This is a genomic window from Lactiplantibacillus nangangensis (assembly GCF_005405065.1).
Lineage (GTDB): Bacteria > Bacillota > Bacilli > Lactobacillales > Lactobacillaceae > Lactiplantibacillus > Lactiplantibacillus nangangensis.
Genome location: NZ_BJDI01000009.1, coordinates 1 through 57,671, shown reverse-complemented (window position 1 = coordinate 57,671; position 57,671 = coordinate 1). Strand labels below are relative to the sequence as shown.

The following is a 57,671-nucleotide window of genomic DNA, read 5'->3' as shown; positions in this document are numbered from 1 at the left end:
GCGACTAAAGCGGCCGAATTAGATGACGATTTTACTGCCTTTATGGCATTTGTAGATTTAACGGCTAAAATTACGCCGGCGAATAAGTTTGTTGAGAAAAATCAACAATTTTCGTGGAGCCAAGTTGCGAATGGGAGGGATATCTAATGAAATTTATTGGAATTGCTGGGACAAATGCTAAAAAATCATACAACCGTCAACTATTGACCTTTATGCAAACCCATTTTGCGGACAAAGCTGAAATTGAAATCTTGGACTTAGCCGCGGTTCCGATGTTTGATGAATCGGATGACCAGTCGGAAGGTCCCGTTATTCAAGAATTTGTGCAAAAAATTGAAGCTGCGGATGGCGTTATTATTGCCACTCCTGAGCACAATCATTCTATTCCTTCAGCCTTGAAGAGCATTATCGAATGGTTATCTTTCAAATTACATCCACTAGACGGCAAACCAGTGATGATCGTTGGGGCGTCTTACAGCGTTCAAGGGTCGTCGCGGGCCCAGTTACATTTACGCCAAGTGCTCGACGCACCCGGCGTCAATGCAAGTGTGATGCCTGGTTCTGAATTCTTATTGGGTCGGGCACAGACCGCTTTTGATGCGGATGGTCAGCTCAAGGCAGCCGGCACGATTGATTTCTTGGACAGTTGCTTTGCTAAATTTATGAAATTTACAGACATTGTTAACGCGATGGCTGTCCCAACTGCCGTGAAGTATCAGCCAGGGACTTACGATGTAACGGCAACTGGACATAATGGTGATTTACCGATGTCTGTGACCCTTTCCGACGACCGAATTGAATCGATTAAAATTGATACTTCCGCGGAAACGAAAGGGATTGCGGATGTGGCCTTTAAACGGATCCCACAAGAAATCATTGACGGTCAGACGTTGGCGGTCGATGCGATTTCTGGGGCCTCAATCACGAGTCATGGTGTGATCAACGGGGTGGCTCAAGCCGTTAAACAAGCTGGTGCTAATCCAGATGATTTGAAGAAACGGCGTCAAGCGACGGCAACCCCTCAAACGAGTGTGACGGATATTAGTACGGATGTTGTCGTTGTTGGTGCCGGTGGTGCTGGTTTAACCGCAGCGGCCAAAGTATTGCAAGCTGGTCGTAATGTGCTCGTACTGGAAAAATTCCCAGCAGTTGGGGGTAATACGGTTCGTGCTGGTGGCCCGATGAATGCGGCTGATCCAGATTGGCAGCATCAATTTGACGCTATTCCTGGTGAAAAACACACCTTAAAAGAAATTACAGAAATTGATGAAGAAACGATTGATTCCGACTACTTGCCAGACTTTCGTGCTTTGAAGACGCAGATCAACGCTTATTTAACTGAAAATGCCGATCAACGGGGCTATTTATTTGATTCGACCTTGTTACACCGGATTCAAACTTATTTAGGTGGCAAGCGGACAGATCTGAATGGTCATAAGATTTATGGTCAATATGATTTGGTTAAAGTTTTGACGGATCATGCGTTGGAATCGGTTAAATGGCTTGAAAAAATTGGCGTCGATTTTGATAAATCACAAGTCACGATGCCAGTTGGGGCGATTTGGCGTCGGGGTCACAAACCAATGGGTGATCTTGGATTTGCCTATATCAAAGCGTTACAACCATTTGTGACTAAGCATGGTGGTCGGATCATGACTGAAACAACAGTCAAGTCCTTAACAACGACTGACGGCAAAGTGGATGGTTTAATTGCTGAAGGACCAAAACATGAAAAAGTAGTCGTTCATGCTAAGGCAGTTATTTTAGCTTCTGGTGGTTTTGCGGCCAATACGAAGATGTTACAAAAGTATAATACGTACTGGACGGCCATTGACGATGATATTCAAACGACCAACTCGCCGGCGATGACGGGGGATGGGATTCGTTTGGGGACGAGTGTCGGTGCTGATTTAGTCGGCATGGGCTTCTCACAAATGATGCCAGTCTCTGATCCAGATACCGGTGAACTCTTTAGTGGGTTACAAGTGCCACCACAGAACTATGTGATGGTCAATCAAGCCGGAAAACGGTTTGTGAATGAATACGGTAGCCGTGATGAGTTGACCCAAGCGGCGATCGATAACGGCAGTCTGTTCTATTTGATTGCGGATGATGCCATCAAGGCGACTGCCTACAATACGTCACAAGCTAAGATTGACCAACAAGTCGCGGCCGGGACTTTGTTTAGAGCGGATACGATAGCTGATTTGGCTAAACAGTTAAATATGGATCCAGCAGTCTTGACGAAGACGGTCAATGATTACAATTCTTATGTCGATGCGGGGGAAGATCCTGAATTCCATAAGAATGCGTTTGACTTGAAAGTTGCCGTTGCCCCATTTTATGCAACGCCGCGGAAACCAGCGACACATCATACGATGGGTGGCTTGAAGATCGATACTGGTGCACACGTTCTCAATGACGCGGGTCAGGCGATTGACGGCTTATATGCGGCCGGTGAAGTTGCCGGTGGGATTCATGCCGGGAATCGTTTAGGCGGGAATTCCTTAGCGGATATCTTTACCTTTGGCCGGATCGCAGCAGCGAGTGCTTTAGCAGATGAATTAACAGTGGCTGAATTTTAAACTGTAAATTTAGGATAACGACAAAGAACCAGCGACAGCTTGCCTTGTTTTGCAAACTGTTGCTGGTTCTTTGTTATAGTTGCTTTTTGCCGCCTCCGGTTGCCGCGGATGACATGCGGTCGTGGGACCGGTCCAAGCCTGAGAAACGTCTTGGCCCTCGCCCGGAACAGTTGCCAAGCCGGCAATTGTCCCGGCCGGTCCGTGGCGTAAGGCCGACAAAATTCGTCGACCAAACGCCACCAACACGACCGATGCCATCCACGGCAACCTCCGGCTATTTAGTGTTTCAGTCGATTGAGGCAGTTGTTGCTGAAATGAAGATAACAATCAGGATTGTGCTTAACTGACAGAAACTATTCTGACACTTATTAAGCATAACTATTGTTGAATTTATGGTAGTTAAAGCAGGTCGTTATCAATTAGCGTTAATTTTTTAGTGCCACGCGAAGCCGCAACGTAACGTCTGTTTTGACCAGAATCAGCATCCGTGTAGAAGTCACTTTGCCACCCGGTGATGATGACTTGATCAAATTCTAACCCTTTCGCGACAGTGAGCACCAAAATATTCAGGCCGGGTTGAACGGTTTGGTGATCATTGGCGGTAATCAAGTGTGCACTTGAAAATTGTTTGGCTAATTGACTGGCTTCAGCCGTCGTGGGCGTAATCAAGGCTAAACTTTGCCTCGCTGGCACTGTCAACTCAGATTGTAGGGCTGACCAATCGGTGGTCGATAACCTAGTTGGTGGCGTGCCAAGTGGTTGAACTGCTTGGATCGCAGTTGACCAATCACCAGCAAATTGTGAAAAGTAGCTGGTAATGGCGCCGGTAGCGCGGTAACTTGTCCTTAATTTTAAGTTGATCGTCTGGTTGGCCTTGAAAAAAGTGTCAATTTTTGGACCCACGCCGACCAAACGTTGGTGGTGATCGCCAACAATGGTAAGTTGAGACTTTTTGAAGATGGCAGCGAGTAATAGCCAAACGTCGGCGTCATAATCTTGTGCTTCATCAACGAATAGGGCGGCCGTAGTCGTCTGTGTGTGGCCCGTAATCTGAACCAATAAGTAGAGTTGGTCGTAAGGCGTTAAGGTTGGTAACCCCCAACTTTTAGCGAGTGACGGCCAATCTAACCACTGACTGACATCATCTGGGGTTTGATTGGTAGCTTGTAACCAGCGCCAAGCATGTTGCATCCGGGTGATGAAGTTGGCTTGCTCACTAGTCTGCGCGTAGGCCTGACCATTTAACCCAGCTGGGACGTTTGGCTGTGGTGCTTGAATTAGGTCGGCTAAAGCTGGCAGATGATTGTCAGCGAGCGTGGTGATTTCTAACCCAAATCGGCGTCCTAAAGCTGCGACTAATTTGGGATAAGTGGTACTAAGCGGCTCGGCTTCACCCAGTGCCGGTAACACGCCGCGAATATAACGGCTAAAGGCAATGCTAGGTGTGATAATTAAAATGTCGGCTGGAGTCCAGTCATGACGATGTTGGTACAGTAGGTAGGCAACACGCTGTAAAAGGACTGACGTTTTGCCACTACCTGCGACCCCGTCGACCAGGACAACAGCATGGTCGTTTTCACGAATAATTGCATTTTGTTCTTGCTGGATGGTGGCCGTGATCTCTTGTAAACCGCCACTGCGATTGCTAGCTAAAACAGCAAGCAGCAGTGGATCGCCAATGGCTGCCTGGGCGTCAACAACTTGTTCTAAGTGATCATGGTCGATGACAAACTGTTGGCGTTGGCTGACCGTGACTGGGATGGTGCGGCCATTAGCTTGATAGCTGGTTGCACCATTGCGGTTGGCGTAGTACACGGCGGCGACCGGCGCACGCCAATCGTAAACTAAGTCATTGCCAGCGGCATCCACATAACCGACTTTACCAAGATAAAAGTCTTCCGCGTCGTCACCGTCATAAGCCAAATTGATTTTGGCGAAATAAGCTTGTGGTAAGAGCAATTTCGCATGTGCTAGTCGAGTTGCGGCCGTTTGGGCACGAGCATTAAGGGTGTCGATTTGGCGGTTGTTGGTTTCGATGCTGGCAAAAGTATCTAAGGTCTCACTATAAGTGCCCAAATCTAAATGACCATCGGTGCCCAGCTCACGTTTAACGTTACGGGCCGTTTGTCCAAGGTCGGCCAGTTGCTTAGTAAGTGTGGGAATATCACGACTTAACTGTTGGTAAAGTTGTTGTAAATGTTGCGCTGCTGATTGAGTCATTTGGCCACCTCCGAGCCTCTAGTTTACGCGCTTCTTAGCAAATGACCAGTCTGTTTTTGCTTTGATGAGCATGGTATAATAACTATGAGGAAAGGGTCAGTGACCACTTCCAAACTTAAATAATGACCTAAAAAGCACACTGCCACAGTCGGCAATGTGCTTTATTTTTAGGAAAATTTTGAGTGACAGTATGATCGATTAAACGAGCGTTTTGTGTGGTTCAAAGGTCATGTCCATTGGGCGAATAACCGACCAAGTAGAGTGGATAACTTTCCAATCATTATTTTCCCGTTGATAGACTTCGATACAGTTGTAACGCATCTCATTTAGAGACGTGTCTGCAAATAGTTGGTAGGTCAAAACGGCCATGTCTTCGCTGGCTTGGACGCGAGGGGTTTTGAAGTTATAGTTATCTGCGAACAGCTTGCCTTCAACATTTGCCAAGACGAATTGTTTAATCTGGTTATAATCATCGATCCGTTCTGCCTTAAAGCTGTCGAAGTAAGAAAAGTTGTCTTTTGACCAAATGTCTAGGTAGCCTGAAGTATCTCCCTTGAACCACTTATCCAAGGCCCCTTTTTCCAAATTGATAATTTTTTCAGTTAGTGCGTCATTTTCTGTTTTCATATTAATCTCCTTTGCTTGAATCCAACGTTATGGTTTCACTATAAAGGGTACCGTAACGTTACAGTCAAGAGGGAGAATTGAATCAGACTAAAATGCCCAAGCTTGCATGCCTTGGACCCGGTAAAGGTTCACTGCGGCGTCCACTTGTTCTTCGACGGAACCGCCACTAATATGCATGTTTTGGAACAAGCCGTAAGCACCACTACTACTGTTGCGGACATGCGGTTGCCAGTTGGATTCACGGGTGATGATGTGATTCCAGGTCCCAGCTGAAACACCCGTTCGAGCGGCCATTTGACCAAGAACATAGCTTTGCAAATTGCCACCGGTGTAACTTGACTCATTAGTCGTGGTGGTTGCCGGTGCGGCTGGGGCTGGCGTCGTCGTAGTTGTCGTGCTTGGTGCCGTTGCTGACTGGGTGTTGGTCGATGGCGCAGTAGTTACGGCGCTGGTCGTAGTTGTTTGACTAGTAGATTGATCATTGGTGCCAGGAATTGAAAGTTGTTGCCCAGGCAAGATCAAGTGACCATGAATATGATTGGTTGTTTCAATGGCATCGATGCTACTACCATAATGTTGCGCGATGGCCCAAACACAGTCACCAGCTTTGACCGTATAAGTCGTGGCGGCATCGGCGGTTTCTGCGCCGGCGAATAATAAGCCCATGGTTACGGCTGAGGCGGTTAAGATCGTACGGATAGATTTTTTCAAATTTAGTCACTCCTATAGTGTGCGTTAATCGATTAGTATCAAACGTGTGCCTAAAGTGTCAGTGCCTTCTTAATCAACGCCTCCGAGTCTAACGGATGGCTGTTACAAGTAAATGTCAGTTTCTTTAAAATTTGCCGAGGAAATGACCTGCTTGTTAAAGCATTGAAATAGCTGTAATACTGCGGCTGTCAGATTAAAAATGACTGGTTAGCTGTGAACTGTAAGTTGGTCGTTTCTTAACGGGATGCAAATTGACTAGCTTTTATATTACGGAAAGGGTGGGATAACGCGCGAGAATTTTAGCGAAATTTGGTGGGATAATGACCTGAGTTAATTGTTTCTTGGAACAACATAATGTCGGAGAACGTTGATATTGCGGTGACCTTTCATAATCTGACTGCTGAGACAGTGGTGATTAGCATGGGACGTTGATAAGCTGAACTAACAAAGTTCGCCATGTACAATCAGTCGATCTTTGACCATGAAGTGGGTTGGGCCGGCCAGTGAAACCTGATTTAGTTAGCGCTACCATGTAAAAGCCCGTCAGACCGATATTTCTTACAAATCGACCTCACGAAACTTTAATATTATAGTAATATGCCCGTCAAAAACGCTAAATACCCGCCTCCAGCCTAGTCTGACGCAATTTATAACCGTCGAGGGGGCTTGCTTTTCACCCTCAAAATGCATATTATTTATATGTAATAAATTTCGAATGGAGGAAATTATGTCAGAACAGTATTTTGATCCAAAGTTAAAGATTTTTGCTTTGAATTCAAATAAACCATTGGCAGAAAAGATTGCTGAGGCCGTTGGTGTTAAATTAGGTAAGACATCAGTTGATCGCTTTAGTGATGGCGAAATTCGCATTAACATTGAGGAGAGTATTCGTGGTGACCAAGTGTACATCATTCAATCAACTTCTGCTCCTGTTAATGATAACCTAATGGAATTGTTGATTATGATTGATGCGTTACGGCGAGCTAGTGCTAAGACGATCAACGTGGTCATCCCTTATTATGGGTATGCCCGGCAAGACCGGAAAGCTCGTTCACGGGAACCAATTACCGCTAAGTTAGTTGCTAACATGCTTGAAACAGCCGGTGCAACACGGATTTTGGCGCTTGATTTGCATGCCGCTCAAATTCAAGGTTTCTTCGACATCCCATTGGATCATTTAATGGGCGCGCCACTGTTAGCTGACTACTTCATCACCCATCATTTAGCTGAAAATGCGGTCGTCGTTTCACCAGATCATGGTGGGGTCACACGTGCCCGTAAGTTAGCTGAATTCTTAAAGGCACCAATTGCCATCATCGACAAGCGTCGGCCACGGGCCAATGTTGCGGAAGTCATGAATATTATCGGGGATGTGAAGGGCAAACGTGCCATCATGATCGATGATATGATTGATACTGCCGGGACCATTACCTTGGGCGCACAAGCCTTGATGGATGCTGGGGCAACGGATGTTTATGCAAGCTGTACTCATCCAGTTTTATCTGGTCCAGCCATTGAACGAATCGAAAAGTCACCAATCAAGCAATTGATCGTGACAGATTCCATCGAATTACCAGCTGAAAAGCAAATCGATAAGATCGTGCAAGTTTCAGTTGGGCAATTAATGGGTCAAGCCATTAAGTTCATCCATGAAAACAAACCAGTTAGTCCATTATTCAAGAATCGTTTCCACAACGAAGAAAACTAGACTAACACTAGATTGCCGTCAAGTTGGGTTCAACCAACTTGGCGACTTTTTTTGTTAAACGGGATTTCTGCAACTCGAGGCACTTTTAGGTACAATGAATTAGGAAGTCAAAGAAGGTGGGACACATGAATTGGTTTTATTGGGGTAGTATCGCTTTGGCCATCGCTGTGACACTGCAATGGACGGATCGGCGGCGTTGGTTAACTGGGCATTTTATGATACTGGCCGGAATTGGGCTAGCGTTATCAACTTATCGGCAAGTGAGTGAACAGGCTAGCCCATTATGGCAATTTATCATTGTGGGATTGAAAGTTGTGGCGTATGGGTTGATGCCATTAATTGTGCTCATCGTCGCTATCAGCTTCGTCCGTTATAGCTATCGTTTGATTCATAAGGAAGGCTGGCATCTACACTACAGTTTGTTGGCAATCGTTGGCCTCTTAATGATTGGAATGTTGGGTTTGTCGGCAGCTAATGCCATTTATTGGCAACGACGCTGGTTATGGCAATTGTTAGGGTTAGCTATTTTGTTGACCGCATATTTTGCGTTTAGCTTTTTGGCGTACTTAGTTGCTTGCGTTACGACGCGCTGGGGTCGGCGGGTACCGTTGACGGACATCATCGTGCTTGGTGCGGGTTTAATGCCAGATGGCCGGCCTACTCGAACTTTGAGTTATCGGCTCAAGGCAGCGGCGGCGCTGTATCGAAAGCAGCGCGCTAAAGACCATCATGAAATTACAATTGTGGTTTCTGGGGGTCAAGGGGCCGATGAAGTGATGCCTGAAAGCACGTCGATGCGGCAGTATTTGGTCGCGTTGGGTATCCCACGTGACGTCATTCAGGAAGAAAATCGCTCGACATCGACGATTGAAAATTTAAAATTTTCGCATGGCTTAATCGTGAAACGGCATGTCTTTTATCACGCAGCGATGGTTACGAGTGACTATCATGTGTTACGTGCGAATATTTTTGCACGGCAATTAGGCTTGCCGATTTATGGCACGGGTGCGCGAACGCCGTGGTACTATTTACCATTTGCGATGTTTCGGGAGTATTTGGCGTTGATTTTGCTCTTTCGTTGGTCCAATTTGGCAGTGGTCGTCGGTTTGAGTCTGATTTATGTTGCCAAGTTAGTTAACCTAATTTAAATAAACTGATGGCCCTCGGTTAAATAAGTCGCTTGATGGTGGTTAATGGTATAATGGATGCAGTTTTAAAAGGAGGGATTTGCCGTGAAGCGAGCACAACGTATACCTCTCAGGATGATAGTGGTGATGTTATTCAGTTTGATTACCTTATCGGGTTGTGCGAAATTCACTGGCGGTTCAGTTGGGAGTAGTTCTGCTTCAACGACAGCCACCAGTAGCACTGCGGCGGTTTTGACTAAAGCCGATCAACAAATTTCGCATCAAAAAATCACTGCCGCCATTGAAACATTAGCGACAGTCAAAAATCCGGATGCAAGCGTGACAAACTTAGCAACGGGTTTGGATCATTATCAGAAAGCAGCAGATGCTTTAGCTAAAAATGAATTAAGTTTAGCCAAGCCTTATTTTAATACGCTCGAAAATTATCACGAGACGAACGATGCCAGTTTCCTCAAGGTCCGTTCGACGCTCCAACATCAGTATCAGCAAGTCAAATTGGCAAATAACTACTATAATGCGGCGCGCGATGAATTAAGCGTGCACGAGTTAGCAGCGGCCAAGACTAATATTGATAAGTTAGATCAAATTGATCCGGTGCATCCAGTGATTAAAGCCTTGCAGAAAAAGACGTTGGCAATGAAGCAAGCAATCATGAACTATGAAGCGTCGCAGTCGACGAGTTCGGGTAGTGATAGCTCAACCGTTGTCAGTTCGTCTAGCAGTGCTTCAGTGGCCACGAGTTCAACGAGCAGTAGTAGTGCTTCGTCGTCAGCGAGTGAAAGTAGTTCTAGTGGGACGGCGACGAGTTCGGCAAATAGCTCAACGAGTAGCAGTAGCGCTCAAACGACACAGGATGTTCTCGATGGATTCCAAGCAGCCGCTGGCGTGACCTTTACGAAGACTGATCAGTTTAATATCGTGAAGCAGACCACTGATTATTATCAGATCGATGTTTTGCATAACAGTGATCCGGCCGAAACCGATACAAATTTGACGGATGTTTACCGTTATTATCCGGTGAGTGGTCAGGTGACTAGGCAAGATAGCGTGACTGGTGTGTTTAAATAGCGTACCGTGCAACAATTGAAATTAGATTAAAAACGCGCGCCAATGAACTCGATAAAATGAGTCATTGGCGCGCGTTTTAGTGACTAAAATTGGCTTTTTCCGCCTCCGGTTGCCACTGATTGCATGTGGTCGTGGGACCGGGTCAAGCCTGAAAAGCGTCTTGACCCTCGCCCGGAACAGTTGCCAAACTCGCAATTGTCCCGGACCGTCCGTGGGGTAAGGCCGGCAATAAACCGCCGCCCCAACGCCACCAACACGTCCGATGCAATCAGCGGCAATCTCCGGCTATACAGTTGTCTTGGACGACCAAAGCACCTGTTGATGAAGTCTAATAAAGCGTCGAAACTGTCGTGAAGTTACTAACACCGGTGCTGGTTATGCCCTGAATGGCTTCATGTTGCTCAGCGTTCCCGTTAGTTAGAATCGGTGTGCTATGGGTTCAGTGCAAGCCTCAAGTACGGTCCTGCACGCTAATCCTGATTGGTTTAGCTAAATTTGAACAACTGACTAATTAATGAAAACAGTTGACTAGCTATCGGCAACAACCGGAAGCGGCAATTTTCAACTTACAATTTTAAATAAGCAAAATTATGGCACCCGTCGATTTTAGCAACGGGTGCCATAATTGATGTTTCAGTAATTGTTGAGCTTGTTTAGGCTAAGGCCCAAGTGTTGATGGCGTGAGCGACGCCATCTTCAATGTTGGTCTTAGTTTCATATTTAGCACGTGCTTTAACTTCCGGAATCGCATTGCCCATCGCAACACTGTTAGTGGCGTAGTCAATCATGCTAAGATCGTTGCCTTGATCACCAATCGCCATGACTTCGTCGGGAGTTAAGTTGAGACGTTCCGCGAGAACTTTTAACGTCCGACCTTTGCTGGCTTGTTTGTTCATTAATTCTAAGAAATAGGGTTCCGACTGGACGATGTAATAACGATCATGAAATTCAGCGGGCACTTTTTTGATGGCCGGGCCGAGTACGTCAGGTGTATCAATGAACATACATTTAACGATTGGCAAGTCGGCGGGCATTGCGTTAGGGCTGCGGTAGCGAATCGGCATTTGAACCAAAGCACTTTCACCGACTGTGTAAGGACTGATGTCGGCATTGGCGGTATAGATGTGGTCTTCACTTTCAACATGGCAATGCACACCGAGCTTGCGACTCAAGGCTTCGATATCGATATAGTCGTCATGCGTGATGGTGAGGGTCGTGATGATGCGGCCTTCAACAGTTTGCGCCATCGCGCCGTTAAAGGTAATCACGTATTCATCGTCCCCGGTCAGGCCGAGTTGTTTGATGAATGGGTTGACGCCGTTGAGTGGTCGACCAGTACATAAGACGACTTTGATGCCTTGCGCCTGTGCGGCATGGACAGCTGCAATCGTAGCTGGATTAAGTTCGCTGTGTTCGTTGAGCAACGTGCCATCCATATCAATGGCAATGAGTTTGACTGACATTAGAATTCCTCCAAATAATTAGCTAATTAAACGATCATTTTGAATGTGTTGTTGAAATGCTTGATAAATTGGGTCGAACAAATCGACTTCAGCGGTACGGCTGAGCATTTCTTTCGGGAAGAAGAAGCGGCGATCACCGGAAACTTTCCCGGTAATGGCGCGGACCAGATCGCTGACCGTGGATAATTCGACGAGTGAGCCATCTTCTTGCATGAGTTCAATTTGAGTCCGCGGCTTTTTCATTTTTGGATCATAAGCATCGTAAGGCAAATCGTAGCTATCGTTAATATCCGTATAGTAGTGACTGTTAAAGCCGGCCCGTTCAATTAATTTTTGCAAACTTGGGACTAAGGCCTTGGTTTGTTCATCGATACGCGCGGACTTTAGTGGTCGCCGGTCCAAGAAACGGGTCGCGAGGTCGGCTAGGACTTGATCCTTACTATCGCGCCAATGATTAAAGTACGTATTTAGCACACCGTCATCTAAACGTAGGTAGTCTTGCAACGTAAAGTCATTATTGAAAAATGGTAACAGCATGTGCGGCGTGGCCTCAGCATCCACATCTTGGCTTTGGTAGAGGTCGTTTGCGCGTTCCAATAAGTGATCCAAGATAACTTCCATGGAACGTGAAACTGGATGGAAATAAACTTGCATGTACATTTGAAAGCGGCTAACAATGTAGTCTTCAACGGCATGCATGCCTTCCATGGCGAACGTGATGCCGCCTTGATACGGTTTCATCACCCGCAAGATTCGGGTCAAGTCGAAATTACCATAATTGGTCCCCGTGAAATAAGAATCACGCAGCAAGTAATCCATGCGATCCGCGTCAATTTGACTGGAGATCATCTGCACTACTTGGGGATTTGGATAAGTCTTCTGAATGACAGCGGCTACTTCACCGGGAAATTCTGGCGAAACGCGGCGTAAAACTTGGTTGACTTCCGTTTCTGGTGACGTCAGAATCTGAACAGTGATGGCTTCATGATCGGTATGGAAAATGTGCTCAAATGTGTGTGAATAGGGGCCATGGCCAATATCGTGTAATAGTGCCGCACACAAAGCGACGATGCGTTCATGATCATCCCAACCGCCGTCACCCGGTGTCTTGGTGGGATAATTGCGCTCAAAATTATCACAAATGCGCCGGGTCACTTCATAGACACCTAAACAATGGCCGAAGCGAGAATGTTCAGCGCCATGGAAAGTCAGTGAAGTGGTGCCTAATTGTTTGATACGACGTAAACGTTGAAATTCAGACGTATTGATTAAATCCAAAATGATTTGATGTTGAATATAGACATAGTCATGGACGGGGTCGCGAAAGACCTTTTCCATGGGCAAAAGTTGGTTACGGTATGACAAATGAATTCCTCCGTTCAATCAGTTAATGATTTAGCCGTGCTTGGCGTCGCTGCATTTGACGATAGGCGTGCGCCAAGTGGGCTTGAAATTCGGGTTCTTCGATTAATTTAGGCAGTTGCTGCTGATCAACGTCGCCATGTTGTGCTAAGACGGTATTGAACCGTTCAATGGCTGCGTTGACGGTAATGACCTTGCCCAGTTTCTCGGCGACTGTCGTCATGACGGTCGGATCAACTTGTGGGAAACGGTCGTCAATTTGACCGGCTAAACTGGCCGTATAAAATTGGCGGATGAGCTGACTGCGCTGTGTTTGATTGCCATTAATACTAATGTATAGCATGATGACTAGCGCCGTTTCAGTTCGGCGTTGTGACATACCGGCGATTTTTTGACCGCCAATACTCAAATCGTAATCACCAGGGCAGTAGGACTGACTGATTTCACCAGTGTCAATTTTTAAGCTAGGCCAAGCTGCGCGGACATAATCGGTCATGAGTTGGTAAGCTTCGGTAATTGAGTAGTCGCTACGGTGTGCGGGTAAAAATAAGGAAACGTTCAGCACCCCTAAGTCGGCCACAACCGCCAGACCGCCCGAGTTTCGCAGTAAGGTCTGATAACCGGCCTGTTTTAGGGTCGCTAAACCGCGATCGAGTTGTGGCAAACGTTGGTCGAGTAGGCCCAGGATCACGGTTTGAGGTAGCTGCCAGTAGTGCACGATGGGTTGCTGGCGTTCGCTAGTCAGCCACAACAACGCGTTCATGTAGGCAAAGCTATCGAGCATTTCTTCAGGTTGGTAATGTTGGGTTAAGGTTGCAATCGTTGCTTGCGTCAAATCTTGATCACCTCATAATATCGGTTTCAATCATTAATTATACCCGAAATCCCTTACAGTCACAGCTTAATTGCCGGTTTAGGTGGATTTTTAGGCATTTTTGATGAGATGGCTTATAATTAATACCGAGATAACACAGGTCAGGTTAGTGTTCTATTTCCGCCTTCCGGTCAGCGTGTATTAGGGCTGGAACGTGGTGCGCCGTTTTCGAGCCAAAATGCGGTCTCGAAAGCCGGCGGTTGACTAAGCCGCTGGAAAATCACCACCAGCTAAGTCAAATTTCACCACTGAGCCCTAAAACACGCTGACCTCACGGCTAAATTTGTGACGGATAAAAAAATGATATTCTTGTTTTAGTTATCATTTTTTATGAGGATGGCAGTGTTGGTACTTGTCAGACAGCTGTTTCAGTTCGGTGATTGTGGCTAAGTTTGCTGTTATTAACTTGGTTCGAATTAAATGACTGATATTTTGATTGAGAATTCATAACATTAGAAAGTTAATTATTGGGCTGAGTGAAATTCTGAAGTAATGATGCGTCGAATTGAACAACTATTTTAGCCGAGAGGGTGCCAGCTTTTAGGGCTCAGTGGTAAAATTTTGCTTAGTTGGTGGGTGGGTCTTGCCCAGCAACTTAGTAAAAGACCGGCTTTCGAGACCGAACTATGGCTCGAAAACGTGTCCACCACGTTCCAGCCCTAAAAGCTGGCACCCGGCAGGCGGCAAACTTGAACGCTTGACTTGTGTTAATGATGGATTAATTAGGAGGACTCAAAATTATGGATGATTTAACAACGGGCGTGCCAGTTGCCATTCATTTGGAAACCCAAGCGACCCAAGATGGCGACACCGCTAACTATGCGTTAGACGTGGATGGTCAATTAGTGCAAATGGGCGATGCCTTTTATTTACGATATAAAGAAGTGAGCGATGCCGCGACCGACCCAATTCCCGTGACTATCAAGCTGGCTGCCAACGGCGACGTCGTGTTGACCCGTAGCGCGGAGAATCGGCTGCGTCTACATTTTTCAAATGGCAAACGGATTCAAGCGCGCTATCAGACCCCCATGGGCGTTTTACCCGTTGAGACCGTAACGCCATTGTTACAAGTCCGACTACGGGAACGGCCTTTCTCCGGGGCCGTCAATATTGATTATGAATTATATGCTGGTGATCAACTAATTGGTCAATACAAGTTGCGATTGCAATTCACGGCTTAATTTGGTAAGATGTACTGTAAACTGTGGAAAGGACGTGCACCAGTTTGGAACTAAAACAATTTGATGGACAGAAAAAGTCCGAATTATCTTTAATCGAGGTTGCCCACGCAATCTTGGCGCAACACGGTGATGCCATGGGTTTTGCCGACATTACCAACGCTGTACAGACTTATTTAGGTAAAAGCGACGAAGAAATTCGGGAGCGTTTATCACAATTTTATACCGATTTAAATATCGATGGTAGTTTCATTTCGCTCGGTGACAATATGTGGGGCCTGCGTGCATGGTACCCATTCGAATCCATTGACGAAGCTGTGATTCATACCGATGATGAAGAGGATGAAGATCGGCCTAAGCGTAAAAAGCGGAAGAAGGTTAATGCCTTCTTAGCTGACGCCGGCGATGACGATGATGTTATTGATTACGATGATGATGATCCTGAAGACGACGATAATTATGAAGATGACGACGACAGCAGTGCCGACGATGATGACGATTCAGAAAGCAGTAGCAAGTATGATGAATTATCAGGTGTTGATGACACAGATGATGACGCCGCCGATGAAACGTTACCAGATGGCATCGAAGGTCAATTGTCAGAATTAAATGATGATGACGATGACGACTACGATGATGACGACGAAGACGATAACAAGTAAGACGCATTTGTGATTTAACTTGACGAATGTCAAATGGACTTGTATTATCTTTATTGGGCTCTCTGGTAGTTTTACTAGAGACAAACGAACGAAATCAAGCTCCCTATTCACTGAATAGGGAGTTTTCTTTATTTAGGGCTTCCCCACGAAATAAATCTTTAAGGAGTTATCACATGACCAAATATATTTTTGTAACTGGTGGCGTTGTGTCGTCGATTGGTAAAGGAATTGTCGCAGCATCATTAGGGAGATTACTGAAAAACCGTGGCCTCAAAGTCACTATTCAAAAGTTTGATCCATATATCAACGTTGATCCTGGTACGATGAGTCCTTACCAACATGGTGAAGTGTTTGTCACCGATGATGGGACCGAAACTGACTTGGACCTGGGACATTATGAACGGTTCATCGATATCAATTTGAATAAATATTCAAACGTCACGACCGGTAAGATTTATTCTGAAGTTCTGCAAAAAGAACGGCGGGGCGATTATTTAGGTGCGACAGTCCAAGTGATTCCGCATATTACGAATGCGATCAAGGAAAAAATCATGCGGGCCGGAACGACGACGGACTCTGACATTGTGATCACTGAAATCGGTGGGACGGTCGGCGATATCGAATCCTTACCATTCATCGAAGCATTGCGGCAAATGAAGAGCGACTTAGGTTCCGACAACGTTTTCTACATTCACACGACTTTAATTCCTTATTTAAAAGCCGCTGGCGAAATGAAGACGAAACCAACGCAACATTCTGTTAAGGAACTCCGGAGCTATGGGATTCAACCGAACATGTTAGTTGTTCGGACTGAAAAACCAATTACCCGGGAAATGCGGAATAAGATCGCGTCATTCTGTGACGTTGAACCCGAAGCCGTTATCGAATCCTTAGACGTTAAGACGATTTATTCAATTCCATTGAACGTGAAGAAGCAAAATATGGATTCAATCGTCTTGAACCACTTTGGTATCAAGGCACCAGAAGCTGATATGAGCGAGTGGGAAGAACTTGAACATCACGTGCAACATTTATCACGGACAATCAAGATTGCCTTGGTTGGGAAGTATGTGGCGTTACAAGATGCCTATATCTCTGTGACCGAAGCGTTGAAGCATGCCGGCTATACGGATGATGCTGAGATCGAATTGAACAAGATTTCCGCTGAAGATGTGACTGAAGACAACGTGCAAGACTTATTGGGCGATGCCGATGGTATCTTGGTTCCTGGTGGTTTCGGTGACCGTGGGATCGAAGGTAAGATCACGGCGATCAAATATGCGCGTGAAAACGATGTGCCATTCTTAGGAATCTGTTTAGGGATGCAAATGGCTAGTGTTGAATTTGCCCGCGACGTCTTGAATTTGAAAGATGCTAACTCGGCTGAAATTGATCCTAATACGCCAGATAACATTATTGATTTGATGGCTGATCAAGAAGATGTTGAAGATATGGGTGGCACGCAACGTTTAGGCGCTTACCCTTGCAAGTTGAAGCAAGGGACGGTTGCCGCTGCGGCTTATGGCAATGAAGAAGTTGTCATGGAACGTCATCGTCATCGTTATGAATTCAACAACAAGTACCGTGAAGCCATGAAGGCCAAGGGGTTAGTGTTCTCAGGAACTTCGCCTGACAACCGCTTAGTTGAAATTATTGAATTACCAACGAAACGGTTCTTCGTTGGTTGCCAATATCATCCAGAATTCTTGTCACGGCCAAATCGTCCAGAAGGCTTGTTTAAGGCTTTCATCGACGCTGCCAATGCGACTGGTAAAGCTAAATAAACTTAATTAGTAATTTAAAGTGCTCAAGTGAAATTTACTTGGGTGCTTTTTTTACCTCGTCATAATGTTAAAAAGTTGCAGTTTCTTAATGAAAGCGATTAAATTAGATAAGTTCTCGATTTTCTGGTTCGAAAAGATTACAGTTTCCTGATATTGGTTGTTTTTTCGCATGACATTCTTTATTATGGTTAATGATTGTATTGTACAGTGTGACACTTATTTAGCGAGGAAAGTTATGTTATGAAAAAAATGATTATCCATGGCGGAAAAAGACTTTCTGGGGAGTTAACGATCGGTGGCGCAAAAAATAGTACCGTCGCACTGATTCCTGCTGCGATTCTTGCAGACACGCCGGTCCGATTTGATACGGTTCCTCATATCTTAGACGTTCACAATTTAAAAATTATCCTGGAATCGATGAATGTTCATTCCACTTTTGAAAACGATGTATTAACGATTGATCCAACCCAAATTATTGAATCCGAATTACCAAGTCACGCAATTAAAAGCCTGCGTGCATCTTATTACTTTATGGGCGCGCTACTCGGCCGTTTTAACCGAGCAACGGTGACCTTTCCCGGTGGGGACAACATTGGTCCACGCCCAATCGATCAACATATTAAAGGCTTCAAAGCCTTAGGTGCTAATGTTGTCGAAAAAAACGACTCTGTTTTTATTTCAACTGGTACGGAAGGTCTTCACGGTGCCCGCATCTTTTTGGATGTGGTTTCAGTTGGCGCCACCATTAATATTATTTTGGCAGCCGTCAAAGCACACGGGACGACGACCATTGAGAATGCAGCGAAAGAACCCGAAATTATTGATTTAGCAACCTTTTTGAACAATATGGGTGCCAAAGTTCGTGGCGCTGGGACGGATGTCATCCGGATCGAAGGCGTCTCGTCACTACGCTCACGAGCGACGCATACCATTATTCCTGATCGAATCGAGACAGGCACTTATTTGTCATTGGCGGCGGCGATTGGCGATGGCGTCTTATTAAAGAATGTCATTCCAGAACATATGGAGTCTTTCACAGCTAAGATGATTGAAATGGGTGTCGACTTACAAATTAATGAAGATAGTATTTATGTGCCACGCGTTGGTGAATTAAGTCCAGTCCGGGTCAAAACGATGACTTATCCTGGCTTTGCCACCGACTTACAGCAGCCGATTACGCCGTTATTATTACGGGCGAATGGCAACAGCGTGGTGATTGACACCATTTATCCACAACGAACGCAACACATTGCCCAGTTACGCAAGATGGGTGCGGATATTCATGTGCAAGACAACTTAATCGTGGTCGGTCATTCGGCACATTTACAAGGCGCACATGTCGAGGCCGGAGAAATCCGTTCTGGGGCGGCGTTAATGATTGCCGGTTTAGCGGCTAGTGGCACGACTGAAATTTCACGCGCCGACAATATCCTACGTGGGTACGACCGTGTGATTGATAAGTTACACACGTTAGGCGCAGATGTCGAGATTGCTGCAGATGAACAAGAAAGAGTGTGAGCTGGCACGGGTTGCTGGTGAGCATTATCGTGGTTAAGTCATTACTCGGTGATTTTCCGAGTGGTGGCTTAACCGGGATAAGCGGAGCCCGCAGTGCCAGCGAGCACATTTCAAAAGAGTGTGAGGCAAGCCGGGTTGAGAGTGAGCATAGCCTAGCTGTCGGTATAATGCGGTTTTAGCATTGTGCCGATGGCGTAGCTAAGTGGAGGACGCAGCTGGTGCGAACACGTTTCGACCATCAAATTAAGGACGAAACTCGACCAACTAATCCCATTCTCTAGGAAGTACTCTATCCAAATCCCCAAATAGTAATTCAAAACAACAAAAAGATCATAATTCAAGCTGAGTGCTTGAATGCTTGCCAATCACAAGCTGAGAAAGAGCAGTGATAATGGAAAAAATTTTAACAATGCATGACCTTGAGCAAAAAACACTCAAGGAAATCTATACCTATGCCCGTGATTACAAAATTCAATATTATTCACAAATGAATAAAAAAGAACTCTCGCTGGCAGTTTTACGGGAACAAGACAAAAAGCGTGGCTTTGTCCAAATGGAGGGCGTCCTCGAAATAATTGGACAAGAAGGCTACGGCTTTTTGCGTCCAATTAACTATGGCCCTTCACAAGAAGATATTTATATTTCACAGTCACAGATTCATCGTTTTGGCTTACGAAACGGGGATTATGTGGCTGGTCAAGCACGACCACCAAAGCCAAATGAACGTTATTATGGTCTGATGCGCGTGGGCACAGTCAATGGTAAAGATCCGAATGAGGCGCGACAACGACCGCATTTTCCGGCGTTAACGCCACTTTATCCTCATCGCCAAATCAAACTGTCAACGACGCAACAAACATTATCTACCCGCTTGATCGATACTTTTGTCCCAATTGGCTTTGGCCAACGTGGCTTGATTGTCGCGCCACCTAAAGCGGGGAAGACGACCTTACTCAAGAATATTGCGAATGGCATTATGACGAATTATCCAGATGCCAAGTTAATTATGTTATTAATCGATGAACGGCCCGAAGAAGTCACTGATCTGGAAAGGTCAATCAAGGGTGAAGTTGTTAGTTCAACGTTTGACCAGCAACCTCAAAATCATGTGCGTGTCGCTGAATTAGTTTTGGAACGTGCGCGCCGCTTAGTTGAAGATAAGCAAGATGTTATTATTTTGTTGGACTCGATTACGCGTTTAACACGGGCTTACAATTTAACGATGCCATCGAGTGGTCGGACGTTATCTGGTGGTTTAGATCCAACGGCCTTTTATAAGCCTAAGCGATTCTTCGGGTCTGCCCGTAACATTGAAGAGGGCGGGAGTCTGACAATTTTAGGGACCGCCTTAGTTGATACGGGTAGCCGGATGGATGACATGATCTATGAAGAATTTAAGGGGACTGGGAATTCTGAATTACAATTGTCCCGTGAATTAGCGGAACGGCGTGTCTTCCCAGCCTTAGATTTGAAACAATCCAGTACACGTAAAGAAGAATTACTTCTCAGTAAGGCCGCGTTGGAGCCAGTATGGCAAATTCGCCGATCGATGGGTGGCAATTCACTGGAATATACGGAACAGTTATTACAATTTTTAAAGCATTCCAAGACTAACCAAGCTTTCTTACACGACTTAGGTAGTTTGAAAATTGGCGGCGGTTCGACCGCACGTCGTAAACCGCGCCGATAAGATTGGTGAAAGTTGCCGCCTCTAGTTAGTAGTTAGTTTGTGCTTTTTTTAGTAGCTGGTGCTTGAACTGGAAACTATGACGTTAGCATGTTCCCAGTTCAGTGATTTTTATTGAGAATTATTGATTGTAATTCTCAGTCGTTGATGACGAACTAAGTATTTTCTACTAAGCAATGGTTGTAGATCATGGCTCATTGGTTGTCTAAAACTATTTCAAAAATAGACATTTAACTAGCGTAGGGTGGGCTGGATGACGCTCAGTGGTGAAATTTTTCTTAGTTGGGTGATTTTCCCGACTTAGAAAAAGGCCGGCTTACGAGACCGCCTTTTGGCTCGTAACCGTGCCCACCACGTTCCAGCGTCAGTCCAGCCCACCCGGAGCGGCAAGTAACGCTAACTTAGCTTGATAGTCGAAATGTGTGTGGTGCCGCGCACTCTTGACGAGAACCCCTAGTTCATGCTAAGATACAAAGGTTGATTTAAAACAAATGATAATCTCTGTTTCAGCAAATGATTCAGGGCAAAGGAGCGTAATATTATGCAAAAAGGAATCCATCCAGATTACCACCAAGTTGTTTTCCAAGATTCAACAACTGGTTTCAAGTTCATCTCTGGTTCAACAGCTACTTCAGCAGAAACTGTTGAATGGGAAGACGGTAACACTTACCCATTAATCCGGGTCGAAGTTACTTCAGACTCACATCCATTCTACACTGGTAAACAAAAGTTCACCAAAGCCGATGGTGCGGTCGATCGTTTCAACAAGAAATACGGTCTCAAATAAGCAGTCAATTAATTGGGCGTTCCAGCTTCGGCTGGCGCGTCTTTTTTTGTGTGCAAGGCAAGATGATAGTTGTTGAACCACTATATATGGTACCGTACGTACGGTGGTGTGCGAGGTCGGCAAGCGGAACAAGCAATTCTCTCTTACTCGATTGGTGTAACGTCGTCATGATCAATATGCATAAGATGAAAATAATCATTGATGTAGAGATATATATGGTATATAATTAGCAACGAATGGGAGTGTAAATTTTGCTTGGAGGACAGTAAAATGAAAGCGCTTAAAACTAAAACAGTTTCTGTTTGTTTGTTAAGTATTCTTACCTTTGGCGTAATTGGTGCCAACACAGCATATGCCTCAAATGATAATTGGGGGTTCCGTTTTGGTATTCAATCGAACCAAGCTAACTCAAGGAGTGGTCGCCGGTATCGAGAGACTACTAATGTAAACAATAAGTGGAAAGTGAATATGCAAAGATCTGGGGAAGGGGCTCGCACAGTAACCACTTACTGGCTTGAAAATGCAAAAGGAACTAATGTTTCACCATCCTTACATGTTAAACAAGGGAGTGGCTCGTATTACTCCACTGCATATTCAGATGCATCAAAAAAGTATGTCTACTTAACTGCACAGAATAACAATTATAATGGTAGCCACTACACGGTTTCAGGCTATTGGGATGAAGAAACAAATTAATCGTACTGTAATGACGAACTGTTGATCGTAACTGACACTCACATTCAAATAGCGAGGCTGATTCGATGAAGTATTTTAGAACTCGTTTAGCAATCGATCGACGTTATTGGTTAATGACGGTACTGCTTGTCATTATCACTATCGTCGATTTGCTACTTATTGGTAAACAAAGATTTTCTTTTTCAGGCCAATTCTTAACGTTTTTAGCGGGGAGTTCCCTAGGGCACTATCCGCAAATGGCTTTACTTTGGCTATTGCCAGCGTATTTGATGATTGGTCCTAGTAGATGGTATTTGCAGGATGTTAAGGCTGGTCAGGTTAGTTTGCTCGTAACGCGCATGAAGAGACGTCAATATTTGGGCCGATTGTTATGGATGGCCTTTTGTAGTACCTTTATTAGTATTTTACTGGCACTATTGTTAAATTATGCTCTTGCATTAGTTGTTTTTCGTCATGGTAGTGGTAGTGGCAATCGGATGAGTGATTTTCAAGGTGGCGTCGAACCATTTCTACATTGGCAATTACTACACCCAACGATAACGAATTTGATGACAATCTTGATTGCCGCGGTGCTTATTGGTCTTTTTGCCACTGCCATTATGGCGGTGAGCTTTATTTTTAAGAAGACTAGCTATGTATTTGCGCTCAGTATGGTAGCATGGTTTATTCCAATTTCAACGAACTATTCGATAATGGGTGTGCTCCAACCATTCCAAGAAACGGCTTTGAGGACACAAGTACTGATTCTTGCTATCTATATACTGATTTTACTCGGTATTACATGGATGGGATATCGGAGCGAGGTGAAGCGTGATGAACTTTGACTGGCGCGACAAACGGGCTTTTCCTTGTTCGTTAGCTTTCCTGTTCTTCATCAGCATGTGGTTGATAAAAGAGCTTCAATATATGCTGAATTCGGGTACGCTAGATAGCTATTTAATAATCACTAATAAAAACGCGTTTAATTATTTTGACAATTTAATGTTGTCGAGTATGTATATGCCACTGTACTTGTTGTTTGAATACATGTTATGGCATGAAAATTCCCAAGCGATTATTCGTTTTAGGTCACGAATCCGTTATCTATTTTCACAAACTATAAAGTTATTGATCAGTACAGTATTTTTCTGGGGAATCTTTTTTTTAATTGGCATACTACCATTAGCTTACTTGCGGGGAATGGGAACGGAAACTTTCTTACTGCTATTTATCAGTCAAACAGGTGCGTATTGTCTGATTAGTTTGGAAGTTGGTCTCATTATGTTTTGGCTATTTCAATTGTTACCTAAGTTTCATCTGGTAATCACGTTATCGCTAGCTGTGGGAGTAATCTTTTATTCTGGCTTGCCAATTCAGCCAATGACGCTCTTTCAAAAAATTGATTTACTTAAAAGATTTTATTTTATGCATGACCTAAACGGATTTTCCGTACCAACTTTAATAATATTGGTGACGGTACCGCTGATTACGTTGTGTGCCCGGGTTATTTGGATTCAACATGAGGAGTTCTGGCAATGATGAGACGAATTCGGCAGGTAGCCTTGCTATTAATCGGATTAACACCGGTCATTTTTTATGCGCAGATTTTTGAAGGGCTTAATCACCAAACGGTTTACTTTTATACCGATGGCCTTCCAATAGCAGCTAATCCTTATCTAGTTCGTCTCTGGTTCTATCCAATTATTGCGTTGATGGCCGTTGAGTTTAACTTTGTTCATCGGCGACTACATGGGTCATTTCTTCAGAATGTTGTTCGGTATCAAACGCGGGAGCAAGTTTTTGGTTATCTGTACGCGACCAAGATGATGCGACAGATGGGTGCCCTCATGGGGGGGTTAATTGTCTATTTGCTTGCCCGAGTTACTTTTGGTTACGCTGTATGGCTGCCTAATTTGGCGCGGTTGACTTTATCGCTAGTGACGTTTTTATTATTGTTTTCACTTCAGTTTGTTGGGGAATTGTTTTTTGAACCGTTAATGGTCTATATCGGACTCAACGTATATGTTTTTGTTAGTATTTCGTTGCCGGGCGTGAATGCACAAAGTATCGCCGGTTTTGCCCGTTTTCCCAATGCACTGATGGCAATTCGGATTCAAAACTTGGGACTGTATTATATTATTTTACTCAGCTTGTGCGCGCTGATCATCTTAATTGGAAGGCGCAGATTCAGTAAAATGGATTTGTTATAGGTGAATGTGATGATTGAATTAACCGATGTGACTAAGTCGTTGAACGGACACTATGTCCTGGATCATATTAGTCAGAGCTTTATGGATGGTCAAGTTTATGGCCTGCGGGGGAAGAATGGTGCGGGTAAAACAATGCTTTTACGAGCAATCGCTGGATTAATCAATATTGATTCTGGTCAAATTGTGATTGATGGCAGGAAATTGCACGATGGCATGGATTTTCCACCAAGTCTTGGAATTCTTATTGAAAATAATAATTTGATGCCTGAGTACACCGCCCGCAAAAATCTGCAACTACTAGCTAAAATTAAAAAGGTTGCGAGCGATGCTGATATCGACGCGACAATCACCCGAGTAGGACTAGATCCAAATGATAAACGGACCGTCAAACAATTTTCACTTGGCATGCGTCAAAGATTGGCAATTGCGCAGGCAATTTTCGAGCGGCCTGAGTTAATTTTACTAGATGAACCGACTAATGCCATTGATAGTGATGGGGTCCAACAGGTTCGTACGATCTTACTTGAAGAGAAAAAGCGTGGTGCGACAATCATTATTGCAAGCCATACTGCTGAAGATCTTGTCGTGTTAACAGACGAAATCTATAACATGGCCGAGGGACGAATTTATGAGCAAACGGACGCAGCAAAGTAAGTACTTATTTATTGGGGTCTTCTCCCTATTGTGTGGTATTTTAATTGCCGTGTTTGTTTATCGGTATCGAGTTGATCACAGTGACACTTTGTTACGTGCAACGTCGACGAATACAGCGCGGTCATTTCAATACCATGCGCAGAAGGTCATGCCACCAGATGAGGCGGGTAAGAACTTTCACCCGGGATATTATGATGTTGCAGTTACTAGTGGGACAGTGTATGTCAGCGGATTTATGGGAGCTGGGCAAAGGTTTCAAAATATGCTGTATGCTCGTGGCAACCACCTCAACTTCACCGGAGCTGGCATGATTCGACTAACGCCTGCTAAGTTTAAACCATTGCAGTTTCATTCAGGGCGCGCCGTGCTCATTAATACTTTTGGTAATTATCGGGTGGGTCAGGATATTCCTACTGGCAAATACCGCATTACTTGGTCGACCCAAGCAAAAAGCAAAGCCAATTTACTAGTGAGTATTCTACGGAATGATCAGGTCAAACGTTCAATAAATTTAAAAGAACGTGCGGCTGGAGAATGCCAACTGACTAAGGGTGAGTCGTTGATCATTGATCCGCCGGTTACGATGGCCGTTGGACCGCTGCGACTAATTATCACTAAGGTGTAATTTTAGGCGTTGACTTGGATAGGCAAAAATGTAGCATAATTGACTATTATGAAGTGTAAAAATAGGGGAATATCCTTGCTTTTGTATAGGAGCAACGAAAAAACACGCCAGCTGACGTGTTTTTTTAGGTCGGTTCAATTTTAGTAACGGAGTAGCGCGAGGGCAGCTGTTTCGACAGGCATCCGCTCGGCTGGAATAATACGAATCTGGCCCTGTTTGCTCATCACAACGTCGACAAGATCATCAATCAAGTTATCCGGTAAAGCAATGCCAGTCGCTTGGAGCCCATCGGCAGTCATCGTGCCACTTACTTGCGCATCGGCGGCAATGATTAAAGTCTCAATGCGGCCATGTAACGCAGGCGTAATCATATCAAATGGATCATCGAGTGTGAGCTGGCGTGATTTGGCCGTATCGTAACGTTCAAGTAAAATATCCGCTAATTGTGTGTGCCACTTGGTCTGCACAGGTTCGGTTGCCGTTTGAATTTCGGCGGTAGTTAAGCCATTCGATGACCGGTCGACCATCAAATGCTGTGACAGATAAGGATTCTTGCTGAGTTTACGATACATCGCTTGGTTAACTGGTAGCCCCATTAGAATTAGTGGGCGTTGTGTCGCTTGTGAACACTCGCGAACATATTGATCGACTTGCAAGTAATAGTTACGTTGGTCAACTGCGCGTTCTTCCGCCTTAGCGTTGTGGCCGTGATAGTTCAAGCCATGCGCAGGACTTGAGTTAAAGTTTAAGTCACCGCCACGTTTCTCTTCCCCTAAAGTCTGGGTCATCGTGGCCGGCGCGTCTTCTGGCAAAATGACTTCAACAAAGTCGCCTTGACGTTGATGATAGAGCGCCATTGTCGTTTCGCTGATGGCAAGTAAGTCGAAATCAAATTGATGTTGTCGATCAGCTAAAATTGGCCGAATTGGCGGCATACTATTGACGATGACGTGGTTTTTAGTTGGAATTTGTAAGTCAAAAATTCGGAGCGTCTCCGCGTTCACAATTAAGCCAGTTTGTGGGCCGGTATGTTGCAGCCAGAAACTATTATCGTCAGTCAGGTCGCTCAATTGGGCTTTAAACGGGCCAAAGTCAGTTTTAGGAAAGTGTTGGGCCAACTGGGTCTGGGCTTCGGTCACGAGTTGCTTGAGTTGTAAGCGGCGGTGAGATAAGTCATTTAAAACAGCTTCAGTATTTAGATAGATGGCGATGAATGGTCCAGCATCGCGCTGTTGCATGAGTTGATTGAGATCATTTTTTACCATAATATCCATAGGTCCAACCTACTTTCTTTAGTTAGTATTAACAGGATAACAGGTTTTATTGTGATTATGCAAGTGTTATGCTTATCATAAGATATTAATAATTTACTAAAAAACTCAAGTCCGGTACTTTCTTATTGACGATAATTAAGGTATATTTACCGTATACTGCGATTGTTTGAGTGGTTAAGTTTATGGGGGAGATGGGAAAATGCAGCCGAAGCAACATCCGGTTTTAAAATGGTTAGGCCGCGTCGTCTTTGTCCTCTTGATTGCGTTGTCATTGGCATTGATTTTCAATGAACAAATCAAGAGTTGGTTGGTCAGCTCATATTCGCCAACCGTGACGACCAAGTCCGTTGCTAAAAATAAAAAGAAAGCTGGCAACTTTGATTTTACGAAGGTGAAGTCGCTGGACTTTCAAACGGTTGCTAAAGCGCGATTAAATAAAAGCGCCATTAATGTGATCGGGTCAATTTCAATCCCGTCGGTCGAACTGTATCTGCCGATTGGCAAGGGGGTCAGCAACGAAACGTTGGCCTTGGCTGCCGGGACGATGAAAGCTGATCAAACGATGGGAACGGGGAATTACGCCTTAGCTGGTCATCACATGATCAAACACGGTGCCCTTTTTAGTCCACTGTATTATAAGAGTCAGGTCGGTCAGATGATCTATTTGTCAGATGCTAAAAATATTTATGCCTACCGGACGAGTGAACGCACTTTTATCCAGGCGACAGATGTGCAAGTCATCGACGATGTACCGGGTCAAAAACTCGTTACCCTGATTACTTGTGACAAGACTGGGGCTGGGCGGTTAATGATTCGCGGCAAGTACGTCCAACAATGGTCATTCGACCAAGCCCCGCAAGCAGTTCAGAAGTCGTTTACGAGTCACTTTAATAACAAATATTAAATTTTGACGACTTACTGTGGTTCACTGAGGTTTCACGTTACAATAGAAGCGTACTAGAATATTTGAGGAGGTCCCACTTGATGGTTGGATTAATAATTATTGCGGTGATTTTAATCGTGATCGCAGCCTATGTGATTATCTATAACGGGCTGGTCAAGTCACGGATGTACACGCAAGAAGCTTGGAGCCAGATCGACGTTCAGTTGAAACGGCGAAATGATTTGATTCCTAACTTAGTTAGCACGGTCAAAGGGTACGCCAAGCATGAAAAGAGTACCTTGGAACAAGTTGTGTCACTACGTAACCAAATGACTCAGGTCCCAACTGGTGATCATCAACAAGCGATGGCCATTTCGGATCAATTAACGAATTCATTAAAGAGCATTTTTGCGTTAGCAGAAGCTTATCCAGATTTAAAAGCTAACCAAGAGTTCAGCAAATTAATGGAAGAATTGACCAACACGGAAAACAAGATTGCTTATTCACGGCAACTCTTCAATTCCAGTGCGGCCAGTTACAATATGAAATTACAACAATTTCCATCTAATTTGGTTGCCGGTATTCATCACTTTGAAAAGGTGGAATTCTTGGCAGTACCAGAAGCAGAAAAAGCAGCACCTAAAGTCTCATTCGATGATTAGAGGTTATGCCCATGTTATTTGAGCAAATTGCCCGCAACAAGCGGCACACGGTATACGTGATGGCCGCTTTTGTCGTGTTAGTGGCTGTTATTGGCGCGGCAGTCGGGTATGTCTTTTTTAATAGTAGTGTCGCGGGATTAGTAATGGCCGTCGTGATTGCGTTAGTCTACACCGGAATCATGGTCGGTCAATCCACAGATGTCGTGATGAATATGAACCATGCACGTGAACTGCATTCGGCCGACGATGATCCAGAGCTGTGGCATATTGTGGAAGATATGGCCTTAGTGGCTAAAGTTCCCATGCCACGGGTCTTCATTATTGAGGATGAAAGCCCCAATGCATTTGCGACGGGCAACAATCCTGAACATGCCGCAGTGGCGGTCACGACTGGGATTCAAGCACGGTTGAATCGTGAAGAAATGGAAGGCGTTATCGGTCACGAAATGACGCACGTGCGTAACTATGATATTCGGTTACAGACGATTTCGTTAGCGTTAACGGCCGCAATCAGTCTGCTCGTCAACTGGGGATTGAACTCCTTTTGGTGGGGTGGCGGTCGACGGCGCGATAATGACCGCGAAGGCAATGGTAGCATTCAACTTGTTTTGATGCTCTTGTCAGTGATTGTGATCATCTTGGCGCCACTGGCAGCGAGTTTGGCTCAGATGGCCTTGTCCCGGAACCGCGAATATTTGGCGGATGCGGGTGGGGTTGAATTAACCCGGAATCCTAAAGGCCTGATCGATGCTTTGACTAAGATTGATGACAGTCAACCGATGCAAAAGGCTGATCCTAGTAGTGCGGCCTTATATATTTCGGATCCTTTTAAGGCCAAGAAATCATGGACACATCTGTTTGACACACATCCACCAATGGCTGATCGGATCGCCCGTTTGGAAAAAATGTGACAAAAGTCAGCTATTTGTAAGTGTTCGGCTTATAATATAAATAAATAGGTTTTTGAAAGAGTGAGTCCGTTGCAACGCAGATATATTTACGCCAATTTAGAAAAACTTGATAATTTAGTCTTTGCTTATGGCATCGACCAGAGTGACTTTGTGCACGGCGTGAAACGCTTGCCAGATAACCTTGTCTCACTAGTTGGTATTGATGACGACGTCCATGCGGTCAATGCGCATACTGGCTTGAACGTTATTAATGACGAAAATGAGATTCGGCGTTATTTGTTGCAGAGTCACGATTTGCCGGTCAAATGGCTAGACTACGATGAAGTCGGCGATTTAGACTTTCTGACTGCGACTGAAATTGCTGAGTTACTCTATCTAGGTCATATGGATCGGCCGATTCGGTCACCTTTCAACTACAAACTACGAAATCATTATGTTTTCTTGGAACAACGTAATGGTGGAATTAAACTTTATTTCTATTATATTTCGGCTTTTAGTCATGTGCTGAGTGCGTCAATCGTGCGGCATACATTGGCCGCTTATCGTGGCCGCCGAATGTTTATGCGGTCGTTAAGCGTGCCGAAAGTGCCCGAAACGATTCTCAAACAATTGGTGCGGTTAATGCCAGATGGCTTGTTCATTTATTTTGATCAATCAATGGTGCGTCAACGTCAATTGTTAGTGCCTGTTCACACAGAACTGGAAAACGACGATATTGAAGTCTTTGACCCTGCCCGGACAAGTGAGACCCATCGGACACATAATGTGGCTACTTTACGCTTTAATCTGGTTTCCGGCGAGTGGGGACTACAAATTCATGACAAATTAGCTTTTGAAGACCATCTTTAAAAAAGTATGCGACACAATCAGCGTTCCATGATCAGACCCAGTTCGTTGGGTCACTGACCATGGAACTTTTTTTAGCAAAATGAGATGCTTTTTGGCGAAAAAAGCGTAATTGATAGATGTCAGGGACGAGTTGTTCGTCAGGGGAAAACACGGATCAAGTTTAGTCAAATAAACCTATTTGAACGGTTCATAGTGTCTAGGGACCCAAAGTGGTATAATTTCAAATGCGAGTAGCTAAAATTAATTCAGCTATACGAGAAGTAGATGACACATTAGTCAGTAATTTGGTGACCGTAAGCGGATCACCACGAATGGAGCGTTTAATTCATATGAAGATGCAAGTTACCGAAATTGCAAAAGCGGTTCAAGCCGATAATGCTGAACAAGCTTGGCCCGACGTTAATGTGACTGGGGTGGCTTTTGACAGTCGGCATTTGACCGCTGGCGAGTTATTTATTCCCTTAATCGGTGAAAATGACGGCCACAAATTTGTTCAAAATGCGATCGATAATGGCGCCGTTGCGACCTTATGGGCCAGCGACCATGCGGACAGTGCCCCCACTGCAATTCCAGTTATTTTAGTAGCGGACACGCTCAAGGCGTTACAACAATTAGGCCAATATTATTTACAAAAGATCAATCCCAAAGTCGTTGCAGTGACTGGTAGTAACGGTAAGACCACGACCAAGGATATGATTGCGAGTGTTCTAAGTACGCAGTTCAATGTGACCAAGACACACGCCAACTTTAACAATCAAATTGGCGTGCCAATTACGTTGTTAAGTATGGAACCCAATACCGAAGTCGTTGTGGTCGAAATGGGGATGGATCATTTCGGCGAACTCGACTTTTTGAGTCGTTTAGTCCAACCAGATGTCGCCGTGATCACGATGATTGGGGAAGCTCACATTGAGTTCTTCGGGACGCGTGATAAAATTGCGGATGCCAAAATGGAAATCATTCACGGCTTAAAAGAAGACGGCACCTTTATTTTCAATGGTGATGAACCACTGTTACAGGAACGCAGTGCGAGTGTTGCACAACGCAAACTGACTTTTGGTTTGAATGAGACTAATACCTTGGCTGGTAGCGCCGTCCAAACGAGTCGTGCTAGCACGAGTTTTAAAACGAACCTTTGGCCAGATGAAACTTATACGATTCCGATGATGGGCGCTTATAACGTTAACAATGCGTTGGCAGCGTTATTGGTTGGGAATACATTCCATGTTCGTCCAGCGGCAGCTCAAAAGGCCATTGCCAGTTTTATTCCAACCGAAAATCGGACAGAATGGTTGACTGGGGCCGATGGTGAAGCCATTTTGAGTGACGTCTATAATTCTAATCCGACCGCCGCCAAGCGCGTTTTAGCAGCTTTCTCGGCCGTCCCAACTAATGGCAAACGTATCGCAGTTTTGGGTGATATGTTAGAATTAGGTGAACAGGCGGATGACCTGCATGCTAGTTTGGCTAGTGAGCTTGATCCAAGTTTGATTCAAAGCGTTTATTTGAATGGCTCACACATGGTGGCCTTGGCACAAGCCTTAGCTGACAAGTATCCTGCGTCAGCAATTCATTACTATCCAACTGCGGGACAACCACAGTTGATTGCCGATTTAAAACAGGCGATTGGTGCAGATGATGAAGTCCTGTTAAAAGGCAGCCATGGCATCCATTTGGAAAATGTCTTAGCAGCCTTAGAGGTTTAACTAAATAAAGTTTTTAATGAATTTTCACTGATTGGTTCAATTGACCACTGGTGATTAACTGGGAAGTGGTGACGCTAACAATAATTAGTGAGCTCATTTGTGCCGGTTAATCAGCAGTGGTCTTTCTTGCTAATTTACAATAACCGGTGTATGATAATTCAGTTGTACTATTTGAAAGTCAGGCCGTTGGCTTACATGACAGCGTGTTACGGGGAACGGATTTTTTCCTAGCTATCAGTAATCCCATGGCGTCATCCTTAGGAGGAAACATATTTGAAGTTTACAGAACTAGGCTTATCCGATAGCCTACTTAAAGCAGTTACCCGAGCAGGCTATGAAGAAGCCACCCCTATCCAAGCAGAAACCATTCCAATGGTGCTTGATGGGAAAGACGTGATTGGTCAAGCTCAAACCGGTACCGGTAAAACCGCCGCGTTTGCATTGCCAATCCTACAACGTTTGGATTTTGATAATCCTAACATTCAAGCTCTAGTTATTTCACCAACGCGTGAATTAGCAATCCAAACGCAGGAAGAAATCTTCCGTTTGGGTAAAGACGAACGGGCGAAAGTCCAAGTTGTCTACGGCGGTTCTGACATCCGTCGTCAAATCAGAAACCTGAAGCAACACCCACAAGTGATTGTTGGGACGCCAGGTCGTTTATTGGACCATATTCGTCGCGGCACGGTCAAATTAGACCATGTTAAGATGTTGGTCTTAGATGAAGCCGATGAAATGTTAGACATGGGTTTCTTGGATGATATTGAATCAATTATCAAACAAGTCCCTTCAGAACGGCAAACGATGCTCTTCTCAGCAACGATGCCCCCTGAAATCAAACGTATCGGTGTTCAGTTCATGACTGAACCACACCATGTAAAAATTAAAGCAAAAGAATTGACCGCTGATACAGTTGATCAATATTACGTTAAAGCAAAAGAATTTGAAAAGTTCGATATCATGACCCGTTTATTCGATGTTCAGGCACCTGAATTGACGATCGTCTTTGGTCGGACTAAGCGCCGGGTTGACGAATTGTCAAAAGGCCTTGAAGCTCGTGGCTACAATGCCGCTGGGATTCATGGTGACTTGAGTCAACAACGTCGGACGCAAATTATGCGTCAATTCAAGGCTGGTAAATTGGATATTTTAGTTGCAACCGATGTGGCTGCCCGGGGACTTGATGTTTCTGGTGTGACCCATGTTTACAACTACGATATTCCACAGGATCCAGACAGTTATGTTCATCGTGTTGGCCGTACTGGCCGTGCCGGACATAAAGGGGTCTCATTGACCTTCGTTACGCCTAACGAAATGGAATACTTGCGGGTCATCGAAAAGTTGACCAAGAAGCGCATGTTACCATTGAAGCCACCAACAGATGCAGAAGCTTTTGCCGGCCAAATCGCCGCTGCCGAAGCTAATGTTGATTCATTGGTTGCTAAGACGAAGACTGAAAAGTATGCTGACCAAGCCGCTGAATTATTAGCTAAATATGATGCAACTGACTTAGTCGCTGCTTTACTGAATGACTTAACGAAGGACGACGCAACTGCCGTTCCAGTTAAGATCACCCCAGAACGGCCATTACCTCGCCATAAAGGCGGCGGCGGTGGCAATCGTCGTGGCGGTGGTTATCGTGGTGGTAACCGCAATCGTAACCGTAGTGGTAACGGTGGTAGCCGCGGTGGGAATGACCGTCGAGGCGGGTACTCTCACAATGGTCGGAGCCGCGATGATCATCGTAGCAGCGACCGTCGTAATGGCGGTAGCAACGATCGTAAGAGTGGTGGTTATGGTAGCCGCAGTCGTGAAGACAACCGCAGCAACAACCGTAACCATGATGAAGGCCGTAAGCAAAGTAGCAAGCGGAACTTCACCATCCGGACTAACGATTAAGCTAAACAATTGAAATAACAAACTAATCTGAGCCGTTGGGTTCAATTAGCCGAAAAGTCGAGCGTTTGCTCGGCTTTTTTTGTGCCGTGAAATGCTAAAATTAGGGTGAGCCGCAAAGGTTAGTTTGGATAGCAGGCCGACCAAGAAAACGCCTTTCATGCCTGAATGAAAAAGTTGCACCTGAACAACCCTGTTATGTCGGTGGTAACTGTGGTAAATTGGAAACATCATCATTGAAAGGCGGTCCCACCAATGATTTATGGCACGGGTATTGATTTAACTGAATTATCAAGAATTGCGACGATGCTCAAGGCTGGCTTGAAGTTGCCTGAAAAGGTCCTAACGCCGGCCGAATTAGCTGTATTTAACAGTTATGGGCCGAAACGCCAAGTTGAATTTTTAGCAGGCCGTTTTTCAGCCAAAGAGTCTTACAGTAAAGCTTTTGGGACTGGCATTGGGAGCCAAGTTGGTTTTAAAGAGATTGAAATTTTGGACAATGACCTTGGCAAACCAGAAATCACCCGTCAGCCATTTGATGGGGCCGCTTGGATTTCAATTTCGCACACAGATCAGTTAGTGATGACACAAGTTATATTGGAAAGAGGCAAATCGTGATGGTTGTAATTGGGGAACACCGCCACACACAAGTTAATATTGACTTGCAGGCAATTAAACACAACATTAATGAAGAAATGACACGCAAAGATCCTTTGACGGAGCTTTGGGCCGTCGTCAAGGCCAATGGTTATGGTCATGGGATTATTCAAGTGGCCCAAGCGGCTAAACAAGCCGGGGCCACGGGTTTCTGTGTCGCCATTTTGGACGAAGCGCTGGCCTTGCGTGCAGCTGGGCTGACGGAACCAATTCTTGTTTTAGGCATTACTGAACCAGAATATGCGCCACTGATTGCTGAAAAAGACATTTCGGTCGCTGTTGGATCACAAGCTTGGTTGGATCAAGCACAATCAATTTTGCAGGCCAATCAAGTTAAAACACCGTTGCATGTTCATCTAGCACTAGATACGGGTATGGGTCGGATTGGCTTTCAGACGCCTGCTGAACTAGCAGTTGCCGTGAAATCCTTGACGCAAAGGAAGTCACCATTTGACTTTGAAGGAATCTTTACCCATTTCGCGACGGCTGATCAAGCGGATGACACGTACTTTACGCATCAATTAGCGAATTGGAAAGCTTTGATCGCCGTCGTGCCGGAATTGCCACGTTATGTGCATGTGTCCAATTCAGCGACCAGTTTATGGCATCAAGCTTGCAACGGGAATATGATTCGATTTGGGGTCGCCCTATACGGCTTAAATCCATCAGGAACTGAATTGAGTGCGCCGTATCATTTACAACCAGCGTTGTCATTGACGGCTGAATTGTCGTTTGTGAAAAAATTGGCGCGTGGCAAGTCGATCAGTTATGGCGCCACTTACACTGCTGACCAAGATGAATGGATTGGGACGGTGCCGATTGGGTATGCTGACGGTTATGAACGCCGGTTACAAGGCTTCCATGTTTTAGTGGACGGTCAATTCTGTGAAATCGTGGGCCGTGTCTGCATGGACCAGTTGATGGTCCGTTTACCACATGAGGTGCCAGTTGGTTCAAAGGTCACTTTAGTCGGCCAAGACGGCAATCAGTCGATTTCATTACAATCGGTTGCTGATTATTGTGGCACGATTCATTATGAAATTGCCTGTGGACTCGCAACGCGTTTACCGAGAGTTTATACTGAATAATAACTATTTTTATTGCCTGATAAAAGGATATTTAAGTCCTTTTATCAGGCGTTTTTAGTGCTTTTGACCAAGACTGAGATGGGTTAACAGTTGCTAAAAGTTAAGCGTTCATGCTATTATTAAACTCAAGTATGGTCACAACTGACGAAAGTTTCGGGGTTGCTGGTTGTGACGATTGGCGTCAGTAAAAAGGGAGATGAGGCGATGGCCGCAGCTGACATTAAGCGTGGTGACATTTTTTATGCCGACCTTTCACCGGTCGTTGGTTCTGAACAAGGCGGGATGCGGCCGGTATTAATCGTCCAAAATAACGTCGGTAATCATTACAGTCCAACGGTGATTGTTGCCGCCATTACGGCTAAGGTCCAAAAAGCCAAAATGCCCACGCATGTGAACATCAATGCCGCTCATACGGGGATTGAGAAGAATTCGGTAGTCCTTTTAGAACAAGTTCGAACGATCGATAAACAACGGTTGAAAGACCGCGTCACGCACTTAGATGAACAAACCATGCAACGAGTCGATAATGCGCTACAAGTTAGCATTGGGCTAACTGATCGGGTTAAACGTCGACCACGACGCACCATGCAACATTAGTTAATTGATGGGGATAAGTCATTTACATAAGGTTCGTTTCGGTGCGAGTTACCGAGCGTAGGTTGCGAAACGCCGCAGTCTGATTAGTCACTTTGACTAATCAGACTGCGGCGTTTTTGCTTTGTGGATAAGTTGGCGGACGAGTTTATATTTTAGTGATTAGTCACAATTCAAGCGGACAACTAAGGGGATAAATGGTTAAAAATTTATCGGGGAAAGCCGAAATTTTGAAAGCCTGTGGATAAGGCTAATAATCATTTTAAATTATAAAAGTTATCCACTGATTTTTGGGGTTACTGTGGCTAGTAACTGTGGAAACTATTGAGGCGATTCACAGCGTTCCAGCCCTAACCGAACCGACCGGTAGGCGGCAATCAAGTGCAATTCACTGATCCGTCATCCTGATTTGCGACCGCGCCAGCTGCGTGCTATGATGTAAACCGCTTGTCATTTTCAAAACGTGGTTCGTAACCATCCCACGTTAAAAAAACTAGGAGGATGTTTCAATGACGCAATCAAAAATTCGGCCGTGGATTATTAACGCTTTAGTCGCGGCAATTTATATCGTCTTATCGGTCGGTCCAGCGGCGTTTAATTTAGCTTCAGGCGCGATTCAATTCCGAGTTTCGGAAGGCTTGAACCATTTAGTTGTCTTTAACCGGAAATATATTTGGGGCATCGTGGCCGGGGTCGTACTATTCGACGCCTTTGGTCCCGGGGCGAGTCTCTTAAATGTCGTCTTCGGTGGGGGGCAATCACTACTAGCCTTGTTGCTGGTGAGTTGGATTGGTCCAAAGCTAAAAGCCGTTTGGCAACGAATGGTTTTAAACATCATCTTGTTCACGTTATCGATGTGCATGATTGCGTGGATGCTGATGCTCGTCGGCGGGGCAACCGCCTTTTGGCCAACGTACTTAACGACTGCTTTATCAGAATTAATCATTATGTCTATTACGGCACCAATTATGTACGGCTTGAATCGCGTGTTACGATTCAGCGAACGGATTGGCAAATAACGTTTTAGTCAAAAAAACCACCACAAACGGTAATTTCGTTTGTTGGTGGCTTTTTGCAGCTTATTCAGTTTGTAAGTCTTCAACTTCGATGACTTTAAATTGTTTACGGTTCAAGTTGTCGGTAATGCGCTTGAGTTTTTCGGTGTCGACGTCTTCAGGTAAGGTGAAGAGCGTCCGGTGACCAAGCGTGCCGTTTTGAACGTCCAACGTCAAACAGCCCGCAATCGAGGTGTATTTTGTAATGATCTTAGCCATGGCAGCCAAATCGCCACGTTCTCCAATTGAAACGACCGTCAACACGTAACTGCCGACGTTCACGTTCCAAGATTGTGACAGCATGTCTAACAAACGCGTATGCGTCAAGATACCGTAGAAATAGCCATGTTCGTCTAAAACAGCGATGTATGGCAAATCTTTGATTGAGAAAAAGACGTTAAAGAAAGCTGAATCGACTTGAATCGTCTTAGTGGCATTTTTTAAGAGTGTCGTGACAGGCAAAGACATGTCGCCGCCCCGTGACTTATGCCGATAAATGTGCATTTTATAAATGTTACCACGGAAGATGTGCCCAGTTTCGTCTAAAATCGGCACACAACGGAAGCCAGAATCTTCAAGCACTTGTAAGGCTTCTGCTAAAGTGGCATCGGCGTTCACCGTAGTTAAACGTTCTTTAGGTTTAACGAGAGTTTTTAATAACATATCGAATGATCCCCCAGATTTATTAGTTTGTTTTAATAAATGATACCATAAAAAGCCGACGGAGAGGAACGTTTTATGCGCGGGGTTGCCGCCGTTCTATCAAAAAAGCCAGCAATTCGCTTGGAATTACTGACTTCTTAAATTAAATTTAAATTAGAAAATAACGACTGGCGTGCCAACCGGAATCGCATTATAAACTTTGGCGACTTCAGCAGGTGGGGTATTCACACAACCATGCGAGCCGTGTGACTTATACCAGGTGCCACCGTATTGTTTTTGCCAAGGTGAATCGTGAATGCCCTGGCCAGTATCGTCGAATGGCATCCAGTAGGCAACGGGTTGCGAATAGCTTGAACCGTCATCATTGTCGCCCTTTAAAGTGCTGTTACGCTGCTTGCTCCAGACGCTCCAAACACCGGTTGTCGTGGCGTGCTTACCAGGTGATCCAGTCACAACGTCGGTTGAAACTTTGACCTTACCATTGACGTAGACCCACATGTGTTGAGACTGCTTGTCGACTTCAATGTAAGTGTCGCCGATATCTTTTTGATCATTGTGATAACCAGAGCCATTAATGAGCGGTGAACGCTCGAAGTCTTTACCAGCTAGAATCTCTTTAGCTAGTGCCTTAGCTTCGGCGTCGGTCTGGATAGACCAACCGTAAAGGCCACCGCTGATTTTAACCGTGCCGCGTTGTGTACTTTTGAAAGTCCGAGTGGTGTGATAAGTATGATACTTATCATTCAACTGGTTGACGTAAGCTTTGATGGCCGCATCGTCCAATTGAACCTTGCCAGCGGAATCAACTTTAACCCAACTCAAAATAGTATCATGTGGAATCATAAATTTATGCCCATTGATATTATAGCTGGCCTTTTCGGTCGCGTACTTTGCGGCGCTCGCTTGGGCTGTCTTGAGTGACTTACTAGTGCTAGTCACGGTTGGCGTCACGTAAGCTTTTTTTAACGCAATCGTTGATTGGCCGGTCGCGAGTGCTTGACTAACGACGGTTTTCAATTTAGCTTGACTGAGTTCAGTTCCGAGCACTTCTTTTTTGATCTCAACTTGGTCATTTTGATAAACCAGTTTGGCATTCTCAGTGTGTGTCCGCTTGGTTTGATCAGCGGTCTGGGTGATTTGCGCGAGCAGGTGGTTCAAATTTGTTTGACTGATATGCAATTGACCAGTCGTTGTCGTTTCGGCCGCATTCGCCGACTGCATTAAAGTTAACGGCCAGCGCCAATAATTTTGATGGTTAACTAACTGTGTTAGCTCATTTTTAGTGTTAATCGTGATGCCGGCTGACTTGCTATTAAAGGAATAGAGCTTTTTACCATTTTCAATAATGTGATAGTTCCGGTTTTCCAGTGCATGACTAACTTTTGGTGCGGCTTGGGACACGGTCTGACCACTGACATTAACGCCAGCAACTTGCGTGTTTGCTAGAAAGGTTCGTTGTTGCTGCCAAACTAAACTAGTGGCAATGTAACCGACGGCGATTAGACCGACGATGCCCCCAGCAATGCCTAGGCTGCGTTTGTGTTTCATTTTTAATTAACCCCCGAAAATGTGTGTCATGATGGTTTCACCTTATAACACTTCGTTGGTAAGTGCAAATTCCTTGTCGCCTAAGTTAGCATCAACCTAAAAAAGCACTTACCGGTATTCCCAGTAAGTGCCACAAATGATTTAAGCTTGATTACTTGTTTTCCAAAGCAGCTAAACCGTCGTTTAAAACTTTTTTCAAAGTTGCGGCGGAGTCTTGCATTTTTTGTAATTCATCGGCTGAAAGTGGGGATTCAATGATTTGTTTCAAACCACTGGCACCAATTACAGCAGGTGTCCCGATATAAATGTCATTCAAGCCATATTGGCCATCCATGTAGGCACCAATTGGTAAGACCGCATTTTCATCACGTAAGATGGCCTTCGAGATGCGCATTAGCGCAGTCCCGATACCGTAGAAAGTGGCTCCCTTTAAGTTGATGATGTCGTAAGCTTTGTTACGAACGCCATCTTCTAATTGTGCTAAGTCTTCGTCAGAAACGCCTTGTTCCTTGGCGATATCCTTAACTGGGCGTGTCCCAATCGTGGCAGTTGAGTAGGCTGCAAATTCAGAGTCCCCATGTTCGCCCATGATGTAAGCATCAACGGAGCGAGGGTCCACATTAAATTGTTTCCCTAACGCGACCCGTAAACGAGCTGAATCGAGGGAAGTTCCGGAACCGATAACGCGTTCCTTAGGGAAGCCAGAGAACTTCCAAGTGGCATAAGTCAAAATGTCAACGGGGTTAGCGGCAACTAAGAAAATGCCGTTGAAACCGGAGTCGACAACTGGTTTAACGATTGAAGACAGAATGTTTAAGTTCTTGTTCACTAAGTCTAAACGTGATTCACCAGGCTTTTGTGGGGCACCTGCAGTAATCACAACTAAATCAGCGTCTTTACAATCGGCGTATTCGCCAGAGTAAATCTTCTTGGGAGCGGTGAAAGCTTGGGCATCTTCAAGATCTAAGGCATCACCCTTAGTCCGATCTTTAACGACATCGACAATTACAAATTCTTCAGCAATTCCTTGTTGTGCCATGGCGAAAGCGTAACTAGAACCAACGGCGCCGTCTCCAACTAACACAACTTTTTGATGATTTGGCATGCTTGACAAAATAAGTCATCCTCTCATAACGAAAATTTGTTTTTCAACGATTTGAGTATACCATGATTATCCTTGCCAAGTCGCTAAAACGACTGTGCTTTTAATGGAAGTATCATTAAGCTTACCAAGGCTTGAAATGGTCATATTGTTGGACGTAAGCTTACACAATGAAAATTGTTAGATAGTGGGTGGTTATCGCCTACCGGTCACGTTCATTTAGGGCTGGAACGTGGTGGGCCGTTTCCAAGCCAAAAAACGGTCTCGAAGAGTGCTATTAGATAGTGGGTGGTTGCCGCCTACCGGTCACGTTCATTTAGGGCTGGAACGTGGTGGGCCGTTTTCGAGCCAAAAGGCGGTCTCGAAAGCCAACCTTTTACTAACCAGTCGGAAACCCACCGCCTGCTAAGTAAAATTTCACCACTGAGCCCTAAATGAACATGACCTCTCGGCTGTACTAGCTGTTCAATTGTTGGAAAGCTTAAATCACTAATGTCATGAGTGATTGCTGTGTAACCACTCTGAAACTAGTAAGAGCAATAATGGCTTGATTGGTATTGAAGTTTCAAGTGATTGTTTTGTTGCTAATTTTCGTATATTGGCATACTTTGAATAATCTAGTTGATTTGTGTGATTGTTTGGGCTGAATCAAGCAAGTGAGTTGATTTGTCCCGGTATGATTCGGTAAGCATTGATTAGCACCATTGTTTGATTACTACATAGTGGCATTAACACAACTTTCTGCCTTTAATTGTGTTATCAAGATTTAGTGTTTGATGCCAGTTTCAAAATAGTCCAGTTAACATCGCCGTGAGGTCGGGTTGTTTAGGGCTCAGCCGTGGCATTTGACTTAGCGCGGTGGGTTGCCGCGGTTAGTCAAAAATCGGCTTTTGAGACCGCCTTTTGGCTCAAAAACGATTCACAGCGTTCCAGCCCTAAACGAACCGACCGGTAGGCGGCAATTAAGCGCAATCTGCTAGTCCATAAATCGCTTACCAGCAGGCGCTTCAAATAGGTATTGCAGGCCGGTTTGTGGTATACTGATTGAACTAAAAATGTGGTCACCACGCAGGCTAACCGGAGTGGCAAGCAACCGGCCGCATCTAAAACTAAAAATGTTAATTAACCGTGCAAGTAATGCTGCCGAATCAGTTTGAATCTGGTTCGGCCTGTTTTGCATGTCAACGGGACTATGGGAGTTAAAGCTTAAAATGAAAATGATTGTTGGTTTAGGAAATATTGGTCAGAAATATGCGCAAACCCGGCATAATGTCGGTTTTATGGTTGTGGATGAAATTGCCGCAAAGCTCAATGCGGACTTTCAAACTACTAAGTTTGAAGCCGAAGTTGCGACGGCTTTTGTGGCTGGTGAAAAAATCTTGATTGTGAAGCCATCGACTTATATGAATGATTCCGGTCGCGCAGTTGGGCCATTGATGACGTATTACAACATCGATCCAAGCGACTTATTAGTCGTTCATGATGATTTGGACCTCCCACTTGGCAAAGTTCGTCTAAAACAAAAAGGTTCCGCCGGCGGTCATAACGGGATTAAGAGCATTATCGCGCACGTTGGCGATCAACAGTTTAAACGGGTCAAAGTAGGTATCGAACACCCGCAAAAAATGAGTGTGGTCGATTACGTGCTTGGTAAGTTTACGCCGGCCCAATTACCATTGTTTAATGACGCTAAGATTACGGCGGTCGCTGCGATCGAAGCGTGGTTGGCAACGGATGATTTTGCGGCATTGATGAATCAATATAATTGATGGGAGGGAAAAGTCGCTATGGATATTGAAGCGATTGTTGAACAAACGCCGGATTTTCAAACGATCTTAGCGGGCATCAGTCCAGCTAGTCGTCAGTTAATTACGGGGTTAAATGGCTCAGCACGGACAGTTTATGTGAGTGCGTTATTCCATCAACTCACGCATTCATTATTGATCGTGACGGATAACCTCTTTCATGCGAGCCAAATGGTCGATGATTTGAATAGTTTGTTGACTGAAGATCAAGTTTTCTTATTTCCAGCCGAAGAAATGGTCGCGTCTGAAATTGCCACCAGTTCGCCAGAATATCGCGCACAACGGGTACAAGCGTTGAATGCGTTGCTCAGTGACCAACCCGCCATCGTGGTAACGTCGGTATCTGGTGCGCGGCGTTTCTTGCCACCAGTTGACAGTTTTAAAGCTTCACGACTGCCGTTAACGGTTGGGCATGAAGTCGATTTGGAAAAGTTACAAGTGCAGTTGCACGATATGGGTTACGTCAAAGAAAAATTGGTCGCACGGCCAGGGGACTTTGCCGTGCGGGGCTCGATCGTCGATATCTATCCGTTAGATGCCGATTACCCAATTCGTTTGGACCTATTTGACACGGAGATCGATACTCTGAAGTATTTTGATCCCGAGACACAACGTTCTGTGGACAATCTTGAAACGTTCACGGTATTACCGGCGACTGATTTTATTTTAACGAAGGCGATGATGGCTGCCGGGGCAGAACGGTTAACCGAGGCGATGGCAGCTGAAAGTAAAAAGCTGAAAGTGGCCGATCGCCAAACGTTGGCAGACAACTTAGCCCAGCCATTATCAGATATGCAAAAAGGGATCATTGGGAATGATTTACTCCTATATGGCGAATATTTCTATAGTAGTAAAACGAGTCTCTTTGATTACGTTCCAACGGACGGGGTCGTCGTTTTCGACGAGTATTCGCGAATCTTAGATAGTGAACAACAGCTGTTACAAAGTGAAGCTGATTGGATCACGGATCAATTGGCGCATCACAAAGTTTTATCAACGGCTAATTATGGTAATGATATGCGTGATTTGTTGAAGGCGGATGGGCATGCCCAAGTGCTCGTGTCATTATTCCAAAAAGGGATTGGGAATGTGCGGCTCGCCCAAATTACGAATGTGCGCACACGGTCGATGCAAGAATTCTTTGGGCAGTTACCTGCCTTGAAGACCGAGTTGGACCGTTGGCATAAATTAAAACAAACCGTGGTTTTGATGGTTTCAGAAGCAGAGCGGTTAACGAAAGTTAGCAATACATTAGATGATTTCGAAATCGATGCGACCATGACAAAAGCTGAAAATTTACAGCCAGGGGTCGTCCAGATTGTACAGGGCAGTTTACAAAATGGGTTTGAATTTCCCGATGGTCAACTTGTCATTGTGACCGAACAGGAAATGTTCAAAAAGGTTGCAAAGAAGCGTCCCCGCCGCCAAACTTTAGCCAACGCGGAACGTTTGAAGAGCTATACCGATTTGAAGCCCGGCGATTTTGTGGTCCACGTTAATCATGGGATTGGGAAATACGTCGGGATGCAGACGCTGGAAGTAGATGGCGTCCATCAAGATTACATTACGATTGCTTATCAAAATAATGCGAAAATTTTCATCCCCGTCACGCAACTGAATTTAGTTCAGAAATACGTTTCGTCAGAGTCAAAAACACCGCATATTAACAAATTAGGTGGAACTGAATGGACCAAGGCTAAGCGCAAAGTTGCTGCCAAAATTGAAGACATTGCGGACGAACTTGTTGAACTCTATGCGCAACGCGAAGCTGAAAAAGGGTTCCCATTTCCACCGGACGATAGTTATCAGCAAGACTTTGATAACGACTTTCCTTATCCAGAAACGCCAGACCAATTGCGAAGTATCGACGAAATCAAGCATGATATGGAACGGCCTAAACCAATGGATCGCCTCTTAGTTGGTGACGTTGGCTATGGGAAAACGGAGGTCGCGTTACGGGCGGCCTTTAAGGCAATCGAAGCCGGTAAACAAGTTGCTTTCTTAGTGCCGACGACCATTTTGGCGCAACAACATTATGAAACGATGCTGAACCGCTTCGAAGGGTATCCAATCAATGTTGGGATGCTCTCCCGGTTCCGAACCGGGAAAGAAATGAAAGAAACCGTCAAACAATTAAAAGACGGTGATTTAGATATTGTCGTAGGGACGCATCGCCTCTTATCAAAAGATGTGAAATTTGCGGACTTAGGCCTGCTGATTATTGATGAGGAACAACGGTTTGGGGTCAAGCACAAGGAACGGCTAAAGGAAATGAAGGCTAGTGTGGATGTCTTAACCTTAACGGCGACACCTATTCCGCGGACCTTGCATATGTCGATGCTAGGCGTGCGGGATTTGTCCGTGATCGAAACACCACCGACGAACCGCTATCCGATCCAAACCTATGTCATGGAACAAAACTTCGGCATGGTCAAGGAAGGCATCGAACGGGAAATGCAACGTAACGGTCAAGTCTTCTACTTGCATAACCGTGTGCATGATATCGATAAAGTTGTGGCGCAAATCAAAGACTTAGTCCCAGATGCCGCCGTGGCACATATTGATGGTCAGATGCCCGAATCACAACTCGAAGGTGTGCTATACGACTTTATTCGTGGCGAATACGATGTCTTGGTCACGACCACGATTATTGAAACCGGGGTCGATATTCCGAACGTCAATACGCTGTTTGTTGAAAATGCCGACCACATGGGCTTATCACAGTTGTATCAATTACGTGGTCGAATTGGTCGAAGTAGTCGGGTCGCATACGCGTACTTCACGTATCAACAAAATAAAGTGTTGACCGAAGTCGGTGAAAAGCGGCTCCAAGCCATCAAAGACTTCACCGAATTAGGGTCTGGCTTCAAAATTGCGATGCGGGATCTCTCCATTCGTGGGGCCGGAAACTTACTTGGAAAGCAGCAACATGGTTTTATCGACTCCGTTGGGTATGATCTCTATACCCAGATGTTGTCGGAAGCTGTGGCGAAGAAGCGGGGTAAGCAAGCGAAAGTTAAGACGGATGCGACGATTGAATTGGGCATCGAAGCTTACTTGCCATCGACTTATATTGAAGACGAACGGCAAAAAATTGAAATTTACAAACGAATTCGTCAGTTAGAAAATAACGATCAATTCTTGGAAGTCCAAGCCGACTTGATCGATCGTTTCGGCGATTATCCCGCAGCAGTGGCGGGATTGTTGGCAGTTGGTAAGCTAAAACTGTTATCAGATGACGCGCTGATTGAAAAGATCCAACGACTTGATAGCGACTTACATTTAACCTTATCGAAGCAAGGCACCGCTAAGTTAGAGACTAAAGATATCTTTAAGGCTTTGGCAAAAACCAAATTACGAGCGACAGTTGGCATTGATGATGATAAAATGAAGGTTAAATTAGTGATTCAGCCGAAAATGTCCGAGTCAGCTTGGCTAGAACAGCTGACGTTATTCGTACAACAGTTGGGTGCGGTATTGGCCCCAGCCGAAGCGGCGACACCGAATAAGTAAGTCATCGGTAGAAGGGAATAGTTATGCCAAAAGATCACTTGAACACCATGTTCCGGGGGGCCATGATTCTTTCAATTTCGTCCTTAGTGGCGAAAATTCTAAGCGCGGTCTATCGGATTCCATTTCAAAATATGGTGGGCAACACCGGTTTTTACGTTTATCAACAGATTTATCCCATCTATGGGATTGGCATGACCTTTGCACTGAATGGGTTTCCAACTTTCATTTCAAAACTAGTGGCGGAACAGCCGGACGAAACGAGTAAATCATTAGTCACACGGCGCGTGTTCCACATTTTAAGTGTTTTGTCGTTGCTGATCTTTTTGACCTTGCAGTTGGGGGCCAATTGGATTGCGATGCGGATGGGGGATATCAAGTTAGCCCCCATCATCGGCGCCGTCGCGTGGATGTTCGTGTTTATGCCGTGGTTAGCGACTGGCCGTGGGTATTATCAAGGTCAATTCCTAATGGGACCGACAGCAGTTTCACAGTTAATTGAGCAAACGGTGCGGGTTGGCGTCATTCTCATGGCGGCCTACTTTAGCTTGCACCGTGGCTGGGACGACTATCACATGGGTGCTTGGGCCATGAGCTCGGCGGCTATTGCGGCAGTCTGCTCCTCAGTGATTTTTGCCAGCTTTGGGTTGCGACATTTATTGGCGCCAGCTCCAGCAGCGACGCATCCGTTACCAAGTTATCGAAAATTGGCGCATCGCTTTATTGTCGAAGGTGGCACGCTCTGCCTCGTAGCGGCCGTCGTCATCTTATTACAATTAATTGATTCATTTTCAGTCATGCGGGGGCTCGTGCGTCAAGGCCAACCGATTGAGATTGCTAAATCAATCAAAGGAGTCTATGACCGTGGTCAACCACTGGTCCAACTCGGCTTAGTGGTGGCGACGTCATTCTCAGCGACACTCTTGCCAGCTTTGACGAATGCCCTAGCGAAACGGCAATTCATTGAATTTAAACGCCACACCCGCGCGATGGTCCATGTGAGTTTGGCGTTGTCGATGGCGGCCACGGTTGGGTTAGTGGCGCTAATGCCACAGATCAATCGTCTGTTGTTTGGCTCGATGGAAGGCACGACTGCGTTACGCGTGTACGTTTTCAGTATTTTATTTGCGGCGCTCATTACGACTTATACGAGTGTTTTGCAGAGCTTGGATCAATACACGGCGATGATCGTTGGGATTATTGCCGGTTTGGCGACTAAGATCGGCCTGAACTATTTAATGGTCGTGCATTTCGGGATAAATGGGGCCAGTCTGGCGACAGTTGCCAGCTTGGGTGTCATGTTTGCCGTGATGTGGGTCGGTTCACCGGAAGATTTACAACAAGTGTTATTAGAAAGTGGCTATTTAGTCAAATTATTATTTGTCAGCGGTTTGATGGGCGTGGTCGTCTTATTGACGAGCCACGAAATTCAAGCCCTAGTTGGACCAACCATGGCGGCTAATCGTGGCATGACCGGGATTATTACGTTAGTTGGCGTCATTGTTGGGGTCGTGGTGTTTGTCGCGGGAGCGGTCGCGATGCGGTTATTTACGATCCGTGAGTGGTTAGTACTCCCGTATGGCAAGCGTTTAATGAAATCAGTGTTAAAAGGAAAGGAACATCATTCATGAGTATGCGTTTAGATAAGTTTTTGAAAGTATCACGAATTATTAAACGGCGGACAGTCGCTAAAGAAATCGCCGACAAAGGGCGGATTCAGATCAACGGCAAGGTAGCCAAATCGTCTAGTAACGTCAGTGTTGGTGATGAATTGATCATTGGTTTTGGAAATAAGACCTTGACCATCAAGATCAACCAATTGCTGGAAACGACTAAGAAAAATGACGCTGAATTGATGTATGACATCGTGAGCGAAGACTATAAAACAGATTATCGCCAACCATTTAGCGATTAGTTCGCTGACTTAAAAAATCAGATGGTCCATTGAAATGGCTGTAAGCATTGGTCTAATCATCATGATGTCGTTTACACCACCGGTTGAAGTTGTTATAATTTAGTCAACACAATTTGAAAGGACTGGCAGGACATGACAAACGGGTCACGCAATAATGTCAAACAGTTGAATAATGACTATTCACGACAAGTGGCGTCAAACAAACATGGTTATTCGGAACGAGTCAGCCAAGTGCGGCGACGCCGGTTTATCTTGATCGTGGCAATTTTTGGGGCGTTATTATTATTTTTCGGATATCAGTTGATCAACACGCGTGCAAGTTTGAGTCAGGTCAATCGTCAGGTTGCGACAAGTCAGGTTAATTTGAAACAGGAACAGCGGAAAAATGCCAAGCTCGATAGCCAAATCAAACAGCTCAATAATCAGGATTATCTCCAGAAATTATTGCGGTCGAAGTATGATTATACGAAGAGTGGCGAAACGGTTTATAGCTTACCAAATGACAACGCGGCGGATGTAACTGCTAATTAATCACTATTCGTTGCGGTTATTTGAAGGTAGACCATTTTCGATAGGACCCGTGAAAATTTAACTCAACATTTCACAAAGTATGCTATACTAAAACCATTATTTCATAGGAGGAACAACTTTTTTTATGGCAATTGAAGTAGGTACGAAAGTCACTGGTAAAGTTTCTGGGATCACTAATTTTGGTGCGTTCGTGAACCTGGGTAACAATCAAACGGGGCTGGTGCACATCAGTGAAGTTTCCGATGGATTTGTTAAAGACATCCATGATGTTTTGAGTGTTGGCGATGAAGTGACCGTCAAAGTGTTATCAGTTGGTAATGATGGTAAGATTGGTCTTTCGATTCGTAAGGCCGTTGATCATCCGCAAGGTGAACACGAACATCATAACAATAGCCATCAAGGTGGTAACAACCATCAAGGCAATAATCATGGTCGTTCTGAACACAATGAACACCAAAGTAACGGTGGTGGCAACCATCGCTCAAGCAATTTCCATGGTCGTGGTGGTAACGGCGGCGGCCGTTTCCAATCACGGCAACACGAACCTAAGAAGGATGACTTTGATTCATTGATGTCTGGCTTCTTGAAGGATAGTGAAGATCGCTTAGCAACATTGAAACGTAACACTGAAGGCAAGCGTGGTGGCCGTGGCGGTCGTCGCAGCTAAGCACCTTTTGTCTTAGTCAGCGGTTTCAGGCTGAAGCATCATGCTACTCGCCATTTAATTTAGTTAAATTCAAGCACCCGTGCGAGACTTTTGTGGTCTGCACGGGTGTTTTTTTAGTTATCATTTGGCAGGCCAAGACCGACAAGTCAAAACCAGGTAGCCGGTGATTGCCGCCTACCGGTTGGGCATTTTTAAGGCTGGAACGTGGTGGGCGCGGTTGTGAGCCAAAAAGCGGTCTCACAAGCCGGCCTTTGACTAAGTCGCCGGTAAACCACCGCCAACTAAGTCAAATTTCACCACTGAGCCCTAAAAATGCCCAACCTCTCGGCTAAATTGGCTTAAAAAAATATCAGATTAAGTGTTAGTTGAGAATTTAACTGACACTACTTGACGCTGGTTACTGAATGGTTGTACCTTGAAAGCCAGTGTGAAACAGAAGATTCAGGCAGTGTACTTATTATGAAAGGAGTTGTCAGTGATGACGCTGATCCAACAATTTAATCGGGAATTAGCGGCCCAACACTTGTTGACACCGACTAAGACGGTCGTCGTCGCTGTTTCAACTGGCGTGGATTCGATGGTGTTGCTCGATTTGCTGTTACGGGTGCCAGTTCAGCAACGGCCGCAACTTGTTGTGGCGCATGTCAATCATCATTTGCGGGCCCAATCGACTGAAGAAGCTGCCTTTCTCACGGAGTATTGTGCTAGCCGACCCGTCACGCTAAAAGTGGCCGATTGGTTGGCGGCAGATCACCCGGCTACTGGCATTGAAGCGGCGGGCCGTCAATTTCGTTACGACTTCTTTGCGTCCGTGCTGACAGATACTCAGGCAGCGGCCATCTTAACCGCGCACCATGCTAATGATCAGGCGGAGACGTATTTGATGAAACTGGCCCGCGGTGGCGACTTGGCTCAGTTGCGTGGCATTCAGGCGAGTCGGCCATTTGCGACGGGACAATTAGTTCGGCCGTTGCTGCCATTTGCCAAACAACAGTTACGCCAGTATGCGACCGAACGACAATTAACTTACTATGAAGATGTGACTAATTCAGACGTGACGCTGACGCGTAATCGGTTGCGTCAGCGAGTCGTTCCAGAGTTAATGCGCGTGAACCCAGAATTCTTGCCGCATATTGCCGCGTATGAACAACAATTGACAACCTTACTTAACGCTAAGGCGCAAATGGTGGCGACATTGTTGCCTCAGGTTCAGGTGGGGCAACAACTAGTTCTCAAGCGCTTGCTAAAATTGCCCAGTCAGTGGCGGCTGGCCGTGTTCCAGGGTTGGTTGCAGCAGCGGGGACAACAATTGATCAGTGAGACCAAGCTTGGTCCCAGCTTTCATTGGGCGCTTCAGTCAGAATCCAGGACAACCCGCATGCAATTGAACGCCACGCTTGAATTGGTGAAAGTTGCTGGTATGGTTGACGTTTTACCTGTTAAAAAAAGGGTCAAAAAGTTAAGGCCCATTGAAAAAATTATGGTAGACTTAAATCAATGGCAGAAAATTACTGCGACCCAATCAGTGGGTGTTTTTAACACCGCGCCAACGGGAACAAGTCAGCCATTTCCATTACTGACGAGTGACTTACCGTTGTGTTTACGGCCTTGGCAACCCGGCGATGACTTAACGTTAAAAAATGGCGGTCGGCAATTGATTCGCCGGATTTTAATCGATCAAAAGGTGCCAGCCGCTGAGCGCGCGGGGGCAATGGTGTTAGTAACTGCTCACGGAACGGTGTTGTGGTTAGTGGGTCATAAGTTTAGTTACCGCGATCCAAACATGGCGAAGTCGCAAACAGTATTTTTAGCCTTAAAACATACGGAGTTGAAAGGAGTACATCTGAAACGATGAACAACGACATTGAACGAGTACTTTATAGTCGCGAGGATATCCATCAGGTTGCGCAGAAATTGGGTCAGGAATTAACAGCGGAATATGCTGATAAAAATCCATTAATTATTTGTGTACTCAAGGGTGCCGTCTTATTTACCACGGATATTATCCGGGAAATGGATGTTTATGCTGATTTAGATTTTATCAATTTATCCAGTTACGGGAACGAAACCATTTCGAGTGGTGAAGTCCAATTAACGAAGGATCTGGATGATGATGTTGAAGGTCGCGACGTGTTAGTGATCGAAGACATCATTGATACGGGTCGAACTTTGAAATTCATGGTGGATCTTTTGAAGCGGCGGAATGTGAAGTCGGTCAAAGTCTGCACCTTGCTGGACAAACCAGCTGGTCGACTAGTTGATATTAAGGCTGATTATATCGGGTTTGAAGTGCCAAATGAATTTGTGGTCGGCTACGGCTTAGATTATGCAGAACGCTATCGGAACCTTCCTTACGTTGGAATCTTGAAGCCAGCAATTTACGAGCATAAATAATTGGTCAATGATAGTCAAATGTGCTATTATTTAGACTATCGAAGAATAGTACCGTGCTTTTAATAGGTTATAAAAGTTTCGATGAAGGAGGCACATATGAACAACAATCGACGCAATGGACTCTTTCGTAATAGCTTATTTTATATTTTGATCTTTTTAAGCTTAATGGGGATTATTTACTTCTTCTTTGGAAATAATTCCAGCTCACAAACCCAAAATATCCGCTATAGCGAATTTGTCAAACAATTAGACAAGGATAACGTCAAAAACGTTAGCATCCAGCCTAGTGGCGGCGTCTACAAGGTGACTGGTCAATATCGGAAAGCGCAAAAAGTTTCGACAACTAATGCGTTGGGAATCAACAGCTCGTCTAGCAAGACAACGGCTTTCTCAACCACGATGTTGGAAAACAACTCGACGGTCGATCAAGTTTCTAAGTTAGCAGCCAAGAAGAACGTTAAATTAACGGCGAAAGCTGAAGAATCTAGCGGTATCTGGGTCACGTTATTGATGTATATCGCGCCATTGATCTTGTTTGTGTTCCTATTCTATATGATGATGGGACAAGCTGGTCAAGGTGGCGGGAACAACCGGGTCATGAACTTTGGTAAGACGAAGGCTAAACCAGCCGATAGTAAGCAAAACAAAGTTCGTTTCTCAGATGTTGCCGGTGAAGAAGAGGAAAAACAAGAATTGGTCGAAGTTGTCGAATTCTTGAAAGATCCGCGTAAGTTTGTTTCCTTAGGCGCACGGATCCCATCGGGTGTCTTGCTCGAGGGGCCTCCGGGTACTGGTAAAACGTTATTGGCCAAAGCGGTCGCTGGTGAAGCGGGCGTGCCATTCTTCTCAATCTCTGGTTCAGACTTCGTTGAAATGTTCGTCGGGGTCGGGGCTAGTCGTGTTCGGGACTTGTTTGAACAAGCCAAGAAGAATGCCCCATCAATCATCTTTATTGATGAAATTGATGCGGTTGGTCGGCAACGTGGTAACGGCATGGGCGGCGGTCATGATGAACGTGAACAAACCTTAAACCAATTATTGGTTGAAATGGATGGGTTCACGGGTAACGAAGGTGTTATCGTCATGGCGGCTACCAACCGTTCCGATGTTTTGGATCCTGCCTTGTTACGTCCAGGTCGTTTTGACCGGAAGATCTTAGTTGGTCGTCCAGACGTTAAGGGTCGGGAAGCCATTTTGAAAGTCCATGCTAAGAATAAACCTTTAGCAGCGGATGTTGATTTGAAAGAAATTGCCAAGCAAACACCTGGGTTCGTTGGGGCTGATTTGGAAAACTTATTGAACGAAGCGGCCTTACTCGCTGCCCGTCGTAATAAGAAACAAGTCGAAGCTTCGGACTTAGATGAAGCCGAAGACCGGGTTATCGCCGGACCTGCTAAACATGATCGGGTTGTCAGCAAGCATGAACGGGAAACCGTGGCTTACCATGAAGCTGGACATACGATCGTTGGGTTAGTCTTGAATGATGCGCGGGTCGTGCATAAAGTTACGATCGTTCCACGGGGTCGTGCTGGCGGTTACGCCATCATGTTGCCACGTGAAGATCAAATGTTGATGTCAAAACGTGATGCCAAGGAACAGATGGCTGGTTTAATGGGTGGTCGTGCAGCTGAAGAAGTGATCTTCGATGCACAATCGTCTGGTGCTTCTAATGACTTCGAACAAGCAACTCAAATTGCGCGTGCGATGGTCACTCAATATGGGATGAGTGAAAAACTTGGTCCTGTTGAGCTAGAAAACGCCAACCAACAAGCTGCTTATCAACAAGGCATGGGCGCTAGTGCCTTCTCACAACATACGGCTCAATTAATTGATGATGAAGTTCGTCGTTTGGCAGAGGAAGCTCACCAAACTGCGACAGATATTATTCAATCACACCGTGAACAACATAAGTTGATTGCGGAAGCCTTACTGAAGTATGAAACGTTGGATGAAAAGCAAATTCTCAGTTTATTTAATACTGGGAAGATGCCTGAAAAGACAGGAAGCGAATTTCCTAGCGAAAAAGCGGCCTCCTTCGAAGAATCTAAACGTGAACTTGAACGTCGCGAAGCTGAAAAGCAAGCAACTGCTCAAGCTAAAACTACGGATGCAGACAGTGAAACCACTTTCCCAAGTGAATCTGCTGCTGGTTCTGAAGCAACTTCAATCGCAACGAGCGAAGCTGACTCAGCCACAAGTGTGACGAGCGCGGTTAGTGAAGCTGATAGTGCAGCGTCATCTGCGGATGATTCTGACAGTCAAGCTTAATCAGAAATGACTAAAAGAGCTGAGACTTTGTCTCGGCTCTTTTTATGCGTTATGATTAATCGAAAGTAAAACAGAGATAGGAGCATATTGATGGCAGATTATTTAGTTAAAAGTGTGGCGGGCAACGAAATGTTTCGAGCCTACGCTGTGAATGCGACTGGGATTGTGGCGGAAGCCCAACGTCGGCATGATACTTGGAGTGCGGCCTCGGCTGCGCTTGGGCGGAGTTTAGTTGGAACTTTGTTACTGGCTTCTTCAGTGTTAAAAGGGGACGAACAACTCACCGTTAAAATCAATGGTAACGGTCCAGTTGGTGGTATCGTGGTCGATGGTAATGCTAAGGGGACCGTTAAAGGCTATCTACAGAACCCCCATGTGCATTTACCATTGAACGAAAAGCATAAGATCGATGTCAAAGCAGCGGTTGGGACTAATGGCTTTTTAGCAGTCACAAAGTCACAAGGTGTTGGCGATCCTTTCACGGGTCAAGTGCCATTGGTCTCGGGCGAACTTGGCGAAGATTTCACGTATTATTTGGCGCAATCAGAACAGATTCCTTCAGCAGTTGGTTTATCCGTCTTTGTCAATGAAGACAATACCATTGGCGTTGCTGGTGGTTTCTTGGTTCAGGTGCTCCCTAATGCGACGGATGAAGCTATCAGTTCCTTAGAAGGTAAATTGAAAGACTTACCGTTAGTCTCGCAATTATTGCGTGATGGCAAGACTCCTGAAGATATTTTGAACTTGCTATTTGATGGTGATGTCAAAGTGCTCGACAACATGCCGGTTAAATTTGAGTGTGACTGTTCGAAAGAGCGTTTTGCCGAATCTTTAATGGCCTTGCCTAAGCATGAAGTCCAAGCGATGATCGATGAAGACCAAGGTGCGGAAGCAGTTTGCCATTTTTGTGGGAATAAGTATCAATTTACGGTGCCTGAATTACAAGCGGTTTTAAGTCGTTCACATGGCGATGCCTAGTCAGTTAAGTGGCAAGTGGCAAATTGGTGCCGTGACGATTCCAAATCGGGTCGTAGTGGCGCCGATGGCTGGTGTAACTAATGCGGCCTTTCGAGTCATCTGCAAAAATTTTGGTGCTGGCTTAGTGGTCTGTGAGATGATTTCAGACAAGGGAATCATGTATCAGAATCAGAAAACGCTTGATATGCTATTTGTTGATCCACAAGAACATCCGATGAGTGTTCAAATCTACGGGGGTTCTAAAGAGACCTTGGTACAAGCTGCGCGATTTGTGGACCAACAGACGACGGCTGATATTATTGATATTAATATGGGTTGCCCAGTAAATAAGGTGACACGGACGGATGCTGGAGCCAAATGGTTATTAGATCCAGATAAAGTTTATGAGATGGTCGCAGCCGTTACCGCAGCGGTCGCGAAACCAGTCACTGTTAAAATGCGGACTGGCTGGGATCAGGACCATTTGTATGCGGTTGAAAATGCCCGGGCTGCTGAACGAGCTGGTGCGGCGGCAATTGCAATGCATGGTCGGACCCGCCAACAGGGGTATCGCGGCGAGGCTGATTGGGAAATCTTAAAGCGGGTCGCGGACGCTGTGACCATTCCATTGATGGGGAACGGCGATGTGCGGACGCCACAAGATGCGGCGCGCATGCTGACAGAAGTTGGGGCAACTGCTGTGATGATGGGACGTGCGGTTGAAGGCAATCCTTGGCTTCTGACCCAAACGACGCATTATTTGGCGACGGGAGAACTGCTACCATTGCCATCTCCTTTAACTAAGCTAACGATTGCCAAAGAGCATTTAACGCGATTAGTGGCATTGAAAGGTGAACAGCAAGGTAGTCAGGCTTTTCGTGAACAGGTGCCGTACTATTTAAAGGGCATCCCACGGTCTGCGCGGACTAAAGTCGCTTTAATGGAAACAAGGTCGTCAAGTGAGATGATCACGCTAATCGACCAATTCGCGACACAATTGGCAACTTATTTAGCGAGTCGACCGGTAAAGTGAAGAATTCCCTTGCTTTTTTAGGCCCTGATTGTCAAAATTAACATGTAGTGATTGTTTAGTGATATTTCAGAAATGAGATAGGCTAACTGGAAATGGAGGAACACTAGTGGCACGACAAGAACAAACGATGAACGACCAACTTAAGGTTCGTCGTGAAAAGATGAATGAATTACGCGAAGAGGGTATCGATCCTTTTGGCCATCGGTTCGAACGGACTGATTTAGCCGAAGATTTGACCGAGAAATACGGTGAAATGGATAAAGATGACCTAGAAGCAAAGAAAGTTACAGCAACAATTGCTGGCCGGATGTTGGCTAAGCGGGGTAAAGGGAAGGTTTCTTTTGCTGACCTCTGGGACCGTTCAGGCAAGATGCAGTTATATGTTCGTAAAGATGTGGTCGGCGAAGACGTCTATCACGTGTTCAAACGTTCTGATATTGGTGACTTTATTGGGATCACTGGGGAAGTCTTCAAGACTGATTCTGGCGAATTGACGATTAAAGCAACGGATGTCACCTTTTTATCGAAGGCCTTGCGTCCATTACCAGATAAATTCCACGGCTTGCAAAATGTGGAGCAAATCTATCGTCAACGTTATTTGGACTTAATCTCTAACCGGGATAGTTTTGACCGTTTCTTAAAGCGGACGAAGATTATTTCAGCAATTCGGCATCATTTAGATAGTAACGACTTCATCGAAGTTGAAACACCAATGCTGCATAATCAAGCGGGTGGTGCCTCAGCACGGCCATTTATTACACATCACAATGCCTTAAACATCGACCTCTACTTACGGATTGCTTTGGAATTACATTTAAAGCGCCTGATCGTTGGGGGTATGGAAAAGGTTTATGAAATTGGTCGAGTTTTCCGTAATGAAGGGATGGACCGTGAACATAACCCTGAATTTACCATGTTGGAAAGCTATGTTGCTTACTTTGATTTCCATGATGTCATGGCGGAAACTGAAGGTATTTTCAAAGCAGCTGCTAAAGCTGTGACTGATGATGGCATTATCACTTATCATGGTCAAACAGTTGATTTGAATAAGCCATTTAAGCAGATTCACATGGTTGACGCGATCAAGGCCCAGACTGGGATTGATTTCTGGCAACCAATGTCATTAGATGATGCTCGGAAGTTAGCTGATGAACACCATGTTAAATATGAACCATATTGGAAGGTTGGCCATATCATTAATGCGTTCTTCGAAGAATTTGTTGAAGACACCTTAAATGAACCAACGTTTATCTATGGACATCCAGTTGAAATTTCGCCATTAGCTAAGAAGAATGAAAAAGACCCACGCTTCACTGACCGGTTTGAATTGTTCATTCTTGGTAATGAATACGCCAATGCGTTTAGTGAATTGAATGATCCAATCGATCAACGGCAACGGTTTGAAGCCCAGGCTGCTGAACGGACTGCTGGTAACGATGAAGCTGAACATATTGACGAAGACTTCGTGGAAGCTTTGGAATATGGGATGCCGCCTACTGGTGGTTTAGGGATTGGGATTGATCGCTTAGTCATGTTGATGACGGATGCTGATTCAATTCGCGACGTGTTATTGTTCCCAACGATGCGTCCAGAAGAAGATAAATAGTTATTCTAAGACTGATTCAAAATTAGTTTCGACTAATTTTGAATCAGTCTTTTGTTTTAAAGGATGCTAACTGCAGCTGTAGCGACAATTCCAACTTCGAAATCGATGATTTTAGGCTTTTTCTCAAAAAAGTTTAAATCTTTTTAAAACGAACAATTCCCTGTCACAGAATCTAAATTATCCAGTATTATTGACTGTATCAACTTGAAATACGATTGTTTTGGACGTGACAAAGACTGAAAATTACTAACTTCCGTACATTATAAAAATGACAATGTGGACATGACAATATTGACTGGTTCTTTTTGCGATTTAGGGCTTGCAATCTGTCTGGATAATTGGTAAATTAGTATACGTTGTTGAGGCGCACAAAGCGGTTAGCCGCAAGCCTTCAACGAAAATCATTTATAAAAAGTTGTTGACAAGTTGTTATCAACTTGGTATGATGATTAAGTTGCGTTGAGGTAATCAACTCAACAAATTAGACCTTTGAAAACTGAACAAAGTTTCGACAAATCAAATGTGTAGGGTCTAGCAATCTTCGAGATTGT

Annotated in this window: 50 protein-coding genes and 1 riboswitch (1 of these 51 running past the window's edge); of the genes, 39 read left to right on the top strand and 11 right to left on the bottom strand. The window is 45.0% G+C overall.

The window, feature by feature from the left end; all coding sequences use genetic code 11:
* Both FFM70_RS08665 and FFM70_RS08660 read left to right on the top strand, forming a co-directional pair.
* Window positions 1–147 carry the 3' portion of an NADPH-dependent FMN reductase gene (locus FFM70_RS08665; protein ID WP_137616454.1) on the top strand. Its footprint begins 474 nt before the window's first position, so only the last 147 of its 621 coding nucleotides appear in the window; its start codon lies off the left edge, out of view; it ends in the stop codon at window positions 145–147.
* Window positions 147–2,585, top strand: a complete 2,439-nt coding sequence (locus FFM70_RS08660; protein WP_137616453.1) for a flavocytochrome c — start codon at window positions 147–149, stop codon at window positions 2,583–2,585. Before FFM70_RS08665 ends, FFM70_RS08660 begins: the two co-directional genes overlap by 1 nt.
* A 9-nt stretch (window positions 2,586–2,594) precedes the next feature.
* On the opposite strand, the gene FFM70_RS08655 is transcribed toward FFM70_RS08660, so the two are convergent.
* The 4 genes from FFM70_RS08655 to FFM70_RS08640 all read right to left on the bottom strand — a co-directional run bounded on the left by FFM70_RS08655 (window position 2,595) and on the right by FFM70_RS08640 (window position 6,143).
* Window positions 2,595–2,843: a hypothetical protein gene (locus FFM70_RS08655; protein ID WP_137616452.1), complete on the bottom strand. Its 249-nt coding sequence runs from the start codon at window positions 2,841–2,843 to the stop codon at window positions 2,595–2,597.
* A 141-nt stretch (window positions 2,844–2,984) separates the two neighbouring features.
* A complete protein-coding gene (locus tag FFM70_RS08650) occupies window positions 2,985–4,805 on the bottom strand; it encodes a UvrD-helicase domain-containing protein (RefSeq protein ID WP_137616451.1) in 1,821 nt (606 codons plus the stop codon).
* A gap of 198 nt (window positions 4,806–5,003) precedes the next feature.
* Entirely contained in the window at window positions 5,004–5,432 is a 429-nt protein-coding gene (locus FFM70_RS08645; protein ID WP_137616450.1) for a nuclear transport factor 2 family protein, read from the bottom strand.
* A gap of 87 nt (window positions 5,433–5,519) precedes the next feature.
* A complete protein-coding gene (locus FFM70_RS08640) occupies window positions 5,520–6,143 on the bottom strand; it encodes a LysM peptidoglycan-binding domain-containing protein (protein ID WP_137616449.1) in 624 nt (207 codons plus the stop codon).
* A gap of 727 nt (window positions 6,144–6,870) precedes the next feature.
* On the opposite strand from FFM70_RS08640, the gene FFM70_RS08635 reads away from it, so the two are divergent.
* The 3 genes from FFM70_RS08635 to FFM70_RS08625 all read left to right on the top strand — a co-directional run bounded on the left by FFM70_RS08635 (window position 6,871) and on the right by FFM70_RS08625 (window position 10,067).
* Window positions 6,871–7,851, top strand: a complete 981-nt coding sequence (locus FFM70_RS08635) for a ribose-phosphate diphosphokinase (protein WP_137607827.1) — start codon at window positions 6,871–6,873, stop codon at window positions 7,849–7,851.
* A 125-nt stretch (window positions 7,852–7,976) separates the two neighbouring features.
* Entirely contained in the window at window positions 7,977–8,999 is a 1,023-nt protein-coding gene (locus tag FFM70_RS08630; protein ID WP_137616448.1) for a YdcF family protein, read from the top strand.
* 126 nt (window positions 9,000–9,125) lie between these two features.
* Window positions 9,126–10,067: a hypothetical protein gene (locus FFM70_RS08625; protein WP_223877464.1), complete on the top strand. Its 942-nt coding sequence runs from the start codon at window positions 9,126–9,128 to the stop codon at window positions 10,065–10,067.
* Between the two features lie 653 nt (window positions 10,068–10,720).
* Here the strand turns inward: FFM70_RS08625 and yidA are convergent.
* The 3 genes from yidA to FFM70_RS08610 are packed head-to-tail and all read right to left on the bottom strand — an operon-like array spanning window position 10,721 to window position 13,727.
* A complete protein-coding gene (yidA, locus tag FFM70_RS08620; protein ID WP_137616447.1) occupies window positions 10,721–11,530 on the bottom strand; it encodes a sugar-phosphatase in 810 nt (269 codons plus the stop codon).
* 18 nt (window positions 11,531–11,548) lie between these two features.
* Entirely contained in the window at window positions 11,549–12,895 is a 1,347-nt protein-coding gene (locus tag FFM70_RS08615; RefSeq protein WP_137616446.1) for an HD domain-containing protein, read from the bottom strand.
* Between the two features lie 22 nt (window positions 12,896–12,917).
* Window positions 12,918–13,727: a lipoate--protein ligase family protein gene (locus FFM70_RS08610; protein WP_223877463.1), complete on the bottom strand. Its 810-nt coding sequence runs from the start codon at window positions 13,725–13,727 to the stop codon at window positions 12,918–12,920.
* A 779-nt stretch (window positions 13,728–14,506) separates the two neighbouring features.
* Between FFM70_RS08610 and FFM70_RS08605 the strand changes: the two genes are divergently transcribed.
* From FFM70_RS08605 to FFM70_RS08550, 12 genes are all read left to right on the top strand, one after another.
* Window positions 14,507–14,947, top strand: a complete 441-nt coding sequence (locus tag FFM70_RS08605) for a YwiB family protein (RefSeq protein WP_137616445.1) — start codon at window positions 14,507–14,509, stop codon at window positions 14,945–14,947.
* Window positions 14,948–14,991: 44 nt separating this feature from the next.
* The gene (rpoE, locus tag FFM70_RS08600) at window positions 14,992–15,606 is read left to right on the top strand and encodes a DNA-directed RNA polymerase subunit delta (protein ID WP_137616444.1); all 615 of its coding nucleotides are present in this window, start codon (window positions 14,992–14,994) and stop codon (window positions 15,604–15,606) included.
* A 173-nt stretch (window positions 15,607–15,779) separates the two neighbouring features.
* Complete coding sequence (locus tag FFM70_RS08595) at window positions 15,780–17,390, top strand: CTP synthase (RefSeq protein WP_137616443.1); 1,611 nt, start codon at window positions 15,780–15,782, stop codon at window positions 17,388–17,390.
* A gap of 240 nt (window positions 17,391–17,630) precedes the next feature.
* Entirely contained in the window at window positions 17,631–18,908 is a 1,278-nt protein-coding gene (locus tag FFM70_RS08590) for a UDP-N-acetylglucosamine 1-carboxyvinyltransferase (protein WP_137616442.1), read from the top strand.
* Window positions 18,909–19,299: 391 nt separating this feature from the next.
* The gene (rho, locus tag FFM70_RS08585; protein WP_137616441.1) at window positions 19,300–20,598 is read left to right on the top strand and encodes a transcription termination factor Rho; all 1,299 of its coding nucleotides are present in this window, start codon (window positions 19,300–19,302) and stop codon (window positions 20,596–20,598) included.
* 538 nt (window positions 20,599–21,136) lie between these two features.
* Window positions 21,137–21,382, top strand: coding sequence for a type B 50S ribosomal protein L31 (locus FFM70_RS08580; RefSeq protein WP_137616440.1), 246 nt, complete (start codon window positions 21,137–21,139; stop codon window positions 21,380–21,382).
* A gap of 270 nt (window positions 21,383–21,652) precedes the next feature.
* A complete protein-coding gene (locus FFM70_RS08575) occupies window positions 21,653–22,078 on the top strand; it encodes a DUF2712 domain-containing protein (RefSeq protein WP_137616439.1) in 426 nt (141 codons plus the stop codon).
* A gap of 65 nt (window positions 22,079–22,143) precedes the next feature.
* Window positions 22,144–22,902: a hypothetical protein gene (locus FFM70_RS08570; RefSeq protein ID WP_137616438.1), complete on the top strand. Its 759-nt coding sequence runs from the start codon at window positions 22,144–22,146 to the stop codon at window positions 22,900–22,902.
* Window positions 22,892–23,596: a hypothetical protein gene (locus FFM70_RS08565; protein ID WP_137616437.1), complete on the top strand. Its 705-nt coding sequence runs from the start codon at window positions 22,892–22,894 to the stop codon at window positions 23,594–23,596. The genes FFM70_RS08570 and FFM70_RS08565 overlap by 11 nt, the downstream gene beginning before the upstream one ends.
* On the top strand, window positions 23,593–24,267 hold the full coding sequence (locus tag FFM70_RS08560) for a DUF2705 family protein (RefSeq protein WP_137616436.1): 675 nt from the start codon (window positions 23,593–23,595) through the stop codon (window positions 24,265–24,267). Before FFM70_RS08565 ends, FFM70_RS08560 begins: the two co-directional genes overlap by 4 nt.
* Before the next feature lie 9 nt (window positions 24,268–24,276).
* Window positions 24,277–24,921, top strand: coding sequence for an ATP-binding cassette domain-containing protein (locus FFM70_RS08555; protein ID WP_137616531.1), 645 nt, complete (start codon window positions 24,277–24,279; stop codon window positions 24,919–24,921).
* Window positions 24,896–25,546 (top strand): hypothetical protein, encoded by a 651-nt coding sequence (locus FFM70_RS08550; RefSeq protein WP_137616435.1) that lies wholly within the window; start codon window positions 24,896–24,898, stop codon window positions 25,544–25,546. The genes FFM70_RS08555 and FFM70_RS08550 overlap by 26 nt, the downstream gene beginning before the upstream one ends.
* 140 nt (window positions 25,547–25,686) lie before the next feature.
* On the opposite strand, the gene FFM70_RS08545 is transcribed toward FFM70_RS08550, so the two are convergent.
* A complete protein-coding gene (locus FFM70_RS08545; protein ID WP_137616434.1) occupies window positions 25,687–26,820 on the bottom strand; it encodes a baeRF6 domain-containing protein in 1,134 nt (377 codons plus the stop codon).
* A gap of 199 nt (window positions 26,821–27,019) precedes the next feature.
* Here FFM70_RS08545 and FFM70_RS08540 point away from each other — a divergent pair, with 199 nt between their 5' ends.
* The 10 genes from FFM70_RS08540 (at window position 27,020) to FFM70_RS08495 (ending at window position 37,085) form a co-directional block, all read left to right on the top strand.
* Complete coding sequence (locus FFM70_RS08540; RefSeq protein WP_137616433.1) at window positions 27,020–27,724, top strand: class A sortase; 705 nt, start codon at window positions 27,020–27,022, stop codon at window positions 27,722–27,724.
* 80 nt (window positions 27,725–27,804) lie between these two features.
* Window positions 27,805–28,365, top strand: coding sequence for a LemA family protein (locus FFM70_RS08535; RefSeq protein WP_137616432.1), 561 nt, complete (start codon window positions 27,805–27,807; stop codon window positions 28,363–28,365).
* Window positions 28,366–28,376: 11 nt separating this feature from the next.
* Entirely contained in the window at window positions 28,377–29,276 is a 900-nt protein-coding gene (htpX, locus tag FFM70_RS08530; protein WP_137616431.1) for a zinc metalloprotease HtpX, read from the top strand.
* A gap of 60 nt (window positions 29,277–29,336) precedes the next feature.
* Window positions 29,337–30,125, top strand: a complete 789-nt coding sequence (locus tag FFM70_RS08525; protein ID WP_171002337.1) for a hypothetical protein — start codon at window positions 29,337–29,339, stop codon at window positions 30,123–30,125.
* 329 nt (window positions 30,126–30,454) lie between these two features.
* Window positions 30,455–31,831, top strand: a complete 1,377-nt coding sequence (locus tag FFM70_RS08520) for a UDP-N-acetylmuramoyl-tripeptide--D-alanyl-D-alanine ligase (protein ID WP_137616530.1) — start codon at window positions 30,455–30,457, stop codon at window positions 31,829–31,831.
* Between the two features lie 273 nt (window positions 31,832–32,104).
* On the top strand, window positions 32,105–33,730 hold the full coding sequence (gene cshA, locus FFM70_RS08515; protein WP_137616429.1) for a degradosome RNA helicase CshA: 1,626 nt from the start codon (window positions 32,105–32,107) through the stop codon (window positions 33,728–33,730).
* Between the two features lie 252 nt (window positions 33,731–33,982).
* On the top strand, window positions 33,983–34,345 hold the full coding sequence (acpS, locus tag FFM70_RS08510) for a holo-ACP synthase (RefSeq protein ID WP_137616428.1): 363 nt from the start codon (window positions 33,983–33,985) through the stop codon (window positions 34,343–34,345).
* Entirely contained in the window at window positions 34,345–35,472 is a 1,128-nt protein-coding gene (alr, locus tag FFM70_RS08505) for an alanine racemase (protein WP_137616427.1), read from the top strand. Before acpS ends, alr begins: the two co-directional genes overlap by 1 nt.
* Before the next feature lie 204 nt (window positions 35,473–35,676).
* A complete protein-coding gene (locus FFM70_RS08500; RefSeq protein ID WP_137616529.1) occupies window positions 35,677–36,069 on the top strand; it encodes a type II toxin-antitoxin system PemK/MazF family toxin in 393 nt (130 codons plus the stop codon).
* A gap of 454 nt (window positions 36,070–36,523) precedes the next feature.
* A riboswitch (PreQ1 riboswitch) is annotated at window positions 36,524–36,569 on the top strand.
* Window positions 36,570–36,575: 6 nt separating this feature from the next.
* Window positions 36,576–37,085 carry a QueT transporter family protein gene (locus FFM70_RS08495; protein WP_137616426.1) on the top strand — a complete coding sequence of 170 codons (510 nt, stop codon included), beginning with the start codon at window positions 36,576–36,578 and terminating at the stop codon, window positions 37,083–37,085.
* A 60-nt stretch (window positions 37,086–37,145) separates the two neighbouring features.
* On the opposite strand, the gene cbpA is transcribed toward FFM70_RS08495, so the two are convergent.
* The 3 genes from cbpA to FFM70_RS08480 form a co-directional block, all read right to left on the bottom strand.
* A complete protein-coding gene (cbpA, locus tag FFM70_RS08490) occupies window positions 37,146–37,784 on the bottom strand; it encodes a cyclic di-AMP binding protein CbpA (protein ID WP_137616425.1) in 639 nt (212 codons plus the stop codon).
* 153 nt (window positions 37,785–37,937) lie between these two features.
* Window positions 37,938–39,332, bottom strand: a complete 1,395-nt coding sequence (locus FFM70_RS08485) for a L,D-transpeptidase family protein (protein ID WP_137616424.1) — start codon at window positions 39,330–39,332, stop codon at window positions 37,938–37,940.
* Between the two features lie 151 nt (window positions 39,333–39,483).
* Entirely contained in the window at window positions 39,484–40,446 is a 963-nt protein-coding gene (locus FFM70_RS08480; RefSeq protein WP_137616423.1) for an L-lactate dehydrogenase, read from the bottom strand.
* 1,199 nt (window positions 40,447–41,645) lie between these two features.
* On the opposite strand from FFM70_RS08480, the gene pth reads away from it, so the two are divergent.
* The 12 genes from pth (at window position 41,646) to lysS (ending at window position 57,120) form a co-directional block, all read left to right on the top strand.
* Window positions 41,646–42,203: an aminoacyl-tRNA hydrolase gene (pth, locus tag FFM70_RS08475; protein ID WP_137616422.1), complete on the top strand. Its 558-nt coding sequence runs from the start codon at window positions 41,646–41,648 to the stop codon at window positions 42,201–42,203.
* 18 nt (window positions 42,204–42,221) lie between these two features.
* Window positions 42,222–45,752 (top strand): transcription-repair coupling factor, encoded by a 3,531-nt coding sequence (mfd, locus tag FFM70_RS08470; protein ID WP_137616421.1) that lies wholly within the window; start codon window positions 42,222–42,224, stop codon window positions 45,750–45,752.
* Between the two features lie 23 nt (window positions 45,753–45,775).
* Complete coding sequence (locus FFM70_RS08465) at window positions 45,776–47,380, top strand: polysaccharide biosynthesis protein (RefSeq protein WP_137616420.1); 1,605 nt, start codon at window positions 45,776–45,778, stop codon at window positions 47,378–47,380.
* Window positions 47,381–47,382: 2 nt separating this feature from the next.
* Window positions 47,383–47,664 (top strand): RNA-binding S4 domain-containing protein, encoded by a 282-nt coding sequence (locus FFM70_RS08460; protein WP_171002343.1) that lies wholly within the window; start codon window positions 47,383–47,385, stop codon window positions 47,662–47,664.
* Window positions 47,665–47,796: 132 nt separating this feature from the next.
* Window positions 47,797–48,195 carry an FtsB family cell division protein gene (locus FFM70_RS08455; protein ID WP_137616418.1) on the top strand — a complete coding sequence of 133 codons (399 nt, stop codon included), beginning with the start codon at window positions 47,797–47,799 and terminating at the stop codon, window positions 48,193–48,195.
* A gap of 124 nt (window positions 48,196–48,319) precedes the next feature.
* Window positions 48,320–48,862 carry a S1 domain-containing RNA-binding protein gene (locus FFM70_RS08450; protein ID WP_137616417.1) on the top strand — a complete coding sequence of 181 codons (543 nt, stop codon included), beginning with the start codon at window positions 48,320–48,322 and terminating at the stop codon, window positions 48,860–48,862.
* A gap of 478 nt (window positions 48,863–49,340) precedes the next feature.
* Window positions 49,341–50,717 (top strand): tRNA lysidine(34) synthetase TilS, encoded by a 1,377-nt coding sequence (gene tilS, locus FFM70_RS08445; RefSeq protein ID WP_137616416.1) that lies wholly within the window; start codon window positions 49,341–49,343, stop codon window positions 50,715–50,717.
* Complete coding sequence (gene hpt / locus FFM70_RS08440; protein ID WP_137607792.1) at window positions 50,714–51,256, top strand: hypoxanthine phosphoribosyltransferase; 543 nt, start codon at window positions 50,714–50,716, stop codon at window positions 51,254–51,256. The genes tilS and hpt overlap by 4 nt, the downstream gene beginning before the upstream one ends.
* A 96-nt stretch (window positions 51,257–51,352) precedes the next feature.
* A complete protein-coding gene (gene ftsH / locus FFM70_RS08435) occupies window positions 51,353–53,524 on the top strand; it encodes an ATP-dependent zinc metalloprotease FtsH (protein WP_137616415.1) in 2,172 nt (723 codons plus the stop codon).
* 90 nt (window positions 53,525–53,614) lie between these two features.
* On the top strand, window positions 53,615–54,502 hold the full coding sequence (hslO, locus tag FFM70_RS08430) for an Hsp33 family molecular chaperone HslO (protein WP_137616414.1): 888 nt from the start codon (window positions 53,615–53,617) through the stop codon (window positions 54,500–54,502).
* Complete coding sequence (gene dusB / locus FFM70_RS08425; protein WP_137616528.1) at window positions 54,495–55,514, top strand: tRNA dihydrouridine synthase DusB; 1,020 nt, start codon at window positions 54,495–54,497, stop codon at window positions 55,512–55,514. The genes hslO and dusB overlap by 8 nt, the downstream gene beginning before the upstream one ends.
* Before the next feature lie 106 nt (window positions 55,515–55,620).
* Window positions 55,621–57,120 carry a lysine--tRNA ligase gene (gene lysS / locus FFM70_RS08420; protein WP_137616413.1) on the top strand — a complete coding sequence of 500 codons (1,500 nt, stop codon included), beginning with the start codon at window positions 55,621–55,623 and terminating at the stop codon, window positions 57,118–57,120.
* Window positions 57,121–57,671: the final 551 nt, after the last annotated feature.

Excerpts from the sequence above, each read along its gene's own strand:
- FFM70_RS08520 (WP_137616530.1), top strand. The coding sequence starts at position 30,455 with ATGAAGATGCAAGTTACCGAAATTGCAAAAGCGGTTCAAGCCGATAAT.
- FFM70_RS08630 (WP_137616448.1), top strand. The coding sequence starts at position 7,977 with ATGAATTGGTTTTATTGGGGTAGTATCGCTTTGGCCATCGCTGTGACA.
- acpS (WP_137616428.1), top strand. The coding sequence starts at position 33,983 with ATGATTTATGGCACGGGTATTGATTTAACTGAATTATCAAGAATTGCG.
- rho (WP_137616441.1), top strand. The coding sequence starts at position 19,300 with ATGGAAAAAATTTTAACAATGCATGACCTTGAGCAAAAAACACTCAAG.
- FFM70_RS08560 (WP_137616436.1), top strand. The coding sequence starts at position 23,593 with ATGATGAGACGAATTCGGCAGGTAGCCTTGCTATTAATCGGATTAACA.
- cbpA (WP_137616425.1), bottom strand. The coding sequence starts at position 37,784 with ATGTTATTAAAAACTCTCGTTAAACCTAAAGAACGTTTAACTACGGTG.
- dusB (WP_137616528.1), top strand. The coding sequence starts at position 54,495 with ATGCCTAGTCAGTTAAGTGGCAAGTGGCAAATTGGTGCCGTGACGATT.
- FFM70_RS08535 (WP_137616432.1), top strand. The coding sequence starts at position 27,805 with ATGGTTGGATTAATAATTATTGCGGTGATTTTAATCGTGATCGCAGCC.
- FFM70_RS08555 (WP_137616531.1), top strand. The coding sequence starts at position 24,277 with ATGATTGAATTAACCGATGTGACTAAGTCGTTGAACGGACACTATGTC.
- alr (WP_137616427.1), top strand. The coding sequence starts at position 34,345 with ATGGTTGTAATTGGGGAACACCGCCACACACAAGTTAATATTGACTTG.
- FFM70_RS08595 (WP_137616443.1), top strand. The coding sequence starts at position 15,780 with ATGACCAAATATATTTTTGTAACTGGTGGCGTTGTGTCGTCGATTGGT.
- FFM70_RS08455 (WP_137616418.1), top strand. The coding sequence starts at position 47,797 with ATGACAAACGGGTCACGCAATAATGTCAAACAGTTGAATAATGACTAT.
- hpt (WP_137607792.1), top strand. The coding sequence starts at position 50,714 with ATGAACAACGACATTGAACGAGTACTTTATAGTCGCGAGGATATCCAT.
- FFM70_RS08545 (WP_137616434.1), bottom strand. The coding sequence starts at position 26,820 with ATGGATATTATGGTAAAAAATGATCTCAATCAACTCATGCAACAGCGC.
- FFM70_RS08590 (WP_137616442.1), top strand. The coding sequence starts at position 17,631 with ATGAAAAAAATGATTATCCATGGCGGAAAAAGACTTTCTGGGGAGTTA.
- FFM70_RS08625 (WP_223877464.1), top strand. The coding sequence starts at position 9,126 with ATGTTATTCAGTTTGATTACCTTATCGGGTTGTGCGAAATTCACTGGC.
- htpX (WP_137616431.1), top strand. The coding sequence starts at position 28,377 with ATGTTATTTGAGCAAATTGCCCGCAACAAGCGGCACACGGTATACGTG.
- FFM70_RS08460 (WP_171002343.1), top strand. The coding sequence starts at position 47,383 with ATGCGTTTAGATAAGTTTTTGAAAGTATCACGAATTATTAAACGGCGG.
- yidA (WP_137616447.1), bottom strand. The coding sequence starts at position 11,530 with ATGTCAGTCAAACTCATTGCCATTGATATGGATGGCACGTTGCTCAAC.
- mfd (WP_137616421.1), top strand. The coding sequence starts at position 42,222 with ATGGATATTGAAGCGATTGTTGAACAAACGCCGGATTTTCAAACGATC.
- FFM70_RS08575 (WP_137616439.1), top strand. The coding sequence starts at position 21,653 with ATGAAAGCGCTTAAAACTAAAACAGTTTCTGTTTGTTTGTTAAGTATT.
- pth (WP_137616422.1), top strand. The coding sequence starts at position 41,646 with ATGAAAATGATTGTTGGTTTAGGAAATATTGGTCAGAAATATGCGCAA.
- FFM70_RS08465 (WP_137616420.1), top strand. The coding sequence starts at position 45,776 with ATGCCAAAAGATCACTTGAACACCATGTTCCGGGGGGCCATGATTCTT.
- FFM70_RS08495 (WP_137616426.1), top strand. The coding sequence starts at position 36,576 with ATGACGCAATCAAAAATTCGGCCGTGGATTATTAACGCTTTAGTCGCG.
- FFM70_RS08565 (WP_137616437.1), top strand. The coding sequence starts at position 22,892 with ATGAACTTTGACTGGCGCGACAAACGGGCTTTTCCTTGTTCGTTAGCT.
- FFM70_RS08660 (WP_137616453.1), top strand. The coding sequence starts at position 147 with ATGAAATTTATTGGAATTGCTGGGACAAATGCTAAAAAATCATACAAC.
- FFM70_RS08635 (WP_137607827.1), top strand. The coding sequence starts at position 6,871 with ATGTCAGAACAGTATTTTGATCCAAAGTTAAAGATTTTTGCTTTGAAT.
- FFM70_RS08645 (WP_137616450.1), bottom strand. The coding sequence starts at position 5,432 with ATGAAAACAGAAAATGACGCACTAACTGAAAAAATTATCAATTTGGAA.
- FFM70_RS08655 (WP_137616452.1), bottom strand. The coding sequence starts at position 2,843 with ATGGCATCGGTCGTGTTGGTGGCGTTTGGTCGACGAATTTTGTCGGCC.
- FFM70_RS08650 (WP_137616451.1), bottom strand. The coding sequence starts at position 4,805 with ATGACTCAATCAGCAGCGCAACATTTACAACAACTTTACCAACAGTTA.
- tilS (WP_137616416.1), top strand. The coding sequence starts at position 49,341 with ATGACGCTGATCCAACAATTTAATCGGGAATTAGCGGCCCAACACTTG.
- ftsH (WP_137616415.1), top strand. The coding sequence starts at position 51,353 with ATGAACAACAATCGACGCAATGGACTCTTTCGTAATAGCTTATTTTAT.
- FFM70_RS08500 (WP_137616529.1), top strand. The coding sequence starts at position 35,677 with ATGGCCGCAGCTGACATTAAGCGTGGTGACATTTTTTATGCCGACCTT.
- FFM70_RS08550 (WP_137616435.1), top strand. The coding sequence starts at position 24,896 with ATGAGCAAACGGACGCAGCAAAGTAAGTACTTATTTATTGGGGTCTTC.
- hslO (WP_137616414.1), top strand. The coding sequence starts at position 53,615 with ATGGCAGATTATTTAGTTAAAAGTGTGGCGGGCAACGAAATGTTTCGA.
- FFM70_RS08570 (WP_137616438.1), top strand. The coding sequence starts at position 22,144 with ATGAAGTATTTTAGAACTCGTTTAGCAATCGATCGACGTTATTGGTTA.
- FFM70_RS08450 (WP_137616417.1), top strand. The coding sequence starts at position 48,320 with ATGGCAATTGAAGTAGGTACGAAAGTCACTGGTAAAGTTTCTGGGATC.
- FFM70_RS08580 (WP_137616440.1), top strand. The coding sequence starts at position 21,137 with ATGCAAAAAGGAATCCATCCAGATTACCACCAAGTTGTTTTCCAAGAT.
- FFM70_RS08485 (WP_137616424.1), bottom strand. The coding sequence starts at position 39,332 with ATGAAACACAAACGCAGCCTAGGCATTGCTGGGGGCATCGTCGGTCTA.
- FFM70_RS08605 (WP_137616445.1), top strand. The coding sequence starts at position 14,507 with ATGGATGATTTAACAACGGGCGTGCCAGTTGCCATTCATTTGGAAACC.
- FFM70_RS08540 (WP_137616433.1), top strand. The coding sequence starts at position 27,020 with ATGCAGCCGAAGCAACATCCGGTTTTAAAATGGTTAGGCCGCGTCGTC.